At 59.7% G+C, this 57671-nt stretch carries 44 protein-coding genes and 3 pseudogenes (1 of these 47 running past the window's edge); 22 read left to right on the forward strand and 25 right to left on the reverse strand.

Features of this window, described 5'->3' with window-relative positions; genetic code table 11:
- Positions 1-158: 158 nt before the first annotated feature.
- Together I5S59_RS18330 and I5S59_RS18335 are read right to left on the reverse strand one after the other, a co-directional pair.
- On the reverse strand, positions 159-2519 hold the full coding sequence (locus I5S59_RS18330; RefSeq protein WP_197877879.1) for a DNA polymerase II: 2361 nt from the start codon (positions 2517-2519) through the stop codon (positions 159-161).
- Between the two features lie 42 nt (positions 2520-2561).
- A complete protein-coding gene (locus I5S59_RS18335; RefSeq protein WP_197877880.1) occupies positions 2562-3779 on the reverse strand; it encodes an MFS transporter in 1218 nt (405 codons plus the stop codon).
- Between the two features lie 114 nt (positions 3780-3893).
- On the opposite strand from I5S59_RS18335, the gene I5S59_RS18340 reads away from it, so the two are divergent.
- Positions 3894-4808, forward strand: coding sequence for a LysR family transcriptional regulator (locus tag I5S59_RS18340; RefSeq protein WP_197877881.1), 915 nt, complete (start codon positions 3894-3896; stop codon positions 4806-4808).
- Here I5S59_RS18340 and I5S59_RS18345 read toward each other — a convergent pair.
- On the reverse strand, positions 4805-5725 hold the full coding sequence (locus I5S59_RS18345; RefSeq protein ID WP_197877882.1) for a LysR substrate-binding domain-containing protein: 921 nt from the start codon (positions 5723-5725) through the stop codon (positions 4805-4807). The two genes, I5S59_RS18340 and I5S59_RS18345, sit on opposite strands and share 4 nt — an antisense overlap.
- Before the next feature lie 110 nt (positions 5726-5835).
- Here I5S59_RS18345 and I5S59_RS18350 point away from each other — a divergent pair, with 110 nt between their 5' ends.
- The 5 genes from I5S59_RS18350 to I5S59_RS18370 all read left to right on the forward strand — a co-directional run bounded on the left by I5S59_RS18350 (position 5836) and on the right by I5S59_RS18370 (position 9247).
- Complete coding sequence (locus I5S59_RS18350) at positions 5836-6456, forward strand: LysE family translocator (RefSeq protein WP_197877883.1); 621 nt, start codon at positions 5836-5838, stop codon at positions 6454-6456.
- 124 nt (positions 6457-6580) lie between these two features.
- On the forward strand, positions 6581-7297 hold the full coding sequence (locus I5S59_RS18355; protein WP_420066461.1) for a sel1 repeat family protein: 717 nt from the start codon (positions 6581-6583) through the stop codon (positions 7295-7297).
- Between the two features lie 89 nt (positions 7298-7386).
- Positions 7387-8085, forward strand: coding sequence for an AzlC family ABC transporter permease (locus I5S59_RS18360; RefSeq protein WP_197877949.1), 699 nt, complete (start codon positions 7387-7389; stop codon positions 8083-8085).
- Complete coding sequence (locus I5S59_RS18365; protein ID WP_197877884.1) at positions 8082-8405, forward strand: AzlD domain-containing protein; 324 nt, start codon at positions 8082-8084, stop codon at positions 8403-8405. The genes I5S59_RS18360 and I5S59_RS18365 overlap by 4 nt, the downstream gene beginning before the upstream one ends.
- Positions 8402-9247, forward strand: coding sequence for a helix-turn-helix transcriptional regulator (locus I5S59_RS18370; protein ID WP_197877885.1), 846 nt, complete (start codon positions 8402-8404; stop codon positions 9245-9247). Before I5S59_RS18365 ends, I5S59_RS18370 begins: the two co-directional genes overlap by 4 nt.
- 830 nt (positions 9248-10077) lie before the next feature.
- Here I5S59_RS18370 and ahpF read toward each other — a convergent pair.
- From ahpF to I5S59_RS18395, 5 genes are all read right to left on the reverse strand, one after another.
- On the reverse strand, positions 10078-11640 hold the full coding sequence (gene ahpF, locus I5S59_RS18375) for an alkyl hydroperoxide reductase subunit F (RefSeq protein ID WP_197877886.1): 1563 nt from the start codon (positions 11638-11640) through the stop codon (positions 10078-10080).
- Between the two features lie 121 nt (positions 11641-11761).
- A complete protein-coding gene (ahpC, locus tag I5S59_RS18380) occupies positions 11762-12325 on the reverse strand; it encodes an alkyl hydroperoxide reductase subunit C (protein WP_128325693.1) in 564 nt (187 codons plus the stop codon).
- Between the two features lie 258 nt (positions 12326-12583).
- Positions 12584-13939, reverse strand: coding sequence for a glutathione-disulfide reductase (gene gorA / locus I5S59_RS18385; protein WP_197877887.1), 1356 nt, complete (start codon positions 13937-13939; stop codon positions 12584-12586).
- A 97-nt stretch (positions 13940-14036) separates the two neighbouring features.
- Positions 14037-14876 (reverse strand): UTP--glucose-1-phosphate uridylyltransferase GalU, encoded by an 840-nt coding sequence (gene galU, locus I5S59_RS18390; protein ID WP_128325695.1) that lies wholly within the window; start codon positions 14874-14876, stop codon positions 14037-14039.
- Positions 14877-15071: 195 nt separating this feature from the next.
- Positions 15072-17465, reverse strand: coding sequence for a UvrD-helicase domain-containing protein (locus tag I5S59_RS18395; protein ID WP_232239851.1), 2394 nt, complete (start codon positions 17463-17465; stop codon positions 15072-15074).
- A gap of 302 nt (positions 17466-17767) precedes the next feature.
- Between I5S59_RS18395 and I5S59_RS18400 the strand changes: the two genes are divergently transcribed.
- Positions 17768-18466, forward strand: coding sequence for a pirin family protein (locus tag I5S59_RS18400; RefSeq protein WP_197877889.1), 699 nt, complete (start codon positions 17768-17770; stop codon positions 18464-18466).
- A gap of 139 nt (positions 18467-18605) precedes the next feature.
- On the opposite strand, the gene pgm is transcribed toward I5S59_RS18400, so the two are convergent.
- The 6 genes from pgm to I5S59_RS18430 all read right to left on the reverse strand — a co-directional run bounded on the left by pgm (position 18606) and on the right by I5S59_RS18430 (position 28709).
- Entirely contained in the window at positions 18606-20243 is a 1638-nt protein-coding gene (pgm, locus tag I5S59_RS18405; RefSeq protein WP_197877890.1) for a phosphoglucomutase (alpha-D-glucose-1,6-bisphosphate-dependent), read from the reverse strand.
- Positions 20244-20342: 99 nt separating this feature from the next.
- Positions 20343-22601: an ATP-dependent DNA helicase gene (locus I5S59_RS18410; RefSeq protein WP_197877891.1), complete on the reverse strand. Its 2259-nt coding sequence runs from the start codon at positions 22599-22601 to the stop codon at positions 20343-20345.
- A complete protein-coding gene (locus I5S59_RS18415; RefSeq protein WP_197877892.1) occupies positions 22598-24250 on the reverse strand; it encodes a VRR-NUC domain-containing protein in 1653 nt (550 codons plus the stop codon). Before I5S59_RS18415 ends, I5S59_RS18410 begins: the two co-directional genes overlap by 4 nt.
- 90 nt (positions 24251-24340) lie before the next feature.
- Positions 24341-25738, reverse strand: coding sequence for a PLP-dependent aminotransferase family protein (locus I5S59_RS18420; protein ID WP_197877893.1), 1398 nt, complete (start codon positions 25736-25738; stop codon positions 24341-24343).
- Entirely contained in the window at positions 25738-27216 is a 1479-nt protein-coding gene (locus tag I5S59_RS18425) for a hypothetical protein (RefSeq protein WP_197877894.1), read from the reverse strand. Before I5S59_RS18425 ends, I5S59_RS18420 begins: the two co-directional genes overlap by 1 nt.
- Before the next feature lie 470 nt (positions 27217-27686).
- Positions 27687-28709 (reverse strand): zinc-dependent alcohol dehydrogenase family protein, encoded by a 1023-nt coding sequence (locus I5S59_RS18430; RefSeq protein WP_197877895.1) that lies wholly within the window; start codon positions 28707-28709, stop codon positions 27687-27689.
- A gap of 199 nt (positions 28710-28908) precedes the next feature.
- On the opposite strand from I5S59_RS18430, the gene I5S59_RS18435 reads away from it, so the two are divergent.
- The 7 genes and pseudogenes from I5S59_RS18435 (at position 28909) to I5S59_RS18465 (ending at position 38924) form a co-directional block, all read left to right on the forward strand.
- Positions 28909-29823, forward strand: a complete 915-nt coding sequence (locus tag I5S59_RS18435) for a LysR family transcriptional regulator (RefSeq protein WP_232239845.1) — start codon at positions 28909-28911, stop codon at positions 29821-29823.
- 470 nt (positions 29824-30293) lie between these two features.
- Positions 30294-30470, forward strand: a pseudogene (locus I5S59_RS18440) (IS5/IS1182 family transposase); the annotation flags it as partial.
- 108 nt (positions 30471-30578) lie between these two features.
- Positions 30579-32294: a DUF6119 family protein gene (locus tag I5S59_RS18445; RefSeq protein WP_197877896.1), complete on the forward strand. Its 1716-nt coding sequence runs from the start codon at positions 30579-30581 to the stop codon at positions 32292-32294.
- A gap of 168 nt (positions 32295-32462) precedes the next feature.
- Positions 32463-36245 carry an ATP-binding protein gene (locus I5S59_RS18450; protein ID WP_197877897.1) on the forward strand — a complete coding sequence of 1261 codons (3783 nt, stop codon included), beginning with the start codon at positions 32463-32465 and terminating at the stop codon, positions 36243-36245.
- Positions 36242-36859 (forward strand): condensin complex protein MksE, encoded by a 618-nt coding sequence (locus I5S59_RS18455; protein WP_122260006.1) that lies wholly within the window; start codon positions 36242-36244, stop codon positions 36857-36859. Before I5S59_RS18450 ends, I5S59_RS18455 begins: the two co-directional genes overlap by 4 nt.
- Positions 36856-38094 carry a hypothetical protein gene (locus tag I5S59_RS18460; RefSeq protein ID WP_122260007.1) on the forward strand — a complete coding sequence of 413 codons (1239 nt, stop codon included), beginning with the start codon at positions 36856-36858 and terminating at the stop codon, positions 38092-38094. The genes I5S59_RS18455 and I5S59_RS18460 overlap by 4 nt, the downstream gene beginning before the upstream one ends.
- Positions 38082-38924 (forward strand): DUF7281 domain-containing protein, encoded by an 843-nt coding sequence (locus I5S59_RS18465; protein ID WP_122260008.1) that lies wholly within the window; start codon positions 38082-38084, stop codon positions 38922-38924. The genes I5S59_RS18460 and I5S59_RS18465 overlap by 13 nt, the downstream gene beginning before the upstream one ends.
- Positions 38925-38948: 24 nt before the next feature.
- On the opposite strand, the gene I5S59_RS18470 is transcribed toward I5S59_RS18465, so the two are convergent.
- Positions 38949-40475 carry a hypothetical protein gene (locus I5S59_RS18470; RefSeq protein ID WP_197877898.1) on the reverse strand — a complete coding sequence of 509 codons (1527 nt, stop codon included), beginning with the start codon at positions 40473-40475 and terminating at the stop codon, positions 38949-38951.
- Positions 40476-41019: 544 nt separating this feature from the next.
- Between I5S59_RS18470 and I5S59_RS18475 the strand changes: the two genes are divergently transcribed.
- The 4 genes and pseudogenes from I5S59_RS18475 to I5S59_RS26770 all read left to right on the forward strand — a co-directional run.
- Positions 41020-43365: an AAA family ATPase gene (locus tag I5S59_RS18475; RefSeq protein WP_197877899.1), complete on the forward strand. Its 2346-nt coding sequence runs from the start codon at positions 41020-41022 to the stop codon at positions 43363-43365.
- On the forward strand, positions 43362-45257 hold the full coding sequence (locus I5S59_RS18480; RefSeq protein ID WP_197877900.1) for a UvrD-helicase domain-containing protein: 1896 nt from the start codon (positions 43362-43364) through the stop codon (positions 45255-45257). The genes I5S59_RS18475 and I5S59_RS18480 overlap by 4 nt, the downstream gene beginning before the upstream one ends.
- 127 nt (positions 45258-45384) lie before the next feature.
- Positions 45385-45531 (forward strand): annotated as a pseudogene (locus tag I5S59_RS26485) (transposase domain-containing protein); the annotation flags it as partial.
- Positions 45482-45604: pseudogene (locus I5S59_RS26770) on the forward strand (IS5/IS1182 family transposase); the annotation flags it as partial. The pseudogenes I5S59_RS26485 and I5S59_RS26770, both read left to right, overlap by 50 nt.
- Positions 45605-46053: 449 nt before the next feature.
- Here I5S59_RS26770 and I5S59_RS18490 read toward each other — a convergent pair.
- The 5 genes from I5S59_RS18490 to I5S59_RS18510 all read right to left on the reverse strand — a co-directional run bounded on the left by I5S59_RS18490 (position 46054) and on the right by I5S59_RS18510 (position 51788).
- Positions 46054-46410, reverse strand: a complete 357-nt coding sequence (locus I5S59_RS18490) for a VOC family protein (RefSeq protein ID WP_128325718.1) — start codon at positions 46408-46410, stop codon at positions 46054-46056.
- Between the two features lie 77 nt (positions 46411-46487).
- On the reverse strand, positions 46488-47804 hold the full coding sequence (locus I5S59_RS18495; protein WP_197877901.1) for an amidohydrolase: 1317 nt from the start codon (positions 47802-47804) through the stop codon (positions 46488-46490).
- 46 nt (positions 47805-47850) lie between these two features.
- Entirely contained in the window at positions 47851-49173 is a 1323-nt protein-coding gene (locus I5S59_RS18500) for an OprD family outer membrane porin (RefSeq protein WP_197877902.1), read from the reverse strand.
- A gap of 80 nt (positions 49174-49253) precedes the next feature.
- Positions 49254-50555 carry an MFS transporter gene (locus tag I5S59_RS18505; protein ID WP_197877903.1) on the reverse strand — a complete coding sequence of 434 codons (1302 nt, stop codon included), beginning with the start codon at positions 50553-50555 and terminating at the stop codon, positions 49254-49256.
- A 54-nt stretch (positions 50556-50609) separates the two neighbouring features.
- The gene (locus tag I5S59_RS18510) at positions 50610-51788 is read right to left on the reverse strand and encodes a M20 aminoacylase family protein (protein WP_197877904.1); all 1179 of its coding nucleotides are present in this window, start codon (positions 51786-51788) and stop codon (positions 50610-50612) included.
- 133 nt (positions 51789-51921) lie between these two features.
- Here I5S59_RS18510 and I5S59_RS18515 point away from each other — a divergent pair, with 133 nt between their 5' ends.
- The 3 genes from I5S59_RS18515 to I5S59_RS18525 all read left to right on the forward strand — a co-directional run bounded on the left by I5S59_RS18515 (position 51922) and on the right by I5S59_RS18525 (position 54468).
- Positions 51922-52875, forward strand: coding sequence for a LysR family transcriptional regulator (locus I5S59_RS18515; RefSeq protein ID WP_197877905.1), 954 nt, complete (start codon positions 51922-51924; stop codon positions 52873-52875).
- A 117-nt stretch (positions 52876-52992) separates the two neighbouring features.
- Complete coding sequence (gene adhP, locus I5S59_RS18520; protein WP_197877906.1) at positions 52993-54003, forward strand: alcohol dehydrogenase AdhP; 1011 nt, start codon at positions 52993-52995, stop codon at positions 54001-54003.
- Positions 54004-54171: 168 nt separating this feature from the next.
- Positions 54172-54468, forward strand: coding sequence for a hypothetical protein (locus I5S59_RS18525; protein WP_197877907.1), 297 nt, complete (start codon positions 54172-54174; stop codon positions 54466-54468).
- Between the two features lie 35 nt (positions 54469-54503).
- Here I5S59_RS18525 and I5S59_RS18530 read toward each other — a convergent pair whose 3' ends face one another.
- Positions 54504-54764: a DUF1652 domain-containing protein gene (locus I5S59_RS18530; protein ID WP_197877908.1), complete on the reverse strand. Its 261-nt coding sequence runs from the start codon at positions 54762-54764 to the stop codon at positions 54504-54506.
- A 181-nt stretch (positions 54765-54945) separates the two neighbouring features.
- On the opposite strand from I5S59_RS18530, the gene I5S59_RS18535 reads away from it, so the two are divergent.
- The gene (locus I5S59_RS18535; RefSeq protein WP_197877909.1) at positions 54946-55173 is read left to right on the forward strand and encodes a DUF6555 family protein; all 228 of its coding nucleotides are present in this window, start codon (positions 54946-54948) and stop codon (positions 55171-55173) included.
- On the opposite strand, the gene I5S59_RS18540 is transcribed toward I5S59_RS18535, so the two are convergent.
- The 4 genes from I5S59_RS18540 to I5S59_RS18555 all read right to left on the reverse strand — a co-directional run.
- Positions 55170-56093, reverse strand: coding sequence for an AlkA N-terminal domain-containing protein (locus tag I5S59_RS18540; protein WP_197877910.1), 924 nt, complete (start codon positions 56091-56093; stop codon positions 55170-55172). The two genes, I5S59_RS18535 and I5S59_RS18540, sit on opposite strands and share 4 nt — an antisense overlap.
- A gap of 97 nt (positions 56094-56190) precedes the next feature.
- A complete protein-coding gene (gene ycaC / locus I5S59_RS18545) occupies positions 56191-56817 on the reverse strand; it encodes an isochorismate family cysteine hydrolase YcaC (protein ID WP_197877911.1) in 627 nt (208 codons plus the stop codon).
- Between the two features lie 54 nt (positions 56818-56871).
- Positions 56872-57558: a hydrolase gene (locus tag I5S59_RS18550; protein ID WP_197877912.1), complete on the reverse strand. Its 687-nt coding sequence runs from the start codon at positions 57556-57558 to the stop codon at positions 56872-56874.
- 86 nt (positions 57559-57644) lie between these two features.
- A protein-coding gene (locus tag I5S59_RS18555; protein WP_197877913.1) for a pirin family protein crosses the window boundary here: on the reverse strand, positions 57645-57671 show its 3' end. It continues 864 nt past the right edge of the window; 27 of the gene's 891 nt are visible here — the last part of the coding sequence; its start codon lies off the right edge, out of view — the gene reads right to left on this strand; its stop codon occupies positions 57645-57647.

The following is a 57671-nucleotide window of genomic DNA, read 5'->3' on the forward strand; positions in this document are numbered from 1 at the left end:
TTCGGGCCAGAGTGAGAGGTGGATGGCGACTATGCTCCTACTCGTGCTCTAGGGCACTGCTGGCTATCAGTCTGCCATCCACCGCTCTCACCTCTGATTTTAAAGGCATGTGAAGACACAAGCTGGCGATAGCCTGCGATCGAGCGCGAAGCGGTCGCTCAGAACAACCCCAGCTGCCGATCGATCAATGCAGAAAAATCATCCTGCACGAACGGCAGGATGGCATCGGCCACCGGCTGCAACTGCCGGGTCAGGTAATGGTCGTAGTCGATGGCCGAGTGCCGGGCCTCCAATGGCTCCGGCCCCGCCACGGTGATCACGTAACTGATCCAGCCGCCATTCTGGTACTGCCGCGGCCGCCCGTGACGCTGGTTGAAGTCGTCGGCCAGGCGCGCCGCACGTACATGCGGCGGGACATTGCGCTGGTAGTCGGCCAGTGGTCGGCGCAAGCGCTTGCGGTAGATCAGCAATTCATCCAGCTCACCGGCCAGGGTCTGGCGCACATAGTCGCGCAGGTAAGCCTGGTATGGCTGGCGGCGGAAAATCCGCTCGTACAACTGCTGCTGGAACTGCCGGGCCAGTGGCGACCAGTCGGTGCGCACGCTCTCCAGCCCCTTGAAAACCATTTCCTGCTGCCCGTCGCTACGCTGGACCAGGCCGGCATAGCGCTTCTTGCTGCCCTCTTCGGCACCGCGAATAGTCGGCATCAGAAAACGCTGGTAATGGGTTTCGTATTGCAGCTCAAGGGCACTGTCCAGGTCATAGGTGTCGCGCAGGTGCTCGCGCCACCACTGGTTGACCTGCCGCACCAGGCGCTGGCCGATCGCGTCGGCATCAGCCTCACTGTGCGCGCTCTTGAGCCAGACGAACGTGGAGTCGGTATCGCCGTAGATCACCGTATAGCCCTGGGCCTCGATCAGCTCGCGGGTGCGGCGCATGATCTCGTGGCCGCGCATGGTGATCGACGATGCCAGGCGCGGGTCGAAAAAGCGGCAACCGCTGGAGCCCAGCACGCCGTAAAAGGCGTTCATGATGATTTTCAAGGCCTGGGACAAAGCGGCGTTTTTCTCGCGCTTGGCCGTTTCGCGCCCCTGCCAGACCCGCTCGACAATCGACGGCAGACAGTGCTGGGTACGGGAGAAACGCGCACCGCGAAAGCCCGGTACCGAGGTCGCATCGCCCGGCTCGCGCAACCCCTCGACCAACCCCAGCGGGTCGATAAGGAAGGTACGGATGATCGACGGATACAGGCTTTTGTAATCCAGCACCAGCACCGACTCGTACAGGCCGGGGCGCGAGTCCATGACAAAACCACCCGGGCTGGCTTCCTCGGGGCGCTCGCCCTGGTTCGGCGCGACAAAGCCCTGGCGGTGCATCAACGGCATGTACAAATGACAGAACGCGGCCACCGAACCGCCGCTGCGGTCGGCGGGCAAGCCGGTGACGGTGGCACGTTCGAGCAGAAAGGTCAGCAGCTCGGTCTTGGCGAAAATACGCGTGACCAGCTCGCAGTCCTTGAGGTTGTAACGGGCCAGGGCCGGTTTGTCCTCGGCGAACATGCGGTTGATTTCGTCCATGCGCTGGTACGGCGTGTCGATCGCCTTGCCCTCACCCAGCAGGGTCTGGGCAACGTTTTCCAGACTGAAGGACGGGAAGCTCCAGGTTGCCGAGCGCAGCGCCTCGATGCCGTCGATGATCAGCCGTCCACTGGCGCCGGCAAAGAAATGCGTGCGGCTGCCATGCTCGCGCCACTCCATCGCCTCGCCCTCGCGCCCCAGGCGCAGCGGCACCTTGAGTTGCTCGGCATGCGCCTGCAATACACGCAGGTCGAACTGCACCAGGTTCCAGCCGATGATCGCGTCCGGGTCGTGCCGGGCCAGCCACTGGTTCAAGCGCTCCAGCAATTGAGCACGGCTGTCGCAATACTCCAGGTCGAAATCCACGCCCCCGGCATCGCCGTTGGCCGGGCCGAGCATGTACACCTGGCGCTGCCCGCAGCCCTCCAGGGCAATCGAATAGAGCTCGCCGCGCTCGGTGGTTTCAATGTCCAGCGAGACCAGCTTGAGTGAAGGGCGATAGTCGGGGGCAGGCTTGAGTTGGGCGTCCTGCAGCACGCCATGTTCATCCTCGGTGCCACTGAAGCTGACCGGGGCGGTGATAAAGCGCTCCATCAGGTAGCGCTCCGGCGGCCGCACGTCCGCCTCATACACTTGCACCCCGGCGGCGCGCAAACGCTTTTCCAGCTGGATCAGCTGGCGATGCTGGCGGCAGTACAGGCCCAGCACCGGCCGTTGCTCGAAGTCACGCAGTTCAAGGGGCCGTAACTCGACCCCGCGTTCAGCGCTGAGCACCGCCTGGGCTTGCTGGCGATGGGCAGCGGGAATGAACGCCACCGAGGTCTGCAACGGCAAGCGCAGGCGACGTGGACCCTGATCGGTGGCCAGCCAGAACTCGACACAGGTACCTGCCGGGGTGTCGCGCCAATGCCGGGTCAGGACAAAGCCCTGCTGTAACTCCACCGCTGCAACCTCGAAACAAACTGTCTGAACCGCGATTCTACCTTAGCCGGCCACCCGCGCGCCCGGCGCAAAGCCGTGACGGTGGGCGCGAGCGGCAATCAGCAAGGCCAGGCCGATCAACAGCAGCAGCACCCAGGTGAAACTGCCCACGCCCCACTGCGTCAGCAACAGGCCGCCGAGCACACCGCCCGCCGCGATGGCCAGGTTCCACACCGTGACGATCATCGACTGGGCCACATCGGCGCCTTCCCCGGCCGCATCGGCACTGGCTGTTTGCAGCAAGGTCGGTGCACCGCCATAGGTCAGGCCCCACAGCGCGACGCTGGCAAACACCAGCGCAGGCGACTGGCCAACAAACCCCAGCACCAGCGCCACCAGGGCAAAACCGGCCAGGCTCAGCAACACCAGCCTGCGCAGATGGCGGTCGACCCAGGCGCCGACCAGAGCGATACCGGCCAGGGCTGCGATGCCGAACGTCAGCAGCACCAGGCCGGTACTGGCCGCCAGCTCCACAGCCGCAAGGAACGGCACGATGTAGGTGTACAGCACGTTATGGGCCAGCACCCAGGTGAAAATCACCAGCAGCACCGCCAGCACCCCGGGTGTGCGCAGCACCTGAGCAACACCGGGACGCTGGCCGGGCTCATGGCCGTCAAAGTCCGGAACCCGGCACAGCACCCAGACCACCAGGCCCAGGGTGGCAACCGAAACCACGGCAAAGGTCATTCGCCAGCCGATCAACTCGCCCAGCCAGGTACCGGCGGGCACCCCGAGTGACAGCGCAACGGGCGCGCCGATCATCGCCACTGCCATGGCCCGCCCCTGTTGCGCGGGGCTGACCATGCGCCGCGCGTGCCCGGCGATCACGCCCCAGGCAAGGCCTGCGGCGACGCCAGTCATGAATCGCGCCACCAGGGTCAGCGGATACGACTGCGACAGCGCGGTCAGGGTGTTGAACAGCAAGAAGCCAACAATCGCCAGCAACAACACCGGACGCCGGCGCCAACCCTGGGTCAGGGTCACCAGCGGAATGGCCGTCAGCAACGAACCCAAGGCATACACCGTCACCAGCTGCCCGCTCATCGCCTCGCTGATCTGCATGCCTGCCGAGATCTGCGCCAGCAGCCCGGCGGGCAAGGTTTCGCTGAGGATGGCAATAAAGCCGGTCATGGCCAGAGCCAACAGGCCGCTGAGCGGCAACGGTGGTTCAAGAACGTCGGGCGCCGATCGGGCATCGGCGGTGCAACTCATCTGAGTCATGGTGAAACTCCTGGGTAAAAGACCGGGACAACCTTACCGGCCAGGGCAACTGCGGAAAAAGACGGGTAGTATTCCGCACATCACGGACACTGATGTCCGCAATAGGAGTGCCAGGTGGATAGCCTCAGCGGTTTTGTGGTGTTTGTGCGGGTGGCCGAAACCCGCAGTTTCGTTGCTGCCGCGCAGTCCCTGGGGGTGAGTGCCTCAGCCATCGGCAAACGGGTTGCACGCCTGGAAGCGCGCCTGGGCGTACGCCTGTTTCAGCGCAGCACCCGCAGCATCACCCTCACGGCCGAAGGCACGGTGTTTCTCGAGCGCAGCCGGCGTATCCTCGCCGAAATCGAAGCCACCGAACTGGAACTGTCGCAGTCGAGTGAAACGCCGCGCGGCCGCCTGCGCATCAGCCTGCCGCAGGTGACGGCGTTGGTGATGCCGGCCTTGAGCGAATTCATGGCGCTGTATCCCGAGGTCGAACTGGACCTGGACTTCAGCGACCGTATGGTCGATATCATCGGCGAAGGTTTTGATGTGGTGATGCGCGGCGGCACGCCTTCGGACTCACGCCTGAAAGCGAAATTCCTCGGCCACTTCCACCACCTGCTGGTGGCCTCGCCCGGTTACCTGCAACGCTGCGGCACACCACGTCATCCGGACGAACTGGCGCGGCATACCTGCCTGCACTACCGCTTCCCCAGCAGCGGCAAACTCGAACGCTGGCCGTTGCGCCGCGAGCAACCCGAGCGCGACTACGAGATCCCGGTGTCGATGGTCTGCAACCATGTCGAAACCCGGGTCTGCTTTGCCATGCGCGACCGCGGCATCACCTGCCTGCCGGACTTCACCGTGCGCCAGCAATTGGCCAAGGGTGAACTGGTGACTGTCCTCGACGACTACCTGGAGCGACGCGGCAGCTTCTACCTGCTGTGGCCGTCCGGGCGCCAGATGCCGCCACGCCTGCGGGTATTCATCGATTTCATGGTCGAACGGGTGTTCGCCGAGCAAGAACGCTACGCGCCGCATAGCCATTAGTCATATAAATAATCGACACCGTGCAGGGGCGTTTGCGGTACCCGGGCACGCAGAAATTCACCCAGCGCCCGCACCTGCCGGGCCTGCGGGCTGGACCTGGGCCAGGTCAGGTAGTAACCCTCTGCGGTGGACACGGCCTGGGGAAACGGCAGCACCAGCCGGCCACTGTCGATCTCGCCCAGAGCCAGCAGCAAATCGACCACGGCAACGCCCGCGCCCTGCTGGGCGGCGCTGATGCCCTGGTCGAGGGTGTCGAACAGCTGGCCACGCTCGATTGTCACCTGGGTGGCGCCCAGGCGCGTCAGCCAGCGCCGCCAGTCACGGCGGTCGGCTGACGGGTGCAACAGCTCGCAGTGGTTCAGGTCGCTGAGGTCTTGCGCGGTCGCGCCCGGGTGGTTCGGACTGCACACCGGCACCAGCCACTCGTCAAACAGTTTGAGGCTGTCGATGTCGGCGGAAAAACGCCCGTCCGCCAGAAGGATCGCAGCCTCGAACGGCTCGCTGTAGAAATCGACATGGTCGATGTCCATCCACACGCTGGAGAGCTGCACACGGCTGTGCGTATCGTCCTGGCGAAACTGCTCGAGCACGTTGAGCAACCAGCGCACGGTCAGGGTAGACGGCGCCTTCAGGCGGATGACGTTGCGGTCCTGCCTGAGCAGCCCGCAGGCATTTTCGATGATCTTGAACCCGACCTTGAGTTCCTGGGCCAGCAGCCGCCCGGGTTCGGTCAGGGCAATTCTGGGCCCGCGACGTTCAAACAGCGCACAGTCGAACAACGCTTCGAGGGTCTTGATGTGATGGCTGATAGCGCCTTGCGTCAATGCCAGCTCTTGCGCCGCGCGGGTAAAGGAGCCGTACCGCGCTGTCACCTCAAACGCCCGCAGGGCCTGCAGTGCGGGAATACGTTCGGACATGCTCGCCCCAATCATTAGTAAAACTAATAGAAGGCCACAACAACAGGCGTTTTACAAGGTTTGCGGGGCTGCCGAGAATGCCGGACCGCCCTTCAAACCCTGAGCATTCAATGAACACCGCCCTGCTGCTGACTTACGCGTTTACCGTTTTCCTGTTGATCGCCACCCCAGGCCCGGTGGTGGCGCTTGTCATCAATACCGCCGCCCGCCTCGGACCCAGACAAGCGATGCTCACCGCCCTGGGTACCAACGGCGCCTCACTGGTACTGATCGCTCTGGCCGCCAGCGTGATCCTGACCAGCAAAGTCATTGCGCCGCACGTACTGTCCGCCTTGAGCTTGCTCGGGTGTCTGTTCATTGCCTACCTGGGAATCAGCACGGTGCGCCAGGCGCTGGGCAGTGGTGGTCACAGCGACGAGCCAGCAGCGCCACGCCCGGGTGGCTTTTACAAAGGACTGGTCGTGGGGCTGTCGAACCCGAAGGACATCCTGTTCTTTGTGGCGTTCTTTCCCCAGTTCATCCAGATCACGACCGACACCCGCCACAGTCTGTTATTGCTGTCGCTGGTGTGGATCATCATCGACATGACCATACTGGGCCTGTACATCTTCATAACGCTCAAGCTGGCCACGCCCCGCCAGCATCGCGTGATCAGCCTGACCAGTGGTGTTGCACTGCTGGTGATTGCAGCCATGGGCCTGTTCTACAATCTCAGCGCTTTCTGGAACTAAAACCACGCGGCTTCCGGCACCGGGCCTTCACGGGTTAAAATGCACGCCCTACCCCAGGCCCCTTCGAACCCCACTATGGACAGTCGGATTGAAACCTGAACATTACCGCGACGCCAGTTCCTGCATGCCCAACCGCCCATCAGCGTTTTTCAATGGTTTCCTATGGGTGCGCGCACTGCTCTTGTGCTGCGTACTGACGCCGGCGTTTGCCGACGATGTGCGAATCGATCCGCACGCCGACCTGCTGTACCGCCAGGCAGTGAAGCTGATGGAAGAAACCGACAATCAGTACAGCACCTTCAACCTCAAGACCAGTACCACCGACCAGGACCTGGCACAACAGGGCCAGGCCATGGGACGCACCCTGGCACCGGCAGTGGGTCTGCTGGAAAAAGCCGTGGCGCTTGACCACCCGGTGGCCCGCTATCGCCTGGCGCTGTACTACATGACATACCTGCCAGCCAGCCAGATTCCTGCAGCCGCCTGCCCGTTGCTGCAAGCCAGCCTCGCACAGGGTTTTGCCCCGGCGGCCCTGGGCGTGGAAACCTGGTGCAGCGATTACCGGCACAGCAGCGAATTTGCCAAAGACCTGCAGAACATCCCGGCCATGACCAACCGCTACGCCTCCTACTACCCGCAGCCAGCCGTGCGCCTGCAGTGCACCCGTGAACAGCCACAAGGGTTGGCGATGCAGTGGGGACGCCAACGCGACTACCAGGCCGAGATCTACCGGTTGCAAGGCTACAACGACCTCGACCAGCGTGAATACTTCTGGCAAAAAGCCGTCGAACTCAACGGTTGTTTCGCCGTGCGCCAGCACTTGCTCAGCCTCCATCACTGATCCTGCTCATGCACTGAGCAAGATCGTTCAAGTCAGCCACGCGCAGCTCTGGCATGCTGTGCAACCTTTTCCAGTTGTTGCAGATTTCCATGTCCAGTCCGCCGTTCGCCCGCCAGGCTTTCATTCAGGGCGCCATCGCCATCCTGCCGCTGTCCCTGGCCGTTGCCCCGTGGGCGCTGCTGGCCGGTTCCATGGCCATCGAGGCCGATCTCACCCCCTGGGAGGGCCAAGGCCTGTCCGCCATCGTGTTTGCCGGGGCGGCACAACTCGTCGCCATCGGCATGATCAAAGGCGGCGCCAACCTGTTTTCCATTCTGCTGACTACCCTGCTGCTGACCTCTCAGCACTTGCTGTACGGGTTGTCGATGCGCCCGGTATTGTCAGGGCTGCCGACTCGCTGGCGGCTGGGCCTGGGCTTTCTGCTCACCGACGAGTTCTTCGCCCTCACCAGTCAATACGACCAGCAGCAGTTCAACCGCTGGTATGCCCTGGGGGTGGGGCTGACGTTCTACATTGCCTGGAACCTGTTTACCCTGGCCGGGATCATCCTCGGGCAGAACATCCCGCACCTGGACCAGCTCGGCCTGGACTTTTCCATCGTCGCCACCTTCGTCGCCCTGATCGCCCCGCTGGTACGCAACGTGCCGACCGTGGTGTGTGTCGCGGTGTCTTTGTTCAGTTCGGTGCTGTTCAGCTTCTGGCATTGGGAAACAGGCCTGGTCGCGGCCGGCCTGCTGGGTATGAGCGCCGGTTTCATCTGTCAGAAATTCAGCGGAGCACGCGCATGATCTTTGCCTTGATCGTTGGTATGGGCCTGCTGGTGTTTCTCAACCGCTATGCCTTTCTCGAACCGCGCCTGCCGTTGCGCCTGAGTTCCAACGCACGGCAGTTTCTCGGCTTTGCGGTACCGGGTATGCTCACCGCGATCTGCGGACCGATCATTTTCCTGCCCGGCCACCAGCTCGACCTGAGCCTGGCCAATCCCTACCTGCTCGGTTCAGTGGTGGCGGTGGTGCTGGTCCTGTTGACCCGCAGTACCTTGATCAGCATGCTGGTGAGCATGGCTTTCTTCTTTGTCTTTCGCTGGTGGTTGAACGGCAGCCCATGAACGCAGCACTGCAGGAACAGACCCGCTTCTGGCAAGCCCCGGCATTGGGCGATATCGAGCTGCTGCACGCCCGGTATTTCCAGCAGCGCTTTGCCCCTCATGTGCATGAAGGTTACGTGATCACCATCATCGAGTCCGGTGCCCAGCGCTTCTGGCACCGCGGCGCCGAGCACCTGGCGCCGGTGGGCAGCATGGTGTTGATCAACCCCGACGAACTGCACACCGGGGCAAAGGCCCACGAGCAAGGCTGGCGCTACCGCGGGTTCTATCCGGACAGTGAACGCATCACCGGTGTACTCGACGAGCTGGAACTCAAGCGCAACGGCCTGCCCAGCTTCGAGGCCAGCGTGCTGCACGACCCGCAACTGGCGAAAGCCTTCAGTTGGCTGCACTGCTCGGCCGAACACGGCGTCAGTGCCCTGGAGCAACAGACTGCCTGGCGCGAAGCGGTGTTGCTGCTGGTGCAGCGCCACGCCCGGGTCGACGGCGTGGCCAGTGTGCGTACGCCTGGCAATGAGCCCTGCGCCGTGGCCCGGGCCAAAGAGCTGATGGACAGCCGCCTGGCCTACCCGCCGTCACTGCACGAGCTGGCCGAGGCGGTGAATCTCTCGCCGTTTCACTTTGCCCGGGTGTTTCGCCAGGCCACTGGCCTGCCGCCGCATGCCTGGCTAAAGCAACGGCGCCTTAGCCGTGCCCGGGAACTGCTGAAAAGCGACTGCCTGCCGTTCAACGTCGCCTTTGCATTGGGCTTTTCTGACCAGAGTCACCTGAATCGCCAGTTCAAGCAGGCGTACGGGGTGACCCCGGGCGAGTACCGCCGCGCCTGTGTCGGCGAGGCCTGAGGCTGACTGGCGGTAACAGGCTAACTTTGCGGAATTCCGGGGGAGGCTGAGGTTGAAGCTGAGCTGAGCTTGCGAGCTTATCCATTTGATGTGGCGCTGCTGCAGGCCCCTTCCGCCCTTACGGCGGCCTACTTTTTTCTTGGAAAAAGCAGGCAAAACCGCTCGCTCCTGCATACGGCCCTACGCTACGCTCCGGGTCCCTTCCCTCCGGCACCTTCCGGGACCACGCGGCCTACGACTTGCTTCGCCAAGTCTACATCTCGCGTCTTCGGCTTCGCCGAAGGTGCTGCGCACTGCCCCTACAGGCACCTCCACTCAGCCTCCTGAAGTCGCAGTCTGCGGCGTCTGAACCGACGTGCATGAAGATCAAGATCAAAAGCCGGATCAAGATCAAGATCAACAGCGACTCCAAGTTTTGATTTCGAAGATGCGCCCGTGTAGGCGGCGCCGATTGCTTTTGCGACTTCAGGAGGCTGAGTGGAGGTGTCTGGAGGGGGCTGGTGCGCAGCACCCTTCGGCCTTGGCCGAAGCTCGCGAGTCGGAGACTTGGCGGAGCAAGTCGTAGGCCGCGATGCCCCTGGAAGACGCCGGAAGGAAGGGACCCGGAGCGAAGCGTAGGGCCGTATGCAGGAGCGGGCGGTTTTGGTTCCTTTTGCCAAGACAAAAGGGACCCGCCGTAAGGGCGGAAGTGGCCTGCAGCAGCGCCATATCAAATGGATAAGCTCGCCAACCCAACCCAACCCAACCCAAGAGTCCCCCGCGACTCCGTGAAAAATCACGAAAAACGCCGCATCACCTCAACGATGATGCGGCGCTTTTTCAGCAGCCGGTCAAGCCGGTGCCGAAGTCCGGATCAGGTGATCGAAGGCAGCCAACGACGCCTTGGCCCCCTCACCCACGGCAATCACGATCTGCTTGTACGGCACCGTGGTAACGTCACCGGCGGCAAACACACCCGGCAGGTTGGTCTGGCCACGGGCATCGACAATGATCTCGCCACGCGGCGACAGCTCGACCGTGCCTTTGAGCCAGTCGGTGTTGGGCAACAGGCCGATCTGTACAAAGATGCCTTCCAGCGCGATGTCGTGCAGCGTATCGCTGGTGCGATCCTTGTAGCGCAGGCCGTTGACCTTTTCACCGTCACCGAGCACTTCAGTGGTCAGCGCACTGGTGATCACCCTCACGTTCGGCAGGCTGTGCAGCTTGCGTTGCAGTACGGCGTCGGCACGCAACTGGCTGTCGAACTCGATCAGCGTCACCTGGGCAACGATACCGGCCAGGTCGATGGCCGCTTCCACGCCCGAGTTGCCGCCACCAATCACCGCCACGCGCTTGCCCTTGAACAGCGGGCCGTCACAGTGCGGGCAGTAGGCAACGCCACGGCTGCGGTACTCTTTTTCACCTGGCACGTTCATTTCGCGCCAGCGCGCACCGGTGGCAAGGATCACGGTCTTGGCCTTGAGCGAAGCACCACTGGCCAGGCGCACTTCGTGCAGGCCGCCGTTAGTGCCCGGGATCAGTGCTTCGCCGCGCTGCAGGTTCATGATGTCGACGTCGTACTGCTTGACGTGCTCTTCCAGGGCCATGGCCAGTTTCGGCCCTTCGGTTTCCTGGACCGAGATGAAGTTCTCGATGGCCATGGTGTCGAGCACCTGACCGCCGAAGCGCTCAGCGGCAACGCCGGTACGAATGCCTTTACGCGCAGCGTAGATCGCAGCGGCTGCACCGGCGGGGCCACCGCCGACGACCAGTACGTCAAAGGCGTCCTTGGCGTTGATCTTCTCGGCCTGGCGCTCGGTGGCGCTGGTGTCCAGCTTGGCGACGATTTCTTCCAGGCCCATGCGGCCCTGGCCGAACACTTCACCGTTGAGATAGACACTCGGCACGGCCATGACCTTGCGTGCTTCGACTTCGGCCTGGAACAGCGCGCCGTCGATGGCGACATGACGCACGTTGGGGTTGAGCACCGCCATCAGGTTCAGCGCCTGGACGACGTCCGGGCAGTTCTGGCACGACAGCGAGAAGTAGGTTTCAAAGTTGAACTCACCTTTGAGCGTGCTGATCTGCTCGATCAGTTCTGCGCTGGCCTTGGACGGATGACCGCCAACCTGCAGCAGCGCAAGCACCAGCGAGGTGAATTCGTGGCCCATGGGGATACCGGCAAAGCGCAGGCTGATGTCGGCACCGGGGCGATTGAGCGAGAACGAAGGGCGACGGGCGTCGCTGCCGTCCTCACGCAGGGTAATCAGAGTGGACAGGCTGGCGATTTCAACCAGCAGGTCGCGCAATTCGCGGGATTTCGCGCCGTCATCGAGGGAAGCAACGATCTCGATCGGCTGAGTGACCCGCTCCAGGTAGGTTTTCAACTGAGTTTTAAGCGTGGCGTCCAACATACGGGCGATTCCTTTTTCAAACGGTAGAAATAAAAACGCCCGGGCGAAAGCGCCCGGGCGTTTTGCGGGGCGGTGACAACGTCAGGTGCGGCAGGCCACCGCCCTCGGCTGGCTCACGGTCTTAGATCTTGCCGACCAGGTCCAGCGATGGCGCCAGAGTGGCTTCGCCTTCTTTCCACTTGGCCGGGCAGACTTCGCCTGGGTGGGCAGCGACGTACTGGGCAGCCTTGATCTTGCGCAGCAGCTCGCTGGCATCACGGCCTACACCGCCGTCGTTCAGTTCAACGATCTTGATCTGGCCTTCCGGGTTGATCACGAAGGTGCCACGGTCAGCGATACCGGCTTCTTCGATCAGCACGTCGAAGTTGCGCGAAATGACGTGAGTCGGGTCACCGATCAGTGGGTACTGGATCTTGCCGATGGTGTCCGAGGTGTCGTGCCAGGCTTTGTGGGTGAAGTGGGTGTCGGTCGACACGCCGTAGATTTCCACGCCCAGGTCTTTGAACTCGGCGTAGTTGTCGGCCAGGTCGCCCAGCTCGGTCGGGCAGACGAAGGTGAAGTCGGCTGGGTAGAAGAACACCACGGACCATTTGCCCTTGAGGTCGGCATCAGACACTTCGACGAACTTGCCCTGGTGGTAAGCAGTGGCTTTGAACGGTTTTACCTGGCTGTTGATGATAGGCATAAGTGACTCTCCTTCAGGGGGTTGAAAAACTTGATGGGAGAATCGTAACCAATACACTCGCTCAATGCTCATTGGCAAAGCTGATGCTGTTGATTGGTTTTGGCTATAAGACGGGGGTACTAATAGAAGGGAATGGATCTGAGGAAACCCGTAGGAGCGAGGCTTGCCCGCGAAGAACACAGACGCGGTGATATGCCTGGTTCGCCGGCAAGCCTCGCTCCTACGGGTGGGGAGGCGGCTTGCCGACAGTTCAAGGCATTAGCGTGAAGGCGTACGCAGGGTGACGAACTCTTCGGCAGCCGTCGGGTGCACACCGATGGTTTCGTCGAACTGTTGCTTGGTCGCCCCGGCCTTCAGGGCAATGCCCAGGCCCTGGATGATCTCGCCGGCATCCGGCCCCACCATGTGGCAACCCAGCACACGGTCGGTGTCGGCATCGACCACCAGCTTCATCAGGGTTTTTTCCTGCACGTCGGTCAGGGTCAGCTTCATCGGCCGGAAACGGCTTTCGAAGATCTGCACCTTGTGCCCCTGCTCCAGCGCCTGCTCTTCCGTCAGGCCCACCGTGCCGATTGGTGGCTGGCTGAACACGGCCGTCGGGATGTTCTGGTAATCCACCGGGCGATACTGCTCAGGCTTGAACAGGCGACGGGCCACAGCCATGCCTTCGGCCAGCGCCACGGGTGTCAGTTGCACACGCCCGATCACATCGCCAATGGCCAGGATCGACGGCGCGGTTGTCTGGTAAAGGTCGTCGACGCGGATGAAGCCACGCTCATCGAGATCTACACCGGTATTTTCCAGGCCCAGGTTATCCAGCATCGGCCGGCGCCCGGTGGCGTAGAACACGCAGTCGGCGATCAGCTCGCGACCGTCCTTGAGGGTTGCCTTGAGGCTGCCATCGTCCTGACGGTCGATGCGCGCGATGTCGCTGTTGAACTGCAGGTCCATGCCGCGTTTCTCCAGCTCTTCCTTCAGGTGCGTGCGCACCCCGCCATCGAAACCGCGCAGGAACAGGTCACCGCGGTACAGCAACGAGGTCTTGGCGCCCAGGCCCTGGAAGATGCCGGCAAACTCGACCGCGATGTAGCCGCCGCCGACCACCAGTACGCGCTTGGGCAGGGCTTTGAGGAAGAACGCCTCGTTGGAGCTGATCGCCAGCTCTTTGCCCGGGATGTCGGGAATCTGCGGCCAGCCACCGGTGGCAATCAGAATGTGCTCGGCGCTGTAGCGCTGGCCATCGACCTCCACTTCGTTGGCGCCGACACACTTGGCGTGGCCCTCGAGCAAGGTCACTCCGCTGTTGACCAGCAGGTTGCGGTAAATACCGTTGAGCCGCTCGATTTCGCGGTTTTTGTTGGCAATCAGTTGCCCCCAGTCGAACTGGGCATCTTCCAGCGACCAGCCAAAGCCTGCGGCCTGCTCGAAGTCATCGGAGAAATGCGCCCCGTACACCAGCAGCTTTTTCGGCACACAGCCGACGTTGACGCAGGTGCCCCCCAGGTAGCGGCTTTCGGCAACCGCCACTTTGGCGCCAAAACCTGCAGCAAAACGCGCAGCGCGCACACCGCCGGACCCGGCACCAATTACAAACAGATCAAAATCGTAGGCCATTTCAGTCTCCTTGGCAGGTGGTCAGCATACCCCCAGTCGCAGTCAGGAACAAAAAAGCCACCCGAAGGTGGCTTTTTCATCCAACTACCTGCGTGACTCAGTAAGCCTTGCCGGTCTTGTAGAAGTTCTCGAAGCAGAAGTTGGTCGCCTCGATGTAGCCTTCGGCGCCACCGCAGTCGAAACGCTTGCCTTTGAACTTGTAGGCAATGACGCAGCCATCCTGGGCCTGCTTCATCAGCGCGTCGGTGATCTGGATCTCACCGCCCTTGCCCGGCTCGGTTTCTTCGATCAGCTTGAAGATGTCCGGGGTCATGATGTAACGGCCGATGATCGCCAGGTTCGACGGTGCATCTTCAGGTTTTGGCTTCTCGACCATGTTGCGCACACGGTAGAGGTCGTCGCCGATCAGGTCGCCGGCGATCACGCCGTACTTGCTGGTTTCCTGCGGGTCGACTTCCATGATGGCAACGATGGTGCAGCGGTACTGTTTGTACAGCTTGACCATCTGCTTGAGTACGCCGTCACCCTCGAGGTTGACGCACAGGTCGTCTGCCAGCACCACGGCGAACGGTTCATCACCGATCAGCGGACGACCGGTCAGGATCGCGTGACCCAGGCCTTTCATCTCGGTCTGACGGGTGTAGGAGAACGAGCACTCGTCGAGCAGGCGGCGGATACCGACCAGGTACTTTTCCTTGTCGGTGCCTTTGATCTGGTTTTCCAGCTCGTAGCTGATGTCGAAGTGGTCTTCCAGCGCGCGCTTGCCGCGACCGGTCACAATGGAAATCTCGTTCAACCCAGCTTCCAGCGCTTCTTCAACGCCATACTGGATCAGTGGCTTGTTCACCACCGGCAACATTTCCTTGGGCATGGCTTTGGTAGCAGGCAGGAAGCGAGTGCCGTAACCGGCTGCCGGGAACAAGCATTTCTTGATCATATACGTCCTTAACAAGGGCTTTTCGTACGAAATTCGGCGCAGTCTAATCAGGCGGCGGCCACCTTACAATGCCCCCACCGACTGGCCGATGCCATGATAGAGAAATCCTAGTGTAGTTAGTTCCCGCCGAAGGTAAATATTACTGCCTTCAACGGGTTGGCCAAGCCTCTGATTTTGCGTTGATCCAGGCCGGATTCAAGCCGGCGAATCGCGTCCATCCTCGAAGAACGCTTTGCGCCCATCCACCTGACGGGAGGCGCGGGGCAAACTGGCTGCGTCGCCCGTGGGCTTGTCTACATACCAATAGCAATGCTTCGCCGCCCGGGTAATGGCCACGTACGCCAGACGCAGCACCTCGTCGCCCTGGGCCTTGTCGAACGCCTGCGGATCGCCCTCGCGCCCCAACCCGGCCTGACGGTACACCTGGTTTTTATAAGGCGAACTGGTCAGGTACTGACAGTCGCCGAGCATGAACACCGCATCTGCCTGCAACCCTTTGGCACTGTGATACGTCAGCTGACGGAACCGACGCTGCCCCACTGGCAACCCGGCCTCGTAATCAACCACCGGCTTGATATGCTCTGATATCAACAGCTTATCGCTACTTTTTCGAAACAACATCATCACCGACTCGCCGCGACGGTAATGTTCCATCAGCGTCTGCGCCAGTGCAGCCTCGTCACGTTCGAGCACTTTTACCGGCAACGGGTCCTCTGCTGTCGGCCCACAGGCCTTGGCCTTCTTGCCACTGATCGCCGGTGCCGACTTCACGATATGTTCGGCCGCATCGATGATGTGCTGATGGCTGCGGTAGTTGTCGGCAAGCATGACGCGGGTGCTGCTTGGCGCGACGAATTCCTTGTTGAACTCCATGAAGTACTTGGGCGAACTGCCACGCCAGCCATAAATCGACTGCCAGTCATCGCCCACACACAGCAACGATGAGTGCTGGGCAACCCGCCCGGTGTGCAGCAGCGGCCCACGGCGGCGTATCTCGCGCAGGCAGGCGCGCAACCAGGACACGATCTGCGGCGATACATCCTGGAACTCATCAATCATCAAGTGCGCCAGCGGGCGCAACAGGGGGTCAGGCAGCAGCCGCAGGTTCTCCGGGTTGTTCTCGCCGAACAGGGCAAACATGCGGTTGTAGCTCATGATCGGCGGCGACTGGGCCAGCAGGTGCGCTTCCAGGGCCTTCCAGTACAGGCTCAGGGCCTCGAAGAACTGGGCATCGGTGTCGCCGGCCGGAAAGCTCATGGCACCGACGGCGTTGTTCACTTCCAGCCCGAGGTTCTCGATAAAGCCCGCCGCGCCGACAAACGCATCGAGCAACGGCACCGCCGCCAACTCGCCCTTGACCTTGTAATCGAACCCCGGCCCCGCCACCGCATCCCCCGCCAGGGAGGACGTAAGGCGCCTGGCTGCAGAGTAATTTTCCAGCCAAATCACAGGCTTATCGCAGAAAGCCTGAAACAGGGTGCGCTTTATCACCCACTCTGCCCACACCGGAAGCTTGGCACCCGGGCGCTTGTACTGCTGGTTTTCACCCGGGTCAAAGCCCAGCACCACCCAGGCGTCCAGCTCGGCTATGTAGCCATGAAAATGGAACCGGCTGCCATTGATCTCCACCGTCTCGCGGTTCGGTTCAATGCCTTTGATCGGCCAGGCACCGGCGGCAAACCAGAGGTCTTCCAGGGTGTCACACAGCTCTTCGTCGCGACTGGCCGAGAGTTGGGTGACCGCCACGCGCTTCTGTACATCCGGGTGATCACGGTCCAGGGCCTTGAGCTGCAAGGCTTCACGGCGCAGGCCGGCGATCAGCTCGGCGAATCGCGGGCTGCTTTTGAGCAGGTCGCGGTAGCACAGGTTGAGTTGCTGGCGCTGGGCGTCGTTGATGCGCAGGTCAAACGGATTGCTCTCGGCATTGGCTTCGCTACCGCCCGGCATCTCGCTGCCCAGGGTTTCGAACGCCCGTACCTGGCTGAAGCCCGGCAAGCTGCGGACCAACGGCAAAATGCGCGAATGGAAGGTGCGCACCAGGTCGCGGGCCTGCACGGCACTGAGCTCCAGCTGCCAGAGGCCAAACACGTGAACCAGACGGGCGATGAAGTCTTTGCGCGACTCACGGGTGAAGGTCACCACGGTCATTGCATCGAGCTCATAGCCCAGGTAGTGGCGCAACAACAGGATGCGCAATACCAGCGAAGTGGACTTGCCCGCCCCGGCCCCGGCGATCACGCAAGTGGACGGGGTGTCGCTGAAGATCATTTTCCACTGCGCCGCACTGGGCAAGGCGTGAGCGGGCAAGCGCTGGGCAACATCGGCCTTGAAGCGCTTTTTCAATTCGGCCGTCAGCGGCAGCCGCCAGTCGTCGAACAGGCTGTTGTCTTGCCCCGGCACACCGTGACCTTCCGGACGCAGGTCGCGAATCACCAGGATCTGGCGCCCGGCCTCATAGCCGTCTACCCGCCCGTCCTCGTAGCCTTCACGTACACCGTCCGCATGCCCGGTACGCTGGCCGCTGGCATGCCCCTGGAACCATGAGTCGCGGTGCTGGGCCTGCAGCCGGCTCAAACCACGGCCGAGCATGCGCGCCGCCAGGCGCCTGAACCATGGCAGTTGCGCAGGTGGGGTCAACTCCGGGGGTAGCTTGGGACGCTCTTCTGACACACTGACTCCAGCTCGAATAAACCTGCCCTCATGTTCGCTCCATCAGACAAAAATCACCAGCTGATTGCTTGCAGATCAGTGAATTAGACGATGAAACGTATAAATTACCCCAACTCTATACATCCGATAATCCGATAGGAATCAGCCGAAATTTACGCTTATTTTCGATGATAGATTCAGCGATGATCACTCCATCAACCGACTCACCAGGAGAGCCCATCATGCTGCAACTGCGCCCCTTCAAGAGCCTTGGCCACGCCAACCATGGCTGGCTCGACGCCCATCATCACTTTTCCTTTGCCGAGTATTACGACCCACAACGGATGCACTGGGGCAACCTGCGGGTCTGGAACGACGACCTGATTGCGGCCGGCAGTGGTTTCCCGCCGCACCCGCACCGTGACATGGAGATCATCACCTATGTCCGTGAAGGCGCGATCAGCCACCAGGACAACCTCGGCAACAAAGGCCGTACCGAAGCCGGTGATGTCCAGGTGATGAGTGCCGGCACCGGTATCACCCACAGCGAGTACAACCTGGAAAAAACCGATACGCGCATCTTCCAGATCTGGATCGTGCCTGAGCGTGTCGGCCAGGCGCCCTCCTGGGGAACCCGTCCCTTCCCCAAAGGCGATCGCAACGAAGGCTTTGTAACCTTGGCCAGCGGCCGAGACGGCGATGAAGGCAGTTTGCGCATCCGCGCCGACGCCCGCCTGGTAGCCGCCACCCTGAAGGCCGGAGAAAGCGCTGAGTACCGCTTCGAAGCGGGTCGCCGTGGTTACCTGGTGCCCGCCAAGGGTCTGATCGAGGTTAACGGCCTGAAAGCCGAGGCACGTGATGGCGTTGCCATCGAAGACGAGCAAGTGCTCAGGGTAACGGCCTTGCAGGACAGTGAGATTGTCCTGGTGGATGTCGCCTGAAACACAGGGAACGGCGCGGTACCTGCAGGAGATTCTATGATCCTGCAGGGATCTTGAGAACTGTGATGTACCTGTGGGAGCTGGCGTAACCGGCGATCGCGCGCGTAGCGATCGCCGGCTCCCGCCAACACCGGACCGGTCAGGCGATGGCAGCGTCTACCAGTTGCTGTGCTTCTGCCACCAGGCGCTGCAGGTGTGCTTCGTCCACGAAGCTTTCGGCGTAGATCTTGTAGATGTCCTCGGTGCCCGACGGGCGCGCGGCAAACCAGCCGTTGGCGGTCATCACTTTCAGGCCGCCAATGGCCTGGTTGTTACCCGGGGCATGGCTGAGGATCTGCACGATCGGTTCACCGGCAAGTTCGGTCGATTTGACCTGCTCCGGCGCAAGCTTGCTCAACAGTGCCTTCTGCTGCGGGTTGGCCTTGGCCTCCACACGGGTGGCGAACGGCTCGCCCAGCTCCGCCGTCAGGGCCTCATAGGCCTTGCTTGGGTCACGACCGGTGCGGGCAGTGATCTCGGCAGCGAGCAAGGCTGGAATCAGGCCGTCCTTGTCGGTGGTCCAGACGCTGCCGTCCTTGCGCAGGAACGACGCACCAGCGCTTTCTTCACCGCCAAAGCCGAGGCTGCCGTCGAACAGGCCATCGGCAAAAAACTTGAAGCCCACCGGCACTTCGTAGAGGCGGCGACCCAGTCGGGCGGTCACACGATCGATCAGGCCGCTGCTGACCACGGTTTTACCCACGGCCGCATCCGCTCGCCACTGTGGGCGGTGCTGGAACAGGTAGTCGATGGCCACTGCCAGGTAATTGTTCGGCGCCAGCAAGCCATTGGGGGTCACGATGCCGTGGCGGTCGTGGTCCGGGTCGCAGGCAAACGCCACGTCGAAACGCTCGCGCAGGCCGATCAGACCCTGCATGGCGTGCGGCGAGGACGGGTCCATGCGGATCTGGCCATCCCAGTCGACGCACATGAAGCGGAAGGTCGGATCAACTTCGGTGTTGACCACTTCCAGGTTCAGCTTGTAGTGCTCAGCGATGGCCGACCAGTAGCGCACCCCGGCGCCACCCAGCGGATCGACGCCCAAGCGCAGGTTGGCAGCGCGGATCACGTCGAAGTCGATGACGTTCTCCAGGTCCGCCACATAGCTGCTTACATAGTCATGACGGTGCGTGGTGCTGGCGTTCAGGGCCTGCTCGTGGTCGATTCGCTTGACGCCGTTGAGGCCGTCCGCCAGCAACTCGTTGGCTTTGGCTTCGATCCACTTGGTGACATCGCTGTCGGCTGGGCCACCGTTGGGCGGGTTGTATTTGAAACCGCCGCTTTGCGGCGGGTTGTGCGACGGCGTAATCACGATGCCGTCGGCCAGGCCGCTGCTGCGGCCACGGTTGTAACAGATGATGGCGTGGGACACGGCCGGCGTCGGCGTGTACTCGTCATCCTTGGACAGCATCACTTCAACACCGTTGGCCGCCAGTACCTGCAAGGCGCTGGCCGCAGCGGGCGTCGACAGGGCATGGGTATCGGCACCGATGAACAGCGGGCCATCGATACCTTTGGCCTGGCGGTACAGGCAAATGGCCTGGCTGATGGCCAATACGTGGTGCTCGTTGAAGCTCAGGTCCAGCGAGCTGCCCCGGTGGCCGGAAGTGCCGAATGCAACCCGCTGGGTGGCAACGCTGGCATCGGGCTGGCCGGTATAGTAGGCGGTCAACAGGCGCGGGATATCTACCAGCACGAAGGCTGGAGCCGGTTTGCCTGCCAAAGGACTGAGCTTCATGCAAAACCTCAAAAAAGGATGTTCAGGGTTTGAAAACGCAGAGTTTACTGGCACTTTGACAAGCACGCGATGGCATTGCTCCCTGTGCCGGGAAATTCTCTATTGCGGGGCCCACCAGCCGGGAAACATCTGCTGCACCCGCGCCTCGGCGAAGCGGTCGTCGATGAGCATGACCATGCCCCGGTCGGTAGTGCCGCGAATCACCCGGCCGGCAGCCTGAATGACCTTCTGCACACCGGGATACAGGTAGGTGTAGTCAAACCCCGCCCCAAACAGCTGAGCCATGCGTTGCTTGATCTGCTCGTTCACCGGGTTGACCTGGGGCAGCCCCAGCGTCGCCACGAACGCCCCGATCAGCCGCGTTCCCGGCAAATCGACACCTTCAGCGAACGCCCCGCCCAGCACCGCAAAACCGATACCGCAACCGTCGGCTTCGAAACGCGCCAGGAAGCCCTGGCGCTGCGCCTCGTCCATGCCGGGTGCCTGGCGCCACTGGACAATCTGCGGGTGGCTTGCCGCCAGCCGTTCCGCCACCTGCTGCAGGTAGTCGAAGCTGCTGAAGAAGGCCAGGTAATTGCCCGGCTGCCGCGCGTACTGTGCGCCAATCAGTTCGACAATCGGCGCCACCGAAGCGGCACGCTGCTGAAAACGGGTCGAGACATGGCTGACCACCTGTACCTGCAGTTGCTCGGCTGCAAAGGGTGAGGCCACGTCGAGCCAGGCGGTATCGGCCGGCATGCCGAGCAGGTCCGCGTAGTAACGCCTGGGGCTCAGGGTGGCGGAAAACAGCGTGGTGCTGCGAGTGGCCGCGATCCGCGGGCCGATCTGCGCAGCCGGCACCACGTTGCGCAGGCACAGGGTCGACAGGCTGCGCTTGCCTGCTGCGCCTTCGCGTTTGCTGATATCGAAGATGAAATGTGCGTCAAACAGCTCACTGACCCGCAGGAACTGCAGCGCGTCAAAAAAGAACTGCAGCAGGGCCGGCTCGATCCCGGCGGGTTGCTGGTTCAACTGCTCCTGAATCAAACCCACGCAGTTTTGCAACGCCTTGAGCAAGGCTTCCGGTAGCGCGTCGACAACCCGGTACGGCACCTGTTGCGCCTTGTGCAAGGCGTTCCACTGGCGATTGAGGCGGTCCAGCGCGCTGGTCATGCCGGCCGGCTTGCTCCGGCGCAAGGCCTGCAACTGCCATTGATCGAGGCTGGCGCTGTACATCTGTCGCGCCCGATCCACCAGGTTGTGGGCTTCATCCACCAGCACGGCCACACGCCACTGATTGACCTGGGCCAGCCCATGAAGCAAGGCACTCTGGTCAAAGTAGTAGTTGTAGTCGGCGACCAGTACATCGACCCAGCGCGCCATTTCCTGCCCCAGGTAATAAGGGCACACCTGGTGCGCCAGGGCCACTTCACGTAACGCTGCCTTGTCGAGCAGGGTCACCGCCTGGGCCGCCCGGCGCGCAGCGGGCAAGCGGTCGTAGAAGCCTTTGGCCAAGGGACAGGCGTCGCCATGGCAGGCCGTGCCGGGAAACTCGCAGGCCTTGTCCCGGGCGACCAGTTCCAGGCTACGCAGGGCCAATGCTGGCGCACTGCCGTGCACCTGCTGCAATGCTTCCAGGGCAAGGGCGCGTCCCGGGGTCTTGGCGGTGAGGAAAAACACCTTGTCCAGTTGCTGCGGCACCATCGCCTTGAGCAGCGGAAACAACGTCCCCAGGGTTTTGCCGATGCCCGTGGTGGCCTGGGCCATCAGGCAACGGCCCGTGCTCACCGTCTTGTACACGGTTTCGGCCAGGTCGCGCTGGCCTCGGCGAAATTGCCCATGGGGAAATGCCAGTGCCTGCAGCCCGCTATCGCGCACGGCAATACGTTGCATCTGCTGCTCAGCCCAGTGCAGGAACACCCGGCACTGGGTGTTGAAGAATTCCTCAAGCGCTTGCACACTCATGTGCTGTTGGATCAGGGTTTGCGTGTCGCTGTCGACATCCAGGTACACCAGCGCCAGGTTGATCCCGTCCAGCTGGCGCTGGTGGCAGAGCAGCCAGCCGTAGACTTTGGCCTGGGCCCAATGCAACTGGCGATGATTGTGCGGCTGCCGTGCCAGATCGCCTCGGTGGGTCTTGATCTCTTCGAGCCGGTTCAGCAGCGGGTCGTAACCATCTGCCCTGCCCCGCACCTGCAAGGCGCCATACTGCCCCTCAAGGCTGATCTCGGCCTCATACCCGGGGCCGCGTCGGGCCACTACCCGTTGATGGCCGATAATGCCTTCCTGCGCAGTGGGTGACGGGGTAAAACGCAGGTCGAGGTCGCCCTCCTTGGCGCTGAACTCGCACAATGCCCGCACTGCGACGCGATAGCTCATGGGGCCGGCTCATCCCAGCGCACATGGCAGACTTCAACGGGCAAGCCGTGCCGGTTACAGAAATCGATCCAGCGCAGCTGGCTGTCTTGCAGGCGATCGCCCGGTCCCTTGACCTCGATCATCCGGTAGCGTTGCTGGTCGGGCCAGAACTGGATCAGGTCGGGCATGCCGGCGCGGTTGGCCTGGATATCTTCAAGCAAGCGCTCGAAACAGCACTTGAGGTGTTGCGCGGGCACACACGCCAGCGCCTGTTCGAGCAGCTCCTCACGGAGCACCTGCCAATACACAAAGGGTGATTGCAGCCCCTGCTTGCTGGAGAAGTGCTGGCGGATGGTTTGCAGGTAACGACCATCATCCAGCTGGGCGAGGCAATCGCTGAACAGGTTCGCGCGCCGCACCCGGAACTCGGGGTCATGCAGGTCTTGGGGTGCACTCTGAAACGGGTGGAAGAAGGCGCCGGGTACCGGGGCAAAGATCGCCTCCCAGCACAGCAGGCCGAACAGGCTGTTGAACAGCGTGTTCTCCACGTAGTGCACCTGCCCCCCGCCTTGTTGCAGTTGCATCAGCGCCGCCTGCTCCACGCCCAGTACCGCCAGCTCACGGGGCAATTGCAACTCGATCAGCGGCGGCGACGCCTTAGCCTGCCTACGTTGTGGCGGTCCGCCCAGTTTGCGTTGCAGGCGTGGCAGTATGCGCGACAGCGCTTGTGCCTCGATCGGCCCGGCAGGTTGCTCGGCAATTTCCGTTGCCAAGGCATAGGCCTGCGCCCACTGTTCACTGCGCTCAAGCACCCGGACGCGACGAATGCGTGCCTGCGGATGCTGGCTTTGCGGGTAGATCTGCAACGCCAGGTCCCAGTCGCCCAGGCGCTCGCTGTGCTGACCCAGCTGGTACAGCAAGCGCGAACGACGGCGCAACAGCCAGGGATTGTCGCTGCCCAGCACTTGAACCTGATCCAGCACTTCGGTAACCGGCAGGCCCTGCTCCAGCAACTCGGCGCAGCGGTGCAACGCCAGGGCCGCGTCCACATCGTTGCGGTGGCGCAACGCCCGGGATTCATCACTGAAGGCCACCTGCTCGTAACGCAGCAGCCCCAGGTCTGCGAGCACAAACTCAGACCAGCCCTGGTACAGGTTGCCAAAGAACAACAGGCGCAGGCGATCACACAGTGCCTGCAGCTGCAGGGTAATGATCGGTTCGGCAAAGCCAGGCAGCCAGTCGTGCAGGCAACGCGGTGTCAGTTCCAGGACCTGCAACTGGGCGTACAGCTCTGCCTTGGCCGCTCTGGGCCGCGTCAGCTGCGATGCAAAGCCTTCGGCAATCTCTTCCTTGCGCAATAGCTGGAACAGTTGCTCCAGGCTCAGCGGTTGGCAATCGCTGACCCACCCCATCGCCAACAAGGGCTCAAGAGCCGGCAACGTTGGGCCGATCTCGGCGTACTCGAGCTTGCTGGGGCGAAACTGCTCGCCTTTACGCATGACCATGCGTACCAGCAATGCCCGTGCAGGACGCGGCTGCTCACGGAACAGACGGATAAACGCCTGCTCGTGTTCATCGAGCAGATCGGCATAGCGCAGCTCGATCCAGTCGAGCACTTGCTGGAAGTTGTGGAGGTAATAAAACGGGTCGTCGACGGAGTAAGCAATCACGGCGAAGCTACGGGTAGGCCATCAAGATACTGGTTATACATACAGACAACCCTGCTTGGCAAGCACCGCACTGACCGCTGATCGGCCCGCCTAAGCACCCGCCTTGATTGCCCGCCGAAGCTCCTCATCGAGCACATTCAATGCGCTGTGCAAGTCACCCGGCCCACCAGCTGGCCATCCGAGGCGCACATGCTGCTGATAATCGCCCTTCACACTGAATGCCTCGCCCGGCTCGATGACCAGACCGTGACGCAACAAGCGGTTGAACAAGGCGCGCGTGTCGAGTGGCTCGCGCACCTGCGCCCAGATGGCGGCACCGCCAGCGGGCATCTGGAAATGCAGGTGAGCGCCGAGCTGTATCTGCAGTTGCCGGTACAAATGCGCCACGCGCTCGCGCAGGCACAACCGCGCCTGTTCCAGGTACAGGTCAACGCGTCCCTTGGCATACAGCCGGGCCACGGCTTGCTGCCGCCGGGGCGGCAGGCGAAAACCTCGTGCCAGGAAGTGACGCTGCAGGGCGTGCTGGTCTTGCCGGGCCAGCAGATAGGCATAGGGCGCTTCGGCACCGACCGTGCGCTCCAGCGACGAGAACACCAGCAGCCGTTGCGGATCGATCACCTCACGCAGGCTCGCCTGCGGCCGGGCGGCAAAACAGTATTCGCCGTCCAGGTCATTCTCCAGCAGCCACACATCGTGACGGGCCAGCAAACCGGCGATAGCCTCGTGCTGCGAGGACGGCAAGAGGTTGCCCAAGGGGCTGTGCAAGCGCGAAGGCAGCATCACCATGCGCACCGGCTCACATACCAGCAGCCGCGCAAAGTGATCCAGATCCAGTGCCCCATCAATGCCCAGCGGCATTTCAATGACCCGCAACCCGACGGCCTGGAAGATTCTCAGCAGGTACCAGGAACACGGTGAGGTGACCAGGAGGGTACTGCCTTGCAGCTGCAAGGCCGGCAGCATCGTTTCAAACAACACGCGCAGGTCACCCGCCAGGTAGACATCATCGGCGCTCCAGTACTGGTGCACCGACCGGGTATAGCGCGCTGCCAGCGCTGTACGCAACTCGAGGTCGCCGCAAGGGTTGAACTGACCGGCAGCCCGGGGGTATTGGCGCAACAACTGGCGCTCGATAGCGAGCAGATTCGCCTCCAGAGACGGCTCATCGCTGCTCAGTACGCCCAACTGCGGATGGCCGGCATGGTGCTGAAGGTGATGCAACAGGTCTTCGCCAGCGAACACCGACACGGCGGGTTCTGCGCCGCGGGCGAAGTAACCCGACTTGGGAACCGACTGCACACGACCATCATGCTCGAGCAATGAATACGCATACTGGACGGTCGAGATTGAAACGCTCAGGCGTCGCGAGAGATCGCGCAACGAGGGCAATTTGTTGTAACTACCGGGGGCCATCTGGGCAATCAGCTCAACCAGGTAGCGGTACACAGCCTGATAGGCAAATTCGCTATTTTTTGTCGGATGCTTCATCAAAGGCTGCCGGCCCGACCACCCCGGTGCTGTCTGCTGATCGTCGTGCCAGCCTGTAAGTACCTGAGATCAGCCCCGCGTGCGTGCAAACGGGTCAACAATGCAGCGACCGGCGGGGTTCGGCTGTAGAGGCCCTGCAGCATCTGCAGCGGCAAGCCACCGATGTCCACCAGCCATTGCACCACGGGCTCCGGCGCCGATTGCCCGCGCAATGCCTTGTGCAGGTAAGGCAGTGCTACCAGCATGCCGGGGTGGCAGCGACGGAGAAATGCTTCAAGGTTCATACCTCCCTTCACAAAAGGGCGAAACAATCGACACACCAACTGGGCTTCGCTCAAACCGTAGGCACGCAGGGCCGCCTCATTAGCCTGGTCGCGCCGCGCCTCCAGCACATCCGCCTGCCAGTGCTCGAGCACCGGGTCTTGCAAGGCCTCCGGTATCCCCTGGTGCTGCATCACATGGCGCGCCTGCTGCTGGAACGCCTCGATGCCATCACGGTACGTCGTGTTGTCTACAAACTCTGCGTGAAGCCCCTGCAGGTGGGCCAGCAGCACGGGGCTGGCAGTCCCCGCCTGCGCGGAAAAAAAGCTCTGTTCATCGAACCGGTAGCCGAGAAAAGCCATCAGTCGTTCGCAGTAGCGCGACCCGTGTTCAGCCACCAGGTCGTCAATGGCGATAAAGCGCAGGGCTGGCCGGTCATCCGCGTCGGGCACAGGCGGTAGCTCGAACGTCTGGCCAAGCAGCAGCCGGGTGTAGCGCCTGTGCAGTGCCCCCATACCGTCGAACAACGTCGTTGCACAGCTGTGGATGGGACGCACGCCTTCAAGCTCGGCGCTGCGCAGGGCACGTCGGCTCCAGGCCAGGTAGCGCTTGCGGTCCGCCAGCGGGTCGGCGGTGATGATCGCGTCGACACCGCCCTTCCAGCGCATGGCCTGGCGTGCAAGTTCGGCCATGTGAAGGTAGCCATGACCGGCAAAGTTCGCCGAGAGCGCCGCATCCGCTGAAAGATGCCCGTCCAGCAACCACTCATGCCGCTCGCACAGCTGCTGGTCAGCGGAGGGTGGCCGACGGCTGTCGTAGGACAGTAACTGGCCCGTATCCAGTACCAACAACTCGACTCGGGGATCGTCATGCATGAATAGCGTCGAAAAGGTGCTATCGATGTTGGCCTGGGTGGTTGAACTCATCCCTGCTTGCCAGGCTGTGGCCACATGCAGCCGAAACGTCCCGGAGGCACGTGAGGCGATACTCAACTGTGCAGCGCGCAGGCAGGCCAGTGCCTGGACGCAGGGCTGGCTGCCATCGCAGACGAACATCAAGCGTACGCCGTTGATACGCTCCACGCCGCCGGCCGCGACGATCAAGCGTTGAATCAGCAACTGCAACGAGGCCTTTTGCGCCTGCGACAAATGTTCAAATAACCGCTGCAATACTTGTTGATATATATACTGCATGGCTTGTTCGTGAATACTGCCCATAACGCCCACCTGAATTTCAGTTACGGCCACCTGAAAGAAATCACTCCTGCGAAATCTTTCAATCAGCAGAAATAAGAATCAACCTAGAGTCCTAGGAAACTTCCCACAACTTCCTACAGCAACATACTGATAGCCCAACCTAATCCGCTCCTGCGCCAGCCTGCATTCTCACCCAGCCGAACCAATAGAAACTGCCCTATCACAACTCACTCCTTGAGTGCACAAATGACAGGTCATTATCGGGCGTTACCCCGTGAATAAAAGATACAGAAATCCACAGAAAAGCAGTTCAGATTCACATCTACAAACATTTACTCGCCGTGTAGCATTTAAAATTGTCGCCTATTAAACATAATTTAATCAGGCGCATTGTGCCGGTCATTTTATTGATTGAAACATCCGATATCGACATAGGAAATTTGCACAAAAAAAGCCCGGGCAATGCCCGGGCTTTTTGACTGACCCACGCTTCAGGCGTCGGCTATTTCCAGCACCAGCCGCCCACCGCACGGGCACTCGTCCATGTAGCGGTGTGCGTCAACGACGCGCTCGAACGGATACACCTTGATGATCTGCGGCGTCAGCAGCTTATCGGCGGTGAACTGGTTGATGTCGCGCAGTGCGCGTTGCAGCGCCACCTGATCCTGGGCAATACCCAGTTCCGGCTTGCCGGTGAAGTTGCCGATGCAATGCACAAAGAACTGGATGTTCTTCTGGAACGCCGCGCAAGCCGGGAACGGGGTCTGGTTGCCGCCTTGCAAGCCATACAGGACCAGGCTGCCGCGTGGTGCAAGGACATCACCGAGCAACGACATCTGTGGACCGCCCAGGCCATCAAGGACCATGTCGACCCCGCGGTTGTCGGTGTACTTGTTGACCTGCATGAGCAGGTCCTGCTCTTCGGTGACGATCACTTTGTCGGCGCCCAGCGCCAGCAGGTAGTCACGCTGGTCGGCGTCTTTGGTGGCTGCAAACACCTTCAGCCCCAAGGCTTTGCCCATCTGCACGAAGGCGGGGCCGGCACAGTGGCTGGCATCGGTGACCAGCGCCGTTTGCCCGGCCTTGGCGCGGGCCAGGTCGACAAAGGCAAAGTAGGCCATCAACAACGGGGTGTAGTGCACACTGGCTTCGATCGGCGTGAGGATGTCCGGGTAGCGCGTGACAGCGTTGCGCGGCAGGACGATGACTTCGCCATACACCGGATGCTCGTTGGCGTTGGCCGCCGGAAAGCTTGCGACTTTGTCGCCCACCGCCAGATCGTCGATGCCCTCGCCTACCGCCATGACCACACCCGCCATCTCATGGCCGATGCCGGCTGGCAGACGAACCTGGGAAGGTGCCAGGTTTTGCCGCCAGAGCACGTCGAACCAGCTGATGCCGATGGCCTGCACACGAATCTGCACCTCGCCGGCAGCGGGCTGCGGCGCAGCCTGCTCCTCGACTTTGAGCACCTCGGCCGGGCCGAATTTGTGGAAACGGATCATGCGGGACATCGCAAACCTCGCCTAGTGAACCTCTAATACCCTGAACTCTATCCGGGCTTTTAGCGTTAGACCATCAGTGGTCATTAATAGTCGACATGCCTGTCATTGATTGATGGTAGTACCACGGGCATCAAATTATGCGGTGCAGGGTAACAGCCTTTACCCTTAAGATTCACCCCTGCCCCAATCGTCCAGTGAAGCCGAGCCGATGAACCGTAACGACTTGCGTCGTGTCGACCTGAACCTGCTGATCGTCTTCGAGACGCTGATGCACGAGCGTAGTGTGACCCGCGCCGCCGAGAAGCTGTTCCTCGGCCAGCCGGCGATCAGCGCCGCCTTGTCGCGCCTGCGCAACCTGTTCGACGACCCGCTGTTTGTGCGCACCGGCCGCAGCATGGAGCCCTCGGCACGCGCCGTGGAGATCTTCGCCCTGCTGTCGCCGGCCCTGGACTCCATCTCCACCGCCGTCAGCCGCGCCGCCGACTTTGATCCGGCCACCAGCAACGCGGTGTTTCGCATCGGCCTGTCGGACGACGCCGAATTTGCCTTGCTGCCGCAATTGCTCAAGCGCATCCGCGCAGAAGCCCCCGGCATAGTCCTGGTGGTACGCCGGGTCAATTACCTGTTGATGCCGGCCTTGCTGGCCAGTGGCGAGATTTCGGTCGGCGTCAGCTGGACCAACGACCTGCCAGCGAACGCCAAACGCAAGGTACTTCGCCGCAGCAAACCCAAAGTGCTGCGCGCCGACAGCATGCCGGGCAGCCTGACCCTGGATGACTTCTGCGCCCGCCCGCATGCCTTGGTGTCGTTTGCCGGCGACCTGGGCGGTTTCATGGACGAAATCCTGGAAAAGCTCGGCCGCAAGCGCCATGTGGTGCTGGCCGTACCGCAGTTCAACGGCCTGGGCAGCCTGTTGAGCGGCACCGATATCCTCGCCACCGTGCCCGACTATACCGCCGAGGCGTTGACCGCCGCCGGCGGCCTGCGCGCCGAAGACCCGCCGCTTGAGGTGCAGAGCTTTGAATTGCACATGGCCTGGCGTGGTTCGCAGGACAATGATCCGGGTGAGCGCTGGTTGCGGTCGCGGATTCAGATGTTCTTCGGCGACTCTGAGAGTCTTTAGGAGCTTCGCGCATGCTTGTTAGCTGATCATTTCTGCCTTTTCCTAGCCTCGAAGAGCCATTTACTTCCAACTAATTGCTACATTTGGGGCAAATTTGAGGGCATGCTTTGGATGGTTTGAAAAGGATGCCCCCAGTCTAAGGTCCAACTGTAAGGGGTCGGCGACCACACCTTCCCGACTCCACCGCCGAAGGCCATGGTGTTCACTTAATACGCGGGCACCATCGCCCTTAATGCTGGAGTTCGGAAGGTGACTTTGCCGAACGCTTACAAACAGAAATCGAATGCGCCCACATCCTCCACCAGTGCCTTCGCTATCCCGCTCAGGTAATAGCTGCCCACACCAGGTCACCTTCCTGCCCTGTACCTGCCTACTGCATCCAGGTCCTAGACCAAGTGCCTAGGGACAGCTTGTTGTGACACGGCGCCATCACCAGTAGATGCATAACACTTTATGCCTTATCCCACGCCCTCTTCGACAAGCCCAAGTACCGAGAGCGGAATGTCATCGAGCGCCTGATTAGCTGGCTGAAGGAGCACCGCCGTCTGGCGACTCGCGACTGCAAGCTCGCAACAAGTTATGCGGAAATGCTCACATTGGCCTGCTGCCGGCGGTGTTTACGACATCTCTTTTCGTACAGTTCCTAGTCACTGCGGTCTAGCCACCAGAATATCGGCACTCATTGCAATTTGACATCACTGTAAGCAAGAATCGGATCCAAATATGTCTGAATTGGTCATTTGCTAGGGGTGGTAATGAGCAGGATTGGCGTCAACTCAATCACGGTGCGGCTACTGAAGCCGAACCTAGATCCAGAGGATGGCCTCAGCCCGAAATATGGGCCAAGCGGCGCTAAGGAGTTGAAGGGGCAGGACTGGGAGGGTAGCGGAGAAGGCATCCTCTACTACGGCCAGGTGTATGACCGAACCCCTGAATGGCTGGCCCTGCTCGAGCCTCACATCTCCGACCCTTTCGGAAGCCTGCACTCTAGTGGTTCCGCAGCCATCCTCTTTTTGTACGTACAAAAACGCTGGATGGCCCTTTGTTTTGGCTATGCCCACCTCGCGCTGGAGGAAGATGCCTTCGTTCACCAATTTGGACTGAAGGTGGCGCTCAACACTGTGCCGCGAGGTAGCTTGCTTAGCCTCGATCTCGCCACGCCCGACGCTGTGACATTTCAGAAGCGGATACAAGCTAGCAAACTTTCAGATTTCAGCCAGTTTGGTATGGATACACTGCGAGACTTGGCCAGGGTGGCGGGCGGTCAGCCCAGTGACGATGGATTTGCCAAGTTTGTTGCCGGCAGAGACGCACTAAGCCTGGACGCACCGCTGGCTCCTTCCGAGTTTCACGACAAGTGCGCAGAAATTCTGAAGGCTTATAAGTCAATCGCTTACAAGCGCGATTACGCTTGGTTTGACAACGTCAGGGAGGAGACCAGTTCTGAGCGGCTGAAGATCCTGGATCGGCAGCTCTATAGCGAGATTCGTGCGATCCGCGGAGGCGCCAACAGCCTATTGCACATGTCCCCTCCAGAGATCCTTGATTACCAAGAGGGCGCAGAACTGGGGTACACCGGTTTTGGTAGCCGCAAGTGCGAGTTCACCAAGCTATCCATCACCGATTACGTGGACGAGCTAAATCGGCTGACCTGCACTCAAACGATGGAGGTCATGAAGTCCTCACACCGGGTTCGTTCCGTGAGCCAAAAGTCTGGCGAACCGATTGGCTGGAAGGTTTATGACTGCCTGAACTGGGAGTGCACGCTAACCAAGCCGACGCGGACGCACTACGTGCTATTTGCAGGAAAATGGTACGAAATTTCCGCAACCTTCAAAGATCTGGTCGAAAAACATTTCGATAGCATTCCGGATTTCAGCATCATCGGTCGAACCTCATGTCTGAACGAAGAAGAGCTGATTGCGGACATCACTGCTAAGCGTCCCGACTTGATCAAGCTAGACCGTACCAAAATCAATCCCGAGGGCGTCACTGCGGGCAACCTTGAGCCTTGTGACTTCTACTCAAACGACAAGATATTCATCCATTTGAAGGATGGCGGTTCATCAGGACCCATCAGCCACCTGTGGATGCAAGGTGTGGTCAGTGCTGAGGCCTTCGTGGCAGATAGCAAATTCCGCACGAAGCTGAAGGACACCGTCTCGAAGACCAAGGGTGGAAGCGCATTTTTGAAGTCACTCCCGGACGGGCGAAAATCTGACTTCAATCGTAGTGACTACACCGTGGTGTACGGAATCATGCGGCCACCCTATAAAGGCGGCTCTTTGGGAATCCCGTTCTTCAGCAAAGTTAGCTTCATGGCAGCCTGTGATCGACTGCGACGCACGGGTATGAAGATCGGCAAAGAGCTGATCGAGAAAATTTCACCTACGTCAGGTGCGTCAACCAAGACGAAAAAAGCAACGACCGCTACTAAGGCAGGCGCCGCGAAGCCCTCCAAAGCGCCTTGAAACCCTCAATGAGCTCGCCGGTGGGCACCGCTTCCCTTCAGATAGAACGACCCACTCACTGCTCGTTCACGTTTATACATTCCCTAACCTGGTCGCCATCCAAACGACCATCCACTCGTGTGGACTCGCCTGGTGCTAGCAGGACTTGGGTACGGCAAAGGAGTTGCGATGAATATTGAAACACATAACGCTGATCTCGACCTCCTGGTACCAGAGGACGTAATGGCCGAGGAGCCGCCACTGCCGGCCTGGGAGCAAATTGAACCGCCGCAGAGCGCGCCGGAGGCGCTCTTCCGACTGATGAACATCCATCTCATCGATTCGCTCTCCCGCGGGCGTGTTCAGACGATGGGTATTGATGGTGGCATGGCGCTGACCGGGCGCAACGGCCGAGGCAAGACCTCCCTCCTCTCTTTGGCGCTGCTCTTCGCCGGCGTTGAACCCCGCGACGTGGTTTCGCAAGGTAAGGATTCGTTCATCGACTACTACCTACCGAACCAGACTTCCTACCTCGTGTATGAGTATGAACGTCCCGATAGTACCCGCCGGCTCGTGGTCGTGCTCAGCAACTCTACCGCCGACAAGATCCGTTTTAGGTTCGTGAACAGCCATTTCCGACGTGACATGTTCGTCACCGATGACGGCCAGTTTGTACTCAATAAGGAGTTCCGCCAGCGCCTGATCTACCTGAAAATCCCCCATGCTGACAGACTGGTGGATACGTACATCGATTACAGGGCCATCATTCAGGGATGGCAGCCGCCGCACGTAGACCCTACGCATAGGCGCTATTTGCTTGGGATGTCGGACATGTACGGATTCACTACCTACAACCGTCCTTTGCGGCATCTTGAGAAGCTCACCAAGGGTATGTTCTCTCGAAAGGCCAATTTTGATGATCTCCAGCAGGTGGTTGCCGACTGGGTTTTCGAAGGCAAACCTTCCGCCAGCATCCAAACAGAGCGCAAGCGTGTAGAAAACTGGCCGCGAGACTACAACGCCTACCAAAGCATCAAGAACATTACCCCGCTGGTTGATGAGGCCAGGGAGCACCGAGCGAAACTCGAAGCCGCTGAGGATGCCATTCGAGAGGTCAAGGAAAAGTTCATCTTCCTTCAAGACCATCTTCGCTTCTCAAAAGCCCAGCGAGAGAGCGAAGAGTCCCTCAAGCAAACGTATCTTGAGCAAGAAGCTGTTGCCCATGAAGCGAATGCCCTGGAAATCACCAGGGCCATTCATAGCGCCAAGGCTGATATCGAATCTTACGATCGTAATCTCACTGAAATCGAAAGTACCCGCCAAGATTACGAAAGCAAGGGGGTCGAGGAAAAGCGCGCACGTGCGGCTCAGAAAGCAGTTTTTGAGGACGCGCTCAGAAGTGTAAATACCAAACTGGATCTGGCCCTCGGCGCAGCGAGAGAGGTCAAGGCCAAATACGAGAAGCAGATCAACGAGGAAACCAAGCTACACAACGATTTCCACGCTGCTGCCATCGAGAAAACCAACACTCTTCGCGAACAGGCCCGGGACGCCGTGGCCAAGCTCGAAGAAGCATGTGAAGACGCCCTAAAAGTGCTGGACGACTCATCAGCCGATGAGCTTGCCAGGCTTGTGCTAGAGCTACAACAACGCCATGGCGACATGGGACGAGCTCAGGCGTACGTCGCCAATCCTTCCGTAGACCCCTCAATTCAGCATGAAATCGATAAGAGAGACATCGAGCTCAGGGACGCAAACAAAGCCATCGGTGCCGCCCACGCAGGTGTCGCGGCGAAGCAGCGTGTCGTCAACGATCTGCAGGCCCAGTCTTCCAAATACGATCTGACGATCGAGGCTGTGAAACACTCAATCGGCAAACAAAAAGACCTGATTGCCCAGATCCGACAAGCTCATGAACCTGAACAGGATAGCCTTCTCGCGTTTCTACGAACCAATCGTCCAGATTGGTCACAAGACATCGCCAAAGTCATAAACCCCGATCTCCTCCACCGTAACGATCTTCACCCCCAGCTGACAGCCATATCTGAAAGCCTCTACGGGATCGCACTTGAGCTGGAATATGTCGATGCAGCTGACGAGGCAGATGAGTCGAAGCTTCGTGAAAAGCTTGAGGATGCCAACCAAGCCTTGATGGCGTTTGAAGCTCAGTTAGAACGCGCCGTTAATCAGCAGGTCGAGCTACGCAAAGAAGTTAAGACAGCATCCGAAGATCTATCGCTGGCGCACTCAGGCCTGACGAAGGCTAGATCAACGGCCCAAGGTTTGGAGAGACAAGTCGACGAGCTTAAAAAGCAGCTTCGTGAGTCACTGGACGAAGCTCGCCAGCTTGCTCAGGCGCAATTGGCAGAATGCGAGCGCCTCCTCGGTCATGCTCAGAAAGTTCACGATGATCTGATCCAGCGTATCGCAAGTAAGAAGGCTGCCATCACCCACCAATGTAAACAGGACATCTCGGCCGTCAACACTCGGCTTGGTTCTGGAGTTCGTGATATTCAAGCTGGCGTTGATGCTCACAAGAGTACCCGCGACACCAGCATCAAGTTCTATTTGGACCAACAGAATAAAGAACTCGCTGGCGAAGGCGCCGACGTGAACGTGATCACCGCCCTCGAGGGCGAGCGTGATGACCTAAGGAAGACGCTTGATGAGATCAGCTCATGGAGCGAGCTCTTGTCCATGTGGCAAATCTGGAAAAACCAGATCTTCCCGCAGATCCCGGTGCTCCAGGCTAAGATGGAGCAAAGCCAGGCAGACTTCGCACGAGACACCACTCGTTTAGAAGAGACTACAGCGGCCTGGCTACGAAAACGGCAGCAGGTACTCGACGCTATCAAAGAGTGTCGATCAGCTATCATAAGCATCGATGGGCAATTGATGATTGTCGCTACCTGTCTTGAGGAACGACTCAAAGCCTACGAATCCACCGGTCGCCATAATTCGTACGACACCGCATGGGAAGCCCTACCCTTGAGGGCTGCGATGGTCGCATTTCAGCAGCAGATCACTGAAGCTGAGACACAGCTGCGGAAGCTTACTTTCAAAATGCGCCACGCTTTCCTCGACGTGCCGAACGCTGCTCCGTCGACTTACTTCCAAGATCGCCTCCACAACATCCGCACTGAAACTGGTGAGGATGTCGATGCCCGCGTGACCCTTCGAGTTGTCGAGGACTGGTTCGCCACTGAGCATGATAAGAGCCGGCGTCTTTTGGTCGCAGATGCCAAAACCATTTTCGGCGAAATCCAAGGCCTTCACCGTGAGCTGCAGACCTTCAACAAGAAACTCTCCAGCTTCAATACGTCCCTGCAAGAGCATCTGGAGCACAGCTCGACGGTCTTCGACAACCTCTCCGAACTGAAGATCTCCATCTACTCGGGTGTTGAAGAGCTCGACTATTGGTCTGTGATCAACAAAATCACCAATGACCGGGAGGAATGGACGCAGGAGGACAGCCTGCCTAGCGTGGATGCCGTTGCCCATCTGAACGCGTTGCTCGCGATCTGGGATGGCAATCGTGGCATCAATGCTCAATTCAAATCGTTGGTCAGTATCCGCGGCTCCGTGCGGGAACAGGGCAACTTCCGGCAGTTCCGCAATCGTACTGAACTCGAAAACATCTCGTCGAACGGTCTCAGTTACCTGGTGCTCATCATCCTGTTCCTGGGTTTCATTGGTAAGGTTCGGGGCAACGCTCCTGTACAGCTGACCTGGTGTGTCGATGAGCTCAAGGCGATTGATGCCGAGAACATCGTGTCGCTCTGCAACTACCTAGGCCAAAACAGAATCACTCTGTGCACCGCTTTCCCCGATCCTGACGCTGAGACGCTGATGCTGTTTGAACACAAGTACAAATTGGATGCTGAACGACGCTTGGTGCATTGCGAACTCGCCTTGGAAAACGACGCAACCGATGACGGTGAGCTTGAGCTTGCCTGGGAGGACGGCGAATGAGCACTTTTGCGCGGGTAGCGACTGCGCTCATGGAGGGCGGCTTCATCTGCCAGATTACCGACTACGAAGGCCATCAGTTCCTGGCCAACTCGGTCAACCAAGGCGACGTTGATCAGTACCTCAGGCGCATAGATCTCAGGTTGACGACAACGCGAGACGGCGGTGCATTCTTTGCCGCACACGCTGACATCGGCGTGGAGGGGAAAAAAGATGCGAAAAAGCGCTTCACAGAGGTAAAAAATGTCCTGCGTCCCATGGTGTCTTTCCTTGAACTGGTGATGCGCATCACTGGGGATGATGAGTCTGTAGCTGCCGGCCAGGTTTTGAACCTCAATCAAATGATGGCCAGGATCTCTGAAAATCCCAGTCTATACCTACAGCTGCGGCAGACGACGATCGACATCAACACGAAGGATGGCTCCGATCGGGAGCGCCTGAACAAGATCGTCAAGCGCTTCCAGAATGAGGGGTACCTGCTCCTCGTCAATCCTGAGTCCGAGATCTTCATGTTCACTGGCCGCATCGAGTGGCTGATGGAAGCTATCGAGTACCTCATGCTGCACGACGAGATCTCTGAAGAAGATAGCGAGTATGACAAGAGAGCCGAGTCATGAGCACGCTCGAAGAGTCGGTGGCCAGTCATCTTGAGCTCTTACATAAATATCGCAGGCTGATCTCACAGATGTACTCGACCGGGTATGTCACCCGGGATGATGAGAATGCTCGAGCGCTGACGAAGCTTCAGCAGATCAGAGCAGTGCGTATCAACGCCGCAGTTGAGAACACCTACCGTCTCTCGCCTACCCTCAATCGTCTGCTGAACGAAGCAACCCATCGTGCTCGGAATTACGATATCTCGGCCGATTTCGGTGAGCAGATGGCCCGTCTCATCAAACTGATGGACGACTACACCGACGCCTGCCTACAGAATCGTATCGATGACTCACTGCTCATTCAGGGTGATATCGATGCGACCCTGTACGAGATGGCGGAGGCCATGAATGATTTCCTCCTCCATGTCCGCACAGCGGCAGAGAACAATTTCGGCAACGTTACGACCTATAAGGAGAAGGAAAAGCAGACCGAGCACTATCTCAACCAGCTTGAGCGGATCCTCAAGGCCCTGAGTATGTTCGATGGCGAAGCAATCCTAGACGAGCTGACGCCACCGGAGCGCGAGACACTGGAGGTTCTGTATCAGAGCCACATTTTGGACAAGCTTTCAGAGTGGCGCTCCAGGACAGTCGATATCATCCATGTGCTTAAGACCTATCTTTACAAAATCAGGACAGTCGCCCCTCGCGCGCGGCGCATTCGTGCGCTGCAGCTCTATCTTCAGAAGCATCCTGAGTACGAGGTGCGATCTCCAGATGAGTATCCTGAGATTCCGGAGTGGGCCTACCATCACGAGCCTCTGAAGATTCAGCTGGTGCCTGACTTGGGTGCACAAAACATCAGAGACTCATTGGTCGATATCGCCAAGAGCATTGAAAAGGCGGTGGCTGTTCCCGTCAAAACCAGAAAGCCCGGCACGCCGGTCGATGAAGCGCCACCAAAAGCGGCGCTCATCAAAGGCTCGCCACTTGTAGTGGTCAGTCAGCGCCTTCTCAATGAGGCTGCCAAATCCCCCACCCCGATTTCGGCTGCTGGCTACTTCATACAGGCCGAGGAAACCATGGTGTTGGATCAGGAGTCGTGCATGATGTGCTTCCTCACGCTTGTCGAGAAACAGATCAATGCCAACGCCAAGATCATCAGGCGGCTGTCCATACAAAACGTTGCCAAGAATGAGGACGATACGCTCAGCGGGAACGTGATCATTGAGGATGTGCTGCTATGCCAACGCTAACCCTCACCAAGAAGCTCCTGTCTATCTTCCAGTCAGAGGAGCAAGACTTTCGCCCAAGCAAAATGCTGAACGAGTTCTGTGAGGATTACAGCGTCGGCCACCGCGTCGGATCTGTTTGGCGATTCAGCCCAAGCCACAAGGCGAAGATCGCGATCTACCTTCAGAACGAGGCCAAGGTCGACCCAAACCAATCGCTAAATGCGTGGGAGGGGGAGTCACGACACGGCGCGCTAAAAAAAGGCGGTGATGAGAAGCTAACCACCAAACGCCTGCGTGGTAAGCGTGTAGCAGTGAAGGCCCTACCCGGTCGGCCATTACTGCTAGGCCCTACCCCAATCAATCTCCCTCCAGGTGCAAGCTTGGATCTCGATCGCCATTGGGTGGTTGAGCACTGCGAGCACGACAGCGTGTTGCTTATCGAGAACTGGGAAAACTTTGAACTTACCCATGAAACACCCTTTCTCCAGCAGGTGCCTGGCAATCCGCTAGTGGTATTTCGAGGTGCGCCAGGAAGCTACAAAACGGATAGCAGCCAGGCGTTGTTGGCAGAGCTGAAGCTGCCAGTAGTAGCTTTCACTGATTATGATCCTGAGGGTATCTGTATTGCTGCCACCCTCCCCGGCTTCTCTCGGTATCTTGCACCTTCAGACGAGTGCCTTGAGGCACTCATGGGCGAGATCAGCACCGAGCATCGTTACCAGAAGCAGGTCGCAGGTAAGCTGGCCTTTCTCGATAGCTTGACTGACCCTGAGCTTGTCAGGGTTTATCAGCTCGTCCGCAAGGCGGGCAAGGCACTACCGCAGGAAAAGCTGATAGGCCTAGAACCGTAGGCGCTGATGAGGCGCCAACAGTCCTCAGACATGGGCTGACTCACCTTTAGAGGCTGCCAAGACCCCATCGGCCCGCAATGCGAACTCGGCGATGCGGCTGAATACCACGATACGCGGGTTGTCCGTCACTACAGGAAAGCGCGAAACCAGCATGTGCTCCACGAGCTCGACGTCCAGTTTCATCTTCAGAAGGTGCTCGCGATTTCGCTCCTTCATCAAGGCCCTCTCATATGCTCGCACTAGTCCGCGGTTGTAACGGGCAAAGGCAACCGCATCCGAGTCGACGCGCTTGAGATCGACGAAGTTGTTCTTGCACTGGACATTCCAGATAATGCCATCGCGTAGCGACACGACGTCAAACTCCTGCCGACTGACGCGCACAATATCCTGGACGATGAAGCCTTGGGCTTCCAGCGCTGCCTTGACCGCATCCTCAAAGATGAAGCCTGCCCTAATCTGATACCGTTTCTGGCGGTCAAGTACTTGTGCCCGCCAGTTGTAGGCAAAGCGGCTGAGCAGCGTAACGGTAGATAAATAGTGGTCGCCAGACAGCACCAGCGGCGCGTAGGTCGACAAGCATTCCATATAGGTGTCGGCACCGCAGGTTAACGCCGCCGCGAGCAGCGGCGAAGCTCCTTCCTGCAGGGTGATCAAGGTCAGATCCTCGGGGGAGATGCGAATCCAGTAGTCGTCCTCTATAAATTCCTTGGATAGGCGACGTATTAATGACGCGGCGACGGCGAACTCGGTACTTGTTAGGTCAAACTCGGCGTAGACCGCTTCACATAGGAGAATGTCGTTTCTCAGCTCCGCGGCCGAAAATAGTCGATCGGCCCGGACCTGCTCCATGGCCTCCAGTATCTGCCTACCCTCTGGCGAGTTGGGCATCTCGAAAATTGGAGCACGCTCTGGCTCTAGGAATAGTCCATTCAACATAGCCGTCTCGGCGTTGGCATCATCCGGGATGCCCAGTCGCCCCTGTGCAAGCTTCACCATCAGAGCATATTGAGCCCCCATCATCGGAGCTCCGCTGAACTCCACAATAGGCAGGAAAACGTTGAGCGCATCCTCATGCCTGATGGGCTTCGTTCCTCGGCACGCCTTAGGAATGAAGTGCAGCAATCCCACCAGATGTCGCCGCCGGGACTGTAGGTAGCCAATCATTGCCGCCAAAGTCCGAAAGCCACTTGCCGCCTCAGTAACGCCATGACGCTTAAAAGCCACACCGATGTCCGATCCCTGGACGATCAACAAAGTAAGTCTCTCGACGAGGGCTTGCTCCAATCGCGTACCCAGACGCTTGCGGATCCGCGTGAGTAGGAGCAAGTCCTCAGCGCTGCGCATGACCGGAAACCCAAAAAGTTGCCGCTCGAATTCATCGTCACCCCAATCAACCATGTGCAGGTTAATCAGTTCCTCCACAGCCCGCAGCGTGTCCAGCAGACAGCGCGTGGCCGATCTCTCGTCAAAGGAGGCCAGCGTCGTGCCGACGCGAGCCTGCAGTTCAGCGAGTCTGCCTTCGATTTCACCGCGAGAAAATGACTCGGCCATGACAACTCCTCCATTTTTAAAAGCGTACCTGGTGGGAAGCATCGAGTACATCCGCAGCAAGAGGCTGCCGGCACTGACAGCGCTCGTGGGAAGACCGGTGTTTACCCGGGTTGGATGATGCAGGCCGCGGAGAAAACGCTCTCAGCGGGAACCTTCCCTGATCAAGCGGCTTCAGGTGGATCGATAGAGGTTGAGAGCGTGGATGGATAAGCTTCGAGCCCCAGATCTACTAGACAGGGACAAGAAGCAACTGGAAATATCTAGTCAATATCTCACCATACGTGTGGGGTATACACGGACTTTAGGGTCATCAGACAGACGAGTTTTTCGAGAGCATCAGCTCGTCTGGCTCTTCACAGTTAGCTTCCTGCATTGGTGCCTCGGTCGTCGACGACTGCATCCTCAGGGGCGTTGCTCCAGAGGAGATGGTCAAAGCCATGAATGGCCATACTCAAGGTCGAGTCGACCTGAGCATGGATTGGATTCCAAAGGTATCCGTTGTACATTCGATGTCACTCTGACATCGCCAGCTCAAGGATGACGCATGCAAATCCAACATCTGGAAGTTGCGAATTTCCGTAAGCTTCTCTCAGTTCGAATCGACCTTTCCGCCGAAACCACACTGCTCGTAGGTGCGAACAACAGCGGTAAGTCATCAGCAATGCTCGCTCTTCGCAAGTTTTTCAGTGGTAAGGCTTCCGGCTTCAAGCTCCAAGATTTGACCTTGGCTCACTTCACCAAGATCGAAGAAATTGGTCAGGAATGGGAAGTCGACGGGAGCGATGACGCTCTGCCGAACGTCAACGATTGGGACGACTGGCTACCGCATCTGGATATTTGGATCTCAGCTGAATCAGGTGAGCTTCACTTCATTCGAGACTTGATACCCAACTTCGAATGGCGCGGGGGATTGGTGGGCATGCGGTTCCGATTGGAACCAGATGACATGGCAGAACTCTATGCCGACTACAGAAAGCAGCGTGAACGCGTTGGGTTGCTCGAAGCCGCATTGGCTGCCGATCCGAAGGTGGCCAAGGCAATGCTCGACGCTGCTGATGAATCCGCCGACCAGGAAGACGATGTCGAAGAAGTGCCGGCGAAATTGTCACTTTGGCCTCAGGGGCTGACCGACTACTTGAGCCGCAGGATGGGACGCTTCTTCAAAATTCGCGCGTACCGCCTAGACCCCGCCAAGCTGCAAACCACTTGTACAAATACTCGCCGAGCCCTGCCCCAGCGACTCAACCCGACAGCTTTGCCCCTGGAGAAAAACCCGCTAGAGGGTCTAATCAAAATTCACGAAATCAATGCTCAGAGGGGGTTCGGTGACCACGGCGATGAAGGCTATGAAGAAACCGTAAAAGGTGGAAAAAAGCTCTCCGACCAACTCAGGGCTTACTATCAGAAGCATCTCGACCCGGGCGATACACCTCTGGTAGCTGACCTCAAGGCCTTGCGAGCAATTGAGGTAGCTCAATCTGCGTTCAACACCCGTTTAAGTGACAGCTTTGGGCCTGCGCTGAAGCAAGTGCAGACGCTCGGTTACCCAGGACGCAGCGATCCAATGATCACACTTCAGGCGAAGCTAGCCGCTACAGATGGATTGAATCACGAAGCAGCGGTGCTTTTCGAAGTTGACTCATTTGCACGCCAGGTAGGCACCCCTGTGCTGAAGCTGCCCGAAACCTCGAACGGTTTGGGTTATCAGAACTTGATCTGGATGATTTTCCGCCTGATGAGTTTCAGGGATGACTGGTTGAGACGGTCTCGGAACCCCGACGTCCAAACGGCTACAGGGATCGAGCCCATCCATCTCGTCTTGGTCGAGGAGCCAGAAGCGCACTTGCACGTCCAGGTGCAGCAGGTCTTCGTAAAGCATGCTTACGAAGTGTTGTGCCGGGATGAGTTGACCAAGCAGTACCCCAACCTCAATACACAGCTGGTTGTCAGTACTCATTCGAGTCACGTTGCTCATGAGGTCGAATACCAGCACTTGCGCTACTTCAGGCGCCTGCCAGCCGGCATGGATAACATCCCGGTGCCCGTCTCCACCGTGTCCAACCTGTCCAATGTCTTCGGCGATAAAACCTACACTCAGGAATTCGTCACGCGTTACCTGCGAGCGCAACACGCAGACCTCTTTTTTGCAGACGCCGTGATCTTGGTGGAGGGTGCGGCAGAAAGGATGCTACTGCCGCATTTCTTGCGATCAAAATATGAGTTCCTTGATCAGTGTTACATCACCATTCTTGATATTGGTGGTAGTCATGCGCACCGCTTAAGGCCTTTGATTGATGCGCTGGGGATCCTGACACTCGTCATCACGGATCTGGATGCCGGAAAAAAGCGGAGCGCCCAGCCTGCCAAGCTAGGTGCCGGTCTCACCACAAACAACCCAACCTTGCGCCATTGGATCAGAATGAAGGGGGAGTCTGCCCAGGTTGATGACCTGATGCTCATGCCGCCTGAGGCTAAGTGGCAGGTGATTGATGATCTCTTTGCCATACGCATTGCTTACCAGACGCCGATAGCCGTCAGTCTGCCCGAGATCGGTGATGTGGAAGTGCTTGCGAACACATTTGAAGACAGTTTGGTGTTGAGCAATACCGAGTACTTCACCAATCGCGCTGGCCGAGGCCTGCTAGGTACCTTCCATAAAGCACTTCGTTCAGCCAAAACGACTGATGCCCTGAGCAATGACCTATTTGAAGCCCTGCGCACCGGTGACAAAGCCCAATTTGCCTTGCAGGTGCTTGGGGATCCAGCGTTCAAGAGTTTGAAGCTTCCTGAATACATCAGTGAGGGGCTGGTTTGGCTTGAGTTGAACCTCATGAAGAAGCGATCTGAACTGCTGCTTGTGACGGCTGCTGATGAGGAGGTGGCATCATGACAACGACCGCCCCCCTCAATCGTGATGCTGATGAGGTGATACAGGAGTGTCTCGACCTGAACAACCCCAAAAGCTTTTTCTTGTATGCCGGTGCAGGGTCAGGAAAAACCTACTCGTTGGTTGAAGCCGTCAGAAGTTGCAAGAGCAGATTCAACGAGAAACTGTTCGTCGAGGGCAGGAAAATTGCCATCATCACCTACACCAATGCTGCAGCCGAGGAGGTTATCCGACGTCTTGAATATGACCCTTTGGTTGAGGTGTCTACGATTCATGCGTTTTCCTGGCTGATGATCAAAGGATTTAACGACGAAATCCGAGCCTGGCTACGGATAAAGCTGGCCCAGGACATCCGCAGGCTGGAAGCCGATATTGCTAAAGCTCGCGGAGAGAACAAGACGTTAAGGCGCAACCGCGCAGAACTGCAGAGCAAGACCCGCCGGCTTGAAAACATCGAGCTCGTTCCGGCTTTCACCTATAGCCCGACTGGAGACAATCGCGGCCACCAAGCCCTGAACCATTCCGAGGTCATCGGCATGGCAGCTGCATTTCTACAGCGCCCTCCTCTGCTGGATGTCTTGGTCGACAAGTATCCCGTCCTGCTGATTGATGAAAGTCAGGACACGATGGAGGTACTCCTCGATGCATTCCTCGTGGCAGAAGCGCAGGCCTCAGATCGATTCTGCCTGGGGCTAATCGGTGACACCATGCAGAGCATCTACGGGCATGGCAAACAGCGATTGGAGAGTGCCATTCCCGAACGCTGGGCCAAGCCAGCAAAGATCATCAATCGGAGGTGCCCAAAACGCGTCGTGACGTTGATCAACGACATTCGCGCTCAAGTAGACACTCATCGTCAGGATCCTATAGAAGGCGCGCCTGAGGGAGCAGTACGCATGTACTGCGTTTCTCATGATCAGGCAAAAGACTTTCAAGTCGAGAATGAGATCGCCACCCTCATGGCGGACTTAACGGGTGACGATGAATGGGCCAAGGGCCCTTCAAATCGAAAAACCTTGATCCTGGAGCACAAGATGGCCGGCAGGAGAATGGGGTTCGAAGGCGTTTTCTCCCCTCTCTACGCCGTGGAGCACATCAGAACAGGTCTGTTGGACGGCACATTGTCGGTACTGAAACTCTTTGTTGAAGGAGTAATCCCTATTCTTGATGCTGCCGCTATCGACTCATTCAGGCTTATGGAGGCCGTAAGGCTTCGCTCTCCGCTGCTTGATCGGGCGTACCTCCAAACGCTTACAGACCAGTACGCAGCTGTCGAGCGTGTCGGCAGTGCTACTCAGGCATTGCTCGCGATTTTCAATGATGCAGATCCGCTGATTTGCGACGTAGTTGATGTATTGCTGGCTACCCACCTTCTGCCTGTTCCCGAGCGTCTTGAGGCCGCTTTCCGTCTGGGCGCTACCTCTGAACCTGCTCCCGAATCTGGTGAACGAGGCGTTCTAGAAACTCATGCGTACCGTCAGATGCTGGGAAACCGATTTTCTGAATTAAGGGCCTATGCGGACTACTGTAGCGAGCTCTCTCCATATGGAACCCATCAAGGCGTCAAAGGGCTTGAGTTCCCACGTGTGATGGTAATTCTCAGTGACAAGGAAGCAGCCGGTTTTATGTGGAGCTATGACAAGGCCTTGGGCGTAACGCCTCCATCGGCAAGTGACCTGCAAAAGCAAGCTGACGGAGATGATAATCCGCTGACGCGTACGCGCAGGTTGTTGTATGTGACATGCAGCCGTGCACAAAAAAGCCTGGCCATCGTTTACTATTCAGCCGATCCTGAGGCAGCAAGAAAAAGCATTTTGCAGACACAATGGTTGCAAGCGGGTGAAGTGAAAATTTTCGGCATACCCGAGCCTCTACCAGCCCCGGACAACCTATAGGTTCTGATTTTTTAACTTCTTATTGAACAAGGTGCATCATGGGTCGTGGAGTTAGCCGAAAGCGTTCATTGAGTCGCATGGTGCAGCCTGTCGAAATTGGACGTGGAGCTGGTCATTTGTCAATCACAAGATCAACGGCCAAGATCCCTATACGTGGCTGCGCCACGTACTTGAGCGATTGCCGCACGCCTCGTCAGTAGCAGACTACCGGCGAAGCCTGGACTGTGGTTACCTACCTCATCACCGAAATCCATGCAGAGGGGCGACCGCATGAACGATATCGCCTGATGCTCGACGGCGTGCTGAGGGTGCTCTGCTCGGGCGCTGCATGGGGAGATATGCTGGAGTGATTCGGCCCTGGGTCAACGGTGTATCAACAGTTTCGGCGTTAGAGAAACCAGTGCGTTTGCTGCCCTCCACGACCGCCAGCTTCGGACCCAGGCTTTGTCAAAACCGCGCTGATTTTCAATGATCCCTCTTGATTGGGAAATCTGAAAAAAGCCGGTCCTGACAACCAATTATCCCGGCAACCTCTGAGCAAGCCGGGAGTGACGTACACTAAAAGCCGCCGACGACTATCCTGATCCGTGTCAGAAATCGCCAATCACGATCGCCCGCGTACCGGTTGGGACTGGGGGCAAAATTGGGGGCACAGTTTTAAGAATCCATCCTGAAACTACCGTCCTTGAGCCAAGTCAAAATGTTCTTCGGGGATCCGGACAGTCTCTGAGCACTACATTGCTGCACTCGGAGACGGCCCTCTTGAAGAGCCATCCCTGACATCAAGCGCCAAGCCCTACTGTTGCGCGGTCCAGACCGCCAGCTCATAGCCGTCCGGGTCGATGAAATGAAACCTGCGCCCACCTGGAAACGCAAAGGTTTCACGGCTGATGACGGCGCCAAGGCCTTGAAGACGCTGCTGCACCGCATCAAGGTCATCCGCATACAGGATGATCAATGGCCCGCCCGGCCGCACAGCCTCGCCGGTAGTAAAACCACCGGTGAGCCGGCCATCGCTGAATTCGGTATAGCTCGGGCCGTAGTCAACGAATGTCCAGCCAAATGCCGCGCCGTAGAAAGCTTTGCTGCAAGCAATATCGCTGACGTTGAACTCAATGTTGTCGATCTGACGATCATTCCCTCGAACACTCATGCCTGGCTCCTTGCTGGATGATGGCGGCAGCCATGGGGTGTACACCCCATGGCGGTCAAAAACAACAGCGTTGGCGTTTAACGTGATGCGTAGTTGAGCACAAACTGCACATGCGCCTTCACCCCAGTCGCCAGGGTCGCGTCGTCGGCAGTGAAGTAAGGGCTGTGGTTGTTGGCGGCCTTGCTCATGTCTTCGCCCTCCGGCGTCGCGCCGAGAAACACGAACAGGCCCGGGACTTTCTGCGCGTAAAAAGCGAAGTCTTCACTGGGTGAGAGCGAGGCCGGCAAGCGCTCCACCTTGCCGGGCGCCGCCTTTTCCAGGGCCGTCACCATGGCCTGGGTGAGTGCCGGGTCGTTCACGGTCACCGGCGCGTAAGGCACCAGCTGCAGCTTGGCCGTGGTGGCGTAGCTGCTGGCGATGTTGCCGACCATCGCCGGCATCTGCTCAAGGATGCCGGCGCGGATGTCCGGGTGATTTGAGCGGATGGTGCCGGTCATGACCACGGACTCGGGGATGATGTTGCTGGCGGTACCGCCGTTGATCGAGCCGACACTGATCACGCCCATGCCCTTGGTCAGGTCGCTGCGCCGGCTCACCAGGGTCTGCAGGCCGTTGACGATCTGGGCGCTGGCGACAATCGGATCGCTGCCGGTCCAGGGCGCGGAGCCGTGGGTCTGCCGGCCGCTGACGGTGATGCGAAATTCGTCATCGCTGTTGAGCACCGGCCCGGCCTTGTAATACAGGTGCCCCGTCGGGTAACCGGCCATTACGTGCACGCCGAACACCGCCTCCACCTTGGGCGAGTCGAGGGCGCCGTCGCGGATCATCGCGCGGGCACCGGCGACGCTGCTGGTGTCAAAGTCATCGGCGTCCGCCGCGCCCTCCTCCGCCGGCTGGAACAGGAACACCACGGTGCCGGCGATCTGTTCACGGTGTTCGGCCAGCACTTTGGCAGCGCCCAGCAGCATCGCCGTGTGGGTATCGTGACCGCAGGCGTGCATGACCGGCACCGTTTTGCCCAGGCGCAGGCCCTGTACCTTGCTGGCGAACTGCAAGCCGGTCATTTCCTTCACCGGCAAAGCGTCCATGTCGGCGCGCAGGGCCACCACCGGGCCGGGCTTGCCACCCTTCAAGACGCCGACCACGCCGGTCTTGCCGACTCCGGTACGCACCTCGATGCCCGAGGCACGCAGCTGTTCGGCCACCAATGCTGCGGTGCGCACTTCCATGTTGCCCAGCTCCGGGTGCTGGTGAATGTCGTGGCGCCATTCGATCACTTGCGGGTTGACTGCCGTTACCGCGGCTTCGACCCAATCGCTTTCGGCGGCCTGACTCGCCGAGGCGATCAGCAAGCCCAACAGGGTGAAGGATAAACAAGCCGGTTTTTTGCGCATGGTCAAGGTGTCCTTGTGGTGCTGTTCTTGTTGGTTTGTTTTGAACTCAGAAGAGGCGCAGCGGCCACTCCACAATCAGCATGTGCATGCTGATATCGCCATCGGGCTGGCCACGCATGGCGTTGTGATAACCCTCGCGCAAACGCACTTTCAGGCCTTTGGCAGTGCCGCTCTGAACGACGTAACGCGCCTCCAGATCCAGCTCCTGATGCTGCGCATCGTCGGCGGCCGACCACGCCTGGTAATTAGGGTTGGGTGAGCGACTGATGTCGTAGCCGTACACATAACGGCTCATGAAACTCAAACCCGGCAGGCCGTAAGGGGCCATATCCAGGTCGTAGCGCAGCTGCCAGGATTTTTCGTTGGGGCCGTTGAAGTCCGAGGCCATCACCGGATTGCTCAGGTAGATGGAGTTGCCGAACGCACCCGAGCCGTTGTTGCCAAAACCGATGTAGTCGAACGGGGTGTCGCCAATGATCCGCTGGAAGCCAAGGCTTAGCTTATGGTTGAGCCAGGTGTAGGCGACCTGGGTGGAAAACGCGGTGGTGTCGATGTCACCGGCCCTGGCCTGACCGGCATCGTTGGTTTGGTAGGCATTGACGTCGAGGTCGATCCGCGACGCCGGATCAAGGGTCCAGCGGTAGGTACTGCCGACATAGTACTGGTGCCACAGGTCCTGAAAATCGGCCCCGTAAAGGCTCACCGCCCATTGATCATTCAAGGCATAGCGAGCGCCGGCGAAATCGACTGCGCGCGTCTGGATGTTGGCGTAGTTGGCCCACAGCCCGCCCTTGCTGCTGGTCGAGGACGGCTCGGTGCCCGCGGTGAAGTGCCCGCCTTCAAGCAACAAACCGGCGAGGTCTTCACTGCTCAGCAGAAAACCGGTGGCCGTGCTGGGAAATACCCGGGTGTCGGAGGTTGCAAACACCGGGTTGGTGACCTGCATCTGGCCGTAGCGCAGTTGCGTTTGTCCGTAGCGTGCCTTGACCAGCGCACCGGCCCTGCCGAAGCTGCGCTGGGCTTCGCCTTCCTTGTTCATCTGCACCGTGCCGTAGCCGGCATGGCCATCGCCGCCATCGAGCTTGAAACCGCTGTAAGCGAACGCATCAACCCCCAGCCCCAGCGTCCCTTGGGTAAAACCGGAATTGAAGTTGGCTTTCAAGCCGAGCGACACGTCGTGCGGATCGCGCCTGTTGTTGGGGCGGCGGTCATGGCCATCACCCTTGATCTGGTTGTTGAGGACGACCGAGCGCGTGCTCAGCAGCAATTCGCTGTCCTCGATGAAGCCGTGTTCGCCCGCCGTCGACAGCAACGGAAAAACGGTCACGCAGGCGATTACCAGCGGCCGGGAGGTCGAAAGAAAAGTCATGCAGGTATCCATCGCAAGGGGCGCTCGAAGCGCTTGTTGTTATTGTTCAGTCATCGTTGCCAGCCGCCGTGGCCGGCGGTCTAGTCCAGCGGTTTGCCGGCGGTCTCCTTGACCAGCGAAAGCCCGGCGAGGGTGGCGCACAGGCACACCATCACGTAGAACGCCGGTGCGTGGTTGTCGCCTGTGAGGCTGATCAGGCCAGTGGCGAAGAACTGCGCGAACCCGCCGAATATCGAGACGCCCAGGCAGTACACCAGCGACAGCCCGGAGGCGCGGATAGCCCGCGGGAACAGCTCGGTGAGCATCACCACCGACGGTCCGGTGATCAGTACCAGGAAAAAGGTGCAGACCAGCGACACACCCAGCAAAGTGAGCAACGTCGGGTAGTGGGTCATCAACACGAAGGCCGGGTAGATCAACAGCAGCATCGGGATGCTACCGAGGGCGATGGTGCGCCGCCGACCGATGCGATCACTGAGCTTGCCCGCCCACAGCGACAGCATGATCTGCACCAGGGCACCCAGGCACGAGGCGCCAATGCCGGTGGACATCGGCAGCTTGAGCACGGCGACGGTGTAGTTGGTCATGTAGTCGAGCACGATATAGCTGCTGGCAGTGCCGCCGATGGTCATCAGCACGCCGGCCACCAGTACGCGGCGGTGCCGGGTAAAAATCAGCTGCAGTGCTGAGGTCTTGGCTTCGCCGGGCGTTGCATGCTCTGCGGTTTCCTGCAGGTGGCGGCGGATGTAGACACCGAGCGGCAGAATCAGCAAACCGACCAGAAATGGAATGCGCCAGCCCCAGCTTTCGAGCGCTTCAGTGCTCAGGCTGGTAGTCAGGGCCAGGCTGACGACCGAGCCCAACAGAAAGCTCAGGCCCTGGCTAAAGAACTGCCAACTGCCATAGAAGCCCCGGTTGTGGTCATCGGCGTACTCCATCAGCATCGCCGTCGAGGCACCGACTTCACCACCAATAGCGAAACCCTGTATCAGCCGCGCGGCGACAATCATCAGCGGTGCAGCCAGGCCTATCTGCGCATAGGTGGGTGCGCACGCCAGTACGGTCGAGCCCACGGCCATCAAGCTCAATGTCAACAACATCGCCGGACGGCGCCCGACGCGGTCGGCATAGGCGCCAATGATCAGGCCGCCCAGCGGGCGCATGACAAAGCCCAGGCCAAACGTCGCCAATGCCAGCAGCAATTGGCTGAGCTCGCTCTGTGCCGGGAAAAACTGCCGGCCGATCAGCGTGGCGAAGAAGCTGAAGACGGAAAACTCGAAGAACTCCAGCGCCGAACCCAGGGTGATCGCAGCGATGGCACGGGTACTGATCGACGGGCGGCCAATGGCAACATTGGCCGCCGGGATAACGGTAACGGACATGACAACTCCTCTGGCCCGCTGCACTCACAGCAGCGGGCAGGCAGGCGGCGAGATTCAGGCCAGAAAGGTTTCGACCAGACGTACCCAGTAAGTAGCACCCAGCGCCAGGCAGTCGTCATTGAAGTCGTAACCGGGGTTGTGCACCATGCAGCCCCCTTCCCCATCGCCATTGCCGATCAGCAAATAGCTGCCAGGGCAATGCTGGAGCATGACGGCGAAATCTTCGCTGCCGGTCAGTGGCGCGGTCTCGCTGATCACCCCTTCGCTACCCAGCCAGTCGAGGGCCACCTGGCGTGCGAACGCTGTCGGTTGCTCATGATTGACCAGCGGCGGGAAGCGCTGCGCTTCATCGACCAGCACCTGCACCGTGGCACCGAAGCTGGCAGCCTGCGCCTGGGCCAGTGCGGTGATGCGTTCGATCAACTGGTCGCGCACCGCCAGCGTAAGGGCGCGTACGCTCAGTTGCAGTTCCGCGTGTTCAGGAATGACGTTGGCGGCAATACCGGCATGGAACGCACCGACCGAAACGACGGCGCAGTCGAGCGGGTCGATATTGCGCGCTACCACGCTCTGCAAAGCCATGACGATGGCAGCGCCGACCAGCACCGGGTCGATGGCCTTGTGCGGCATGGCGCCATGGCCACCGACGCCGTGGATGCGGATCGTCACGGTGTCGGTCGAGGCCATGAAAGGGCCGCTGCGAAAGCCGAACTTGCCGACCGGCAGCCCCGGCATATTGTGCATTGCGAACACCGCGTCACACGGGAAGCGCTCAAACAGGCCGTCCTCCAGCATGCGCCGGGCACCGCCATCACCCTCCTCGGCCGGCTGGAAAATCAGCGTCAGCGTTCCCTCGAACGCTGGGTGCTGTGCCAGGTACTTTGCGGCGGTCAGGAGCATGGCGCTATGCCCGTCATGGCCGCACGCATGCATCTTGCCCTCGTGCTTGCTGGCGTAAGGCAGGCCGGTCTGCTCGGTAATCGGCAATGCGTCCATGTCGGCACGCAGGCCAATCACCTTCTGGGCGCTGCCACGTTGCAATCGTCCGACTACACCGGTGCCACCGAGCCCGCGATGCACTTCATAGCCCCACTCCTGGAGCTTGGCGGCGATCAGGTCACTGGTGGCGAACTCTTCGAAGCTGAGTTCCGGGTGGGCATGCAAATGCTGGCGCAAAGCGATCATTTCATCTTCGATGGCCTGGATGCCGGGTAGCACGGACGGGTGTGTCATGGCGTTTCCTGTTGTTGTTTTTCCCAGAGCTGGGCATGCTGGGGAAATCATAGGGTGACGTTCCGTGGCCTCGGAAGTCCGCAAAACGGTTGGGCTGACAACCAAAGGTTTACGCTCAACAGCAAGGGAAACGATGAAGCTGCATCAACTCCAGGCACTGGTGGCCATTGCCGATTGCGGCAGTATCCGGGCTGCCGCGCGCAAACTTGACGTCTCACAGACCGCCATCTCGAAGGCGCTGCGTGAGCTTGAAACGCACCTGCAACTGCCACTGCTGGTGCGCAACGCCAGCGGCGTGGGGCTGACGGTGTACGGACGCTCACTGCTGCTGCATGCCAGGCAGATGCTCGGGCAGCTCGAACAGGCGCAACTGGAACTGACCCACCTCAAGGGCCATATCGAAGGCCACTTGCGCTTTGCCATCTCGCCATGGATGGGCATGGCGTTGTTGCCGGAAGTCGTGCAGCTGTTTCGCCAACGCATGCCGAAAGTGCGACTGGAGATCTTCGAAGGCTTGATGGCCGTCACCTTGCCGCGCCTGCGCGAAGGCACCATGGACTTCGCCATCGGGCTGGTCTCTGCCCTGCTGCCACGCCCGGAATTTGCCTGTGATCCGCTGCTGTCCTACCAGATGGCGGTGATCGCCCGCAGTGATCACCCGAAACGCGGCAGCCGCTCCATCCATGAGCTGCTGGACCAGGACTGGGTGGTCAATTATCCGGACACCGGCCACGAAGACTTCATGACCGAACTGTTCTGGCAACACAGCGCACAGATCCCGGTCGAACAGGTACAGCGCGCCCAGTCGTTGCAGTTGATGCTGTCGCTGATGGAGCAGACCGACATGCTCGGCTATTGCCCCGAGCCCATGCTCACGGTGCCGATCTACCGCGAACGGGTTGCCCGGCTGGACCTGGCGGAAAAATTCGCTACCGACACCATCGGTATCGTCACACCGCGCAATACCCAGCTCGGCACGGCAGCGCAGTGCTTCGTCGACTGCCTGCTCCAGGTCATCCGCCGTCGCGCCCGCTCGTCTAAAACGGACGACAGGCAGTTGTTCGACACGCTCAGGCTGCTGATCTGAGCCGGCCGCCCTCACTTAAGTAACTGCACCTTGTCCCCCGTCACTGTCTTGTGAGGTGAATTGGCTATGCTGACCCTGCGATAAATCAAGCGCACTCAGAGAGACAAGGAGGCATTTATGAAAGCGGCTGTTGTTGCAAAAGGACAACGCGTGGACGTGGTCGAGAAAACCCTGCGGCCCCTCAAGCACGGCGAAGCGCTCCTGAAGATGCAGTGCTGCGGGGTCTGCCACACCGACCTGCACGTCAAAAACGGCGATTTCGGCGACAAGACCGGGGTAATTCTCGGCCATGAGGGTATCGGCGTCGTCCAGGAAGTAGGCCCCGGTGTCACGTCGCTCAAACCCGGCGACCGTGCCAGTGTGGCGTGGTTCTATCAAGGCTGCGGGCATTGCGAGTACTGCACCAGCGGCAACGAAACGCTGTGCCGCGACGTGAAGAACTCCGGCTACACGGTGGACGGTGGCATGGCCGAGGCATGCATCGTGATGGCCGACTACTCGGTGAAAGTGCCGGACGGACTCGATTCTGCCGCCGCCAGCAGCGTAACCTGCGCAGGCGTCACGACCTACAAGGCGGTGAAGATCTCCAACGTCCGCCCCGGGCAGTGGATTGCGATCTACGGCCTCGGTGGCCTCGGCAACCTGGCCCTGCAATACGCCAAGAACGTCTTCAATGCCCGGGTGATCGCCGTCGATGTCAACGACGAGCAGCTGCGCTTTGCCAGCGAAATGGGCGCCGACCTGGTGGTCAACTCACGTACCGAGGATGCTGCGAAAATCATCCAGGAGAAAACCGGTGGTGCCCACGCCGCGGTGGTCACCGCAGTCGCCAAGGCAGCGTTCGACTCGGCAGTCGACGCGCTGCGCGCAGGCGGGCGTCTGGTCGCGGTCGGGCTGCCGTCTGAAGCCATGAACCTGAACATTCCCCGGCTGGTGCTCGACGGCATCGAGGTGGTCGGCTCGTTGGTGGGCACCCGCCAGGACCTGCAGGAGGCGTTCGAGTTTGCTGCCCAAGGCAAAGTCGTACCCAAAGTGACCCTGCGTCCGATCGAAGACATCAACGAGATCTTCGACGAAATGCTGGAAGGGAAAATCAAAGGCCGCATGGTGATCGATTTTGGTGGCTAAACGCTGAAGTCTGCGCCTCGGCACAGGTCCACGGGCCGGTGCCGAGGCATTAGCGCACGGTGAGCAGCGACACGACGGCTGGTGCCTGACAATCAGCGCCCGGCGTTCTTTACTTGCACACAACAGCGCTGTGCAAGCCTGCACGCCAGCGACAGGATCAAACCTGAAATGATCGGTTTATCAGCACGTCCACGCCCGCCCATCACCCTTTCATTGCTGCTCGCCTTTGGCCTTGCACTGACAGCGGGGTGTTCGAACAAAGCCTCGAAAGCACGCTATGCCTATGCAAATGCTGGCTCCAGCTGCTACGCCAAGGCGCTGCCCACCGCAGGCGAAGGAGGATTGGCCTGGGGCTCGACGATGCACATGGCGCGCACCAAGTCGATGAACAATTGCATACGCTATGCCGGTCGCTCCGGTGGTACGCCCAATACCTGCAAAGTGGTGCTGGCCGAGTGCAAGTAATCGATCGTCTGGCAAGACGATAGCGGGCCGCCCCCTCAGACCACTTCACGCCCCCTGAGTACATCCGGGTCAAGCGCCAGGCGTTGCTGTTCATGGATATGTCCAACCAGCGTGAAGACGTCGTGACAACTGGTCACACTGTCCAGGCGTACTTCTGTCACAAACAGATTACCGCCGTGCCCCAGACGAATGGTCAGCCACTCGCCGTCATCACAGGAAGCTTCGCAGTGCTCCGGCGCGAACGCCTGCTCGATAAGTTGCCGCAGTTCAAGTGTGGAAACGCCAATCAATGACATGGTGTAACCCTCATGTCGCATGGGCCCAGACTCTCAATTACCACTCAACGCCCACAGATGCCAATTGATAAAGCGATGGCACTGGTCGAAATCCGATTGAATTTTTCCACCGCCGCCGGACTCATTACCTTCAGTAGCCGTATTTTCCTGTTCACTGCCCGGAAAGGATCGTCACTGGCCCATGAACAACGCAAAACTCTACGTGATTGACTATCTGCTGCACGGTACCGCCAAGTCTTTCATCATTCGTGCAGAGCACATGGATAACGCCCAGGCCTGGCATTGGGCCAGTTGCGATGCCGGTGTCGGCAGGATCGGCCGCTTTGGCCTGGAGAAGGTCAAGCTGGTCAGTAAACCGATGGCCGAGCGCTACGGGATTACCGAAGTGCACTGGCGCCAGTCCGGCTAAGGTGCGCTCAACGAAGCCCACAGATGCTGGGCCGCATAGGCGCGCCACGGCTGCCAGGCCAGTGCACGTTCGGCCAGTTTTACGCCGCCGGGTTCAAGCTGGCGCAAGGCCTTGATCAGCGCCACATCGCCGAGCGGAAACGCATCGGCATCCGCCCGTTGACGCAGCGCCAGGTACTGGGCACTCCAGGGGCCGATACCCGGCAACTGGCACAACCGCTTGACCCAGGTATGCAGGTCGGTATCGCCATGCAACAGCCTGGGTTCATCAAGTATGGCCCGGGCCATGACCGACAATGTCGCCGCGCGGGCGCGGGGCATGCCCAGGCTGCTCAGGTCGCTCGCGGCAATCACCTCCGGCTGAGGGAACACGTGGGTAAGACGCTCATCAGTGGACAGCCCCGGCGCCAGTGGCACGCCATGGCGAGCGACCATCCGCCCGGCAAGCGTCATGGCGCCGGCCACACTGATCTGCTGGCCGAGTACAGTACGCATCGACTGCTCGAACGCCGCCCAGCCACCGGGCACGCGCAAGCCAGGCCGGGCTGTTATCAACCCGGCCATCAATGGGTCACGACCTAAATCCCGCTCGATGCGTTGCGGTTCGGCATCCAGGTCGAACACCCGCCGCAGGCGAGCAACCAACCCGGGCAACACACGGGGCGGCAGCCCGTACAGAGTGACCGCCAATTGATCGGCGGCTACGGGGCGACAGTGAACAATGCCATGATGACCGCCAAGCAACACGGTGCGCCGGTACTCGCCGGCCTCCACGGTTTCAATGGCGGCAATGCTGCGCGCCTGCAAAAAGCCCAACATGGAAGGCCAGTGATAAGGCGCCCGGTAGCGCAGCCAGACGGTCAGCGTCGGTGCGCTGCGCAGTGTGCGGCGGTAGCCTTGCAGGGAACTGAATGCTTTCATTCACCTAGATTACCTTGCCGCGCACCTTGGAATCCTGGGTATAAGCAAAAACCCCCGCCCGGCCACCCGTTCGCCCGGCGGGGGTTCATCCACCGCGTTACTTGCCGTTGGTCAGAGTGTTGTAGCTGGTCATCAGGTTGCGGTAGTCCGGGATGTGATTGGAGAACAGCGTACCCAGGCCTTCGATGTCGTTGCGCCAGTCACGGTGCAGTTCGCAGGCCAGGCCGAACCAGGTCATCAGCTGGGCACCGGCTTGCGACATGCGGTTCCATGCCGAGTCGCGGGTTAGCTCGTTGAAGGTGCCCGAGGCGTCGGTCACCACGAACACTTCAAAGCCCTCCTCCAGTGCCGACAGCGCCGGGAACGCTACGCATACTTCTGTCACCACACCGGCAATGATCAGTTGCTTCTTGCCGGTCGCCTTGACGGCTTTGACGAAGTCTTCGTTGTCCCAGGCGTTGATCTGGCCCGGACGCGCAATGTAAGGCGCCTCGGGGAACTGCGCCTTCAATTCCGGCACGAGCGGGCCGTTGGGGCCGGTTTCAAAGCTGGTGGTCAGGATGGTCGGCAACTTGAAGTACTTGGCCAGGTCGCCGACCGCCAGCACGTTGTTCTTGAACCTGTCCGGGTCGATGTCACGCACCAGCGACAGCAGACCGGTCTGGTGGTCTACCAGCAGCACTGCCGCATTGTTCTTGTCCAGACGTACATAGGGCTTGCTCATGGTCTTACTCCTTGCATTGATGAGCCGGTATGTAAATACACCGGCCATGAGGGGTCAGCGTTGTGAGTCCAGCACTTCGTTGTCACGGGCCACTTGTTGCGCCTTGGCATAACTTTCGATCAGCAGTTGGTAATGCGGAAACACATGGCTGTAGGCCTCAGCCCACTGGAGGGCGTCTTCGCGGTTCCAGGTGCGCTGTACTTCCGAGCACACCGCAGCGGTGTCCATCGGTACCACACCCGCCTGCACTACACGGGCCAGGGTGATTTCCTGGGCCATCTTCGAATAGGTACCGCTGGCATCGATCACCGCAAATACTTTATAGCCTGCATTTACCGCACTGATGCTCGGGAAGGCCATGCAGACGCTGGTAATGGTGCCGGCGATGATCAGGGTTTTGCGTCCGGTCTCCTCTACTGCGGCGACGAACTCTGGATTATCCCAGGCGTTGATTTCACCTTTGCGTGCGACGTATCGAGCATGGGGCGCCGCTTCATGGATTTCCGGAATCAGCGGGCCGTTGGGGCCTTGCGGCACTGACGCAGTGGTGATGACCGGAATCTTCGCCAGGCTGGCAATCTTGGCCAGGGTGATGGCGTTGGCCCGCAACTCCGTCATGGGCATGTCCTTGACCGTCTGGAACAAGCCACTCTGATGGTCGATCAGCAGCATCGCGGCATCGTCGGGATCGATGCGCGGCACCTGACCGTTGAAATTCGCGGTATTGGCAAATGTGCTCATGCTAGGTACTCCTTGCTATCGGGTTGCCAGCAATGCTGGCAACCGGGAACGAAGGCCCCCGCCGGGCAACCTTCGGGTTAATCAGACTAGCCGTCGTGGCGAGCACCTTGCGG

This window comes from Pseudomonas alkylphenolica, from assembly GCF_016009175.1.
GTDB lineage: Bacteria > Pseudomonadota > Gammaproteobacteria > Pseudomonadales > Pseudomonadaceae > Aquipseudomonas > Aquipseudomonas alkylphenolica_B.

Bases quoted from the DNA above. Each gene is read 5' to 3' on its own strand.
- I5S59_RS18350 (WP_197877883.1), top strand. From the start codon at position 5,836: ATGAACACCGCCCTGCTGCTGACTTACGCGTTTACCGTTTTCCTGTTG.
- ahpC (WP_128325693.1), bottom strand. From the start codon at position 12,325: ATGCCTATCATCAACAGCCAGGTAAAACCGTTCAAAGCCACTGCTTAC.
- I5S59_RS18540 (WP_197877910.1), bottom strand. From the start codon at position 56,093: ATGAAAGCATTCAGTTCCCTGCAAGGCTACCGCCGCACACTGCGCAGC.
- I5S59_RS18480 (WP_197877900.1), top strand. From the start codon at position 43,362: ATGACAACGACCGCCCCCCTCAATCGTGATGCTGATGAGGTGATACAG.
- I5S59_RS18425 (WP_197877894.1), bottom strand. From the start codon at position 27,216: ATGGGCAGTATTCACGAACAAGCCATGCAGTATATATATCAACAAGTA.
- galU (WP_128325695.1), bottom strand. From the start codon at position 14,876: ATGATCAAGAAATGCTTGTTCCCGGCAGCCGGTTACGGCACTCGCTTC.
- I5S59_RS18515 (WP_197877905.1), top strand. From the start codon at position 51,922: ATGAAGCTGCATCAACTCCAGGCACTGGTGGCCATTGCCGATTGCGGC.
- I5S59_RS18465 (WP_122260008.1), top strand. From the start codon at position 38,082: ATGCCAACGCTAACCCTCACCAAGAAGCTCCTGTCTATCTTCCAGTCA.
- ycaC (WP_197877911.1), bottom strand. From the start codon at position 56,817: ATGAGCAAGCCCTATGTACGTCTGGACAAGAACAATGCGGCAGTGCTG.
- I5S59_RS18400 (WP_197877889.1), top strand. From the start codon at position 17,768: ATGCTGCAACTGCGCCCCTTCAAGAGCCTTGGCCACGCCAACCATGGC.
- I5S59_RS18495 (WP_197877901.1), bottom strand. From the start codon at position 47,804: ATGCGCAAAAAACCGGCTTGTTTATCCTTCACCCTGTTGGGCTTGCTG.
- I5S59_RS18430 (WP_197877895.1), bottom strand. From the start codon at position 28,709: ATGTCCCGCATGATCCGTTTCCACAAATTCGGCCCGGCCGAGGTGCTC.
- I5S59_RS18530 (WP_197877908.1), bottom strand. From the start codon at position 54,764: ATGTCATTGATTGGCGTTTCCACACTTGAACTGCGGCAACTTATCGAG.
- I5S59_RS18505 (WP_197877903.1), bottom strand. From the start codon at position 50,555: ATGTCCGTTACCGTTATCCCGGCGGCCAATGTTGCCATTGGCCGCCCG.
- I5S59_RS18450 (WP_197877897.1), top strand. From the start codon at position 32,463: ATGAATATTGAAACACATAACGCTGATCTCGACCTCCTGGTACCAGAG.
- I5S59_RS18500 (WP_197877902.1), bottom strand. From the start codon at position 49,173: ATGACTTTTCTTTCGACCTCCCGGCCGCTGGTAATCGCCTGCGTGACC.
- I5S59_RS18420 (WP_197877893.1), bottom strand. From the start codon at position 25,738: ATGAAGCATCCGACAAAAAATAGCGAATTTGCCTATCAGGCTGTGTAC.
- I5S59_RS18355 (WP_420066461.1), top strand. From the start codon at position 6,581: ATGCCCAACCGCCCATCAGCGTTTTTCAATGGTTTCCTATGGGTGCGC.
- I5S59_RS18445 (WP_197877896.1), top strand. From the start codon at position 30,579: ATGAGCAGGATTGGCGTCAACTCAATCACGGTGCGGCTACTGAAGCCG.
- I5S59_RS18345 (WP_197877882.1), bottom strand. From the start codon at position 5,725: ATGTCCGAACGTATTCCCGCACTGCAGGCCCTGCGGGCGTTTGAGGTG.
- I5S59_RS18510 (WP_197877904.1), bottom strand. From the start codon at position 51,788: ATGACACACCCGTCCGTGCTACCCGGCATCCAGGCCATCGAAGATGAA.
- I5S59_RS18365 (WP_197877884.1), top strand. From the start codon at position 8,082: ATGATCTTTGCCTTGATCGTTGGTATGGGCCTGCTGGTGTTTCTCAAC.
- I5S59_RS18490 (WP_128325718.1), bottom strand. From the start codon at position 46,410: ATGAGTGTTCGAGGGAATGATCGTCAGATCGACAACATTGAGTTCAAC.
- I5S59_RS18435 (WP_232239845.1), top strand. From the start codon at position 28,909: ATGAACCGTAACGACTTGCGTCGTGTCGACCTGAACCTGCTGATCGTC.
- I5S59_RS18335 (WP_197877880.1), bottom strand. From the start codon at position 3,779: ATGACTCAGATGAGTTGCACCGCCGATGCCCGATCGGCGCCCGACGTT.
- ahpF (WP_197877886.1), bottom strand. From the start codon at position 11,640: ATGTTGGACGCCACGCTTAAAACTCAGTTGAAAACCTACCTGGAGCGG.
- I5S59_RS18460 (WP_122260007.1), top strand. From the start codon at position 36,856: ATGAGCACGCTCGAAGAGTCGGTGGCCAGTCATCTTGAGCTCTTACAT.
- I5S59_RS18455 (WP_122260006.1), top strand. From the start codon at position 36,242: ATGAGCACTTTTGCGCGGGTAGCGACTGCGCTCATGGAGGGCGGCTTC.
- I5S59_RS18370 (WP_197877885.1), top strand. From the start codon at position 8,402: ATGAACGCAGCACTGCAGGAACAGACCCGCTTCTGGCAAGCCCCGGCA.
- I5S59_RS18525 (WP_197877907.1), top strand. From the start codon at position 54,172: ATGATCGGTTTATCAGCACGTCCACGCCCGCCCATCACCCTTTCATTG.
- I5S59_RS18470 (WP_197877898.1), bottom strand. From the start codon at position 40,475: ATGGCCGAGTCATTTTCTCGCGGTGAAATCGAAGGCAGACTCGCTGAA.
- I5S59_RS18395 (WP_232239851.1), bottom strand. From the start codon at position 17,465: ATGCTCGGCCGTGGTTTGAGCCGGCTGCAGGCCCAGCACCGCGACTCA.
- I5S59_RS18550 (WP_197877912.1), bottom strand. From the start codon at position 57,558: ATGAGCACATTTGCCAATACCGCGAATTTCAACGGTCAGGTGCCGCGC.
- I5S59_RS18535 (WP_197877909.1), top strand. From the start codon at position 54,946: ATGAACAACGCAAAACTCTACGTGATTGACTATCTGCTGCACGGTACC.
- I5S59_RS18475 (WP_197877899.1), top strand. From the start codon at position 41,020: ATGCAAATCCAACATCTGGAAGTTGCGAATTTCCGTAAGCTTCTCTCA.
- I5S59_RS18410 (WP_197877891.1), bottom strand. From the start codon at position 22,601: ATGAGCTATCGCGTCGCAGTGCGGGCATTGTGCGAGTTCAGCGCCAAG.
- I5S59_RS18360 (WP_197877949.1), top strand. From the start codon at position 7,387: ATGTCCAGTCCGCCGTTCGCCCGCCAGGCTTTCATTCAGGGCGCCATC.
- adhP (WP_197877906.1), top strand. From the start codon at position 52,993: ATGAAAGCGGCTGTTGTTGCAAAAGGACAACGCGTGGACGTGGTCGAG.
- pgm (WP_197877890.1), bottom strand. From the start codon at position 20,243: ATGAAGCTCAGTCCTTTGGCAGGCAAACCGGCTCCAGCCTTCGTGCTG.
- gorA (WP_197877887.1), bottom strand. From the start codon at position 13,939: ATGGCCTACGATTTTGATCTGTTTGTAATTGGTGCCGGGTCCGGCGGT.